Genomic DNA, 56181 nt, shown 5'->3' on the forward strand with positions numbered 1-56181 from the left:
CGAGCACCTTCGGGCCCGCAGGGCTGTTCGAGCTGGCCGACGTGCTCATCGCTCAGAAGGCGAGGGCCGCCGCCGGAGAGATCCAGGGCGTCGCCGTCACGGGAAAGCCCTTCATCCTCTGCGCGGGAGCCGACCTGAGCAAGATCGGCGGCATCCCGAGCCGCGAGCTCGCGCGTCAGCTCGCCCGGCTCGGCCATCGCACCCTGGGCATGCTCAGCGAGCTCGGCGTCCCCTCGTTCGCCTTCATCAACGGTCTCGCGCTCGGAGGCGGCACCGAGGTGGCGCTGAACGCCGACTACCGGACGGTCGACTCCTCGATCGCCGCGCTCGGCCTGCCCGAGGTCTTCCTCGGCATCATCCCCGGCTGGGGCGGCGCATGGCTCCTGCCGAATCTCATCGGCATCGAGAACGCCCTCAAGGTCGTCGTCGAGAACCCGCTCAAGAACAACCGCACCCTCAAGGGCCAGGAGGTGTTCGACCTCGGCATCGCCGATGCGATCTTCCCGCCGGCCGCGTTCCTCGAGGAGTCCCTCCGCTGGGCCGACGGCGTGCTCGGCGGCTCGGTGAAGGTCGAGCGCCCGAATGCACCGGGAAGGCTCGAGCGGATGGTGAAGTGGGACGTCGCGATCTCGATCGCTCGCAAGCAGCTCGAGTCGAGGATCGGCACCGTGGCGGCATCGCCCTACCGCGCCCTCGAGCTCCTGAAGGCGGCGAAGAGCACCACCCGTGAGGAGGGCTTCGCCGCCGAGGACGAGGCACTGGCCGATCTCGCGTCGGGCGATCAGTTCCGCGCGAGCATCTACTCCTTCGACCTGGTCCAGAAGCGCGCGAAGCGGCCCGCCGGGGCTCCGGACAAGGCGCTGGCGAAGCCGGTCTCGAAGGTCGGCGTCGTCGGGGCCGGCCTGATGGCCACCCAGTTCGCGCTGCTCTTCCTCCGCCGGCTGCAGGTACCCGTCGTGATTACCGACCTCGATCAGGAGCGGGTCGACAAGGGAGTCGCGACCATCGTCCGCGAGATCGACGCGCTGCTCTCGAAGGGGCGGATCTCGCCCGACGAGTCCAACCGCCTTCGCGGGCTGATCACCGGCACGACCGATCGTGCCGACTTCGCCGACGCCGACTGGGTGATCGAGGCCGTCTTCGAGGAGCTGTCGGTCAAGCAGGAGGTGTTCGCCGACATCGAGCGCTACGTCTCACCGACGGCGGTCCTGGCGACCAACACGTCCTCGCTCTCGGTCGAGCGGATCGGCGAGCGTCTCGCGCATCCCGAGCGCCTCGTCGGCTTCCACTTCTTCAACCCGGTCGCGGTGATGCCCTTGATCGAGGTCGTCCGCACGCCGCGCACCGACGAGGAGACCCTCTCGACGGCCATGGTGACGGCGGCGAAGCTGAAGAAGAACGCGGTCATCACCCGCGACACCCCGGGCTTCGTCGTCAACCGCGTCCTCGCCAAGGTGCTCGGAGAGGCGATGCACGCGGTCGACACCGGCACCCCCTTCGAGGTGGTCGAGCAATCGCTGGCGCCGTTCGGCCTGCCGATGACGCCGTTCGAGCTGCTCGAGCTGGTCGGACTCAAGGTGGGCGCGCACGTGCTCGACACCCACCACGCCGCGTTCCCGGACCGCTTCTTCGAGAGCGCGAACCTGCATCGCCTCGCCGAGCTCGGCCACGTCTTCGAGCGGGACGCGAAGGGCCGGGTGAAGGGCGTCGACAAGCGCGCGGTCGCGATCGTCGCCGGCGGTACCGAGCCGATGACGGCCGAGGAGCTGCGGCTCCGCGTCGAGACCGGTCTCGCCGACGAGGTCAAGCGGATGCTGGACGACGACGTCGTGCACGCGGCCGAGGACATCGACCTGTGCCTCATCCTCGGCGCGGGCTACCCGTTCCAGATGGGCGGCCTGACGCCGTATCTCGACCGCGTCGGCGCGAGCGAGCGGGCCTTCGGAGACACCTTCCACCACCCCGTCATCCGCGGCGTCGCCTGACACCGAGGGAGGCGTTGCCCGTGCTGCCTGCAGGCCCGTCCTCGGGTCTGCAGGCAGCACGGGGCGGTCGAGGAGTCGGCGCAGAGGGTCCGGAGGTGTCCGCACGCATCTGCTGCCGCCGGCCGCCGGTCTCCGTGCGGTCTGCAGGCGACGGTGCGATGTGCAGGATCGCACGCGCTTCGCGCGCATGACTGTACGCCGGTCGGCGTTCTCGCACCCTGATCACCTGCAGACGCACCACGATCCGCACCGCGAGCGGCGCCGTCCCAGGAGGCGCGTCAGTCGCTCCGTGCGTCGTCGTGTGCCGCGACCTCTTCGGGCAGCGGGCGGGCAACGGGGATCTTGCTGCCCAGCACCTGCGCCACGACGTCGCGGGCGATGTGCTGCGGAGTCAGTCCGACGTCCTCGAGGATCTCCTCGCGCTTCGCGTGGTCGAGGAACTGATCGGGCAGGCCGAGCTCCGTGACGGCGGTGTCGACCCCGGCCTCGCGCAGGTCCTGCCGGATCCGCGTCCCGATCCCGCCGACGCGCACGCCGTCCTCGATCGACACGACGATCCGGTGCTCGCGGGCCAGCTCGATGATGCTCCGGGGCACAGGGACGACCCAGCGCGGATCGACGACGGTCGCACCGATCCCCTGGGCAGCCAGTCGGCGTGCGACGTCGAGACCCATGGTCGCCATCGGACCGACGGTGACCAGCAGCACGTCCTGGCGCTCGGCGCGCGAGAGCACATCGACCCCGTCGGCGAGGCGCTCGACCGCAGTGATCTCGTCGCCGACATTGCCCTTCGAGAAGCGCACCACGGTCGGAGCGTCGGTGACCCCGACGGCCTCCCGCAGCTCTTCGCGCAGGCGGACGGAGTCGCGGGGTGCGGCGAGCCGGATGTTCGGGACGACCTGGAGGATCGCGAGGTCCCACATGCCGTGGTGGCTGGGCCCGTCCGGCCCTGTCACTCCGGCGCGATCGAGGACGAACGTGACACCGGCGCGGTGCAGCGCGACGTCCATCAGGATCTGGTCGAACGCGCGGTTCACGAATGTCGCGTACAGCGCGACGACGGGGTGCAGGCCGCCGAAGGCGAGACCGGCGGCGGAGGTCACCGCGTGCTGCTCGGCGATGCCGACATCGAGCACGCGGTTGGGGTACTTCTCGGCCAGGCGGTCGAGTCCCACCGGGCGGAGCATCGCGGCCGTGATGCCGACGATCGTCGGATCCGCATCGGCGAGGGTCACTATCTCGTCGGCGAAGACCGAGGTCCAGGAGCTGGCGCCGCTCGCGCTCAGCGGCTCCCCGGTCTCGGGGTCGATCTGCCCGACGGCGTGGAACTGGTCGGCGAGATCCTGCACGGCGGGCCCGAAGCCCTTGCCCTTCTGCGTGATCGCGTGGACGATGACCGGCGAGCCGTAGTCCTTGGCCTGCTGGAGCGCCTCCTCCATCGCGGTGACGTCATGGCCGTCGATGGGGCCGAGGTACTTGATGTCGAGGTTCGAGTACAGCGCCTCGTTGTTGATGAAGCGGCTGAGGAATCCGTGCATGCCGCCCCGCACACCGCGGTAGACGGCGGCGGCAGGCCCGCCGAGGCGCTCCGACACGGCGCGGGATCCGCGGTGCAGCGTGCGGTAGCTCCGGCGAGTGCGCACCCCGTTGAGGAACCGGGCCATGCCACCGATGGTGGGGGCGTAGGAGCGGCCGTTGTCGTTCACCACGATGACGAGGCCGCGGGAGTTGTCGTCGCTGATGTTGTTCAGCGCCTCCCACGTCATGCCGCCGGTGAGGGCGCCGTCGCCCACGACCGCGACGACGTGGCGGTCGGTCTGACCGGTCATGGTGAAGGCGCGCGAGATGCCGTCGGCCCAGGAGAGCGAGCTCGAGGCGTGCGAGCTCTCGACGATGTCGTGCGGCGACTCCGAGCGCTGCGGGTAGCCGGCCAGGCCACCGCGCTGACGCAGCTTCGAGAAGTCCTGCCGCCCGGTCAGCAGCTTGTGCACGTACGACTGATGACCGGTGTCGAAGATGATCGAGTCGCGGGGCGAGTCGAAGACGCGGTGGATGGCGATCGTCGTCTCGACGACGCCCAGGTTCGGCCCGAGGTGCCCACCCGTCTTCGACACCTCCCGCACCAGGAAGTCGCGGATCTCCTGCGCCAGGGTCTCGAGTTCGGCCGTGGTCAGGCGATCCAGGTCGCGCGGTCCGCCGATGGTCTCGAGAACAGCCATTCGCGCCGCCTTCCGGGTCGAGTGATGGGGGGGGGTGGAGGTCTCCCGAGTCTACGCACGGCGGCCCCCGGGAACAGGTGTGCGCCTCCCCCTTGCGGGAAGGCGCACACCTTGCTCTCCTGCTCTAGACGAGCGACCGCAGGACGTACTGGAGGATCCCGCCGTTGCGGTAGTAGTCGGCCTCACCGGGGGTGTCGATGCGCACGACGGCGTCGAACTCGATCGGCTGCTTGCCCTCGGCCGAGTGCGCGGTCGGCACGGCGACGACGTGCACCGTCTTGGGCGTCACACCCTCGTTCAGCGCCTCGATGCCTGAGATGCTGATCGACTCGGTGCCGTCGAGGCCGAGCGAGGCCCAGGTCTCGCCGGCGGGGAACTGCAGCGGGACGACGCCCATGCCGATGAGGTTCGAGCGGTGGATCCGCTCGAAGCTCTCGACGATGACGGCCTTGACGCCCAGGAGGCTGGTGCCCTTGGCCGCCCAGTCGCGGGAGGATCCCGAGCCGTACTCCTTGCCGCCGAGGATGACCAGCGGGGTGCCCTCGGCCTGGTAGTTCTGAGACGCGTCGTAGATGAACGACTGCGGGGCCTCGGTCTGCGTGAAGTCGCGGGTGTAGCCGCCCTCCACACCGTCGAGGAGCTGGTTCTTCAGACGGATGTTCGCGAACGTGCCGCGGATCATCACCTCGTGGTTGCCGCGACGCGAGCCGTAGGAGTTGTAGTCCTTGCGGTCCACTCCGTGCTCGGCGAGGTACTGACCGGCCGGGCTGTCGCCCTTGATCGAACCTGCGGGGCTGATGTGGTCGGTCGTGACGGAGTCGCCGAGCTTGGCCAGGACGCGGGCGTCGACGATGTCAGTGACGGGGGTCGTCTCCATCGTCATGCCGTCGAAGTACGGGGGCTTGCGCACGTAGGTCGACTTCGGGTCCCACTCGAAGATCGAGCCCTCGGGCGTCTGAAGCGCACGCCAGCGCTCATCGCCGTCGAACACTCCGGCGTACTGGGTGTCGAACATCGACTTGTCGATCGAGGAGTCGATCGTGGCCTGCACCTCGGCCGCGTCGGGCCAGATGTCCTTGAGGAACACGTCGTTGCCGTCGCCGTCGGTGCCGAGCGCGTCGACCTCGAAGTCGAAGTTCATCGAGCCGGCGAGCGCGTAGGCGATGACCAGCGGCGGGCTCGCCAGGTAGTTCATCTTCACGTCGGGGTTGATGCGGCCCTCGAAGTTGCGGTTGCCCGAGAGGACGGCGGTGACGGCGAGGTCGTTCTCCTGCACCGCGGCCGAGATCTCGTCGAGCAGCGGGCCGGAGTTGCCGATGCAGGTCGTGCAGCCGTATCCGACGGTGTAGAAGCCGAGGGCCTCGAGCGACTCGGTGAGCCCCGCCTTCTCGTAGTAGTCGGTGACGACCTTCGAGCCCGGCGCGAGGGTGGTCTTGACCCAGGGCTTGGCCTTCAGGCCCTTCTGAGCCGCGTTGCGGGCGAGAAGGCCCGCGGCGAGCATGACCGAGGGGTTCGACGTGTTGGTGCAGGAGGTGATCGCGGCGATCGCGACGGCGCCGTGGTCGATCGTGAAGGTCTCGCCCTTCTCGCCGAGCTCGACGGTCGTCGGCTTCGACACCGTCGAGGGTGCGTGCGAGCGGTGCACGTGCTCGTGCGTGCTGTGCGCGTCCTGCGGCTGGAGCTCGCCGGGGTCGGAGGCGGGGAACGACTCCGAGATCGTCAGGTCGACGATGTCGTGCGAGACGTCGGCGTAGTTGTTGAGATCGGACTCGAACTGCGTCTTGGCCGAGGTCAACTCGATGCGGTCCTGGGGACGCTTCGGGCCGGCGATCGACGGGACGACGGTGCTGAGGTCGAGCTCGAGGTACTCGCTGAAGACCGGCTCGACGTCGGCGTCGTGCCAGAGCTTCTGCAGCTTCGAGTACTGCTCGACGAGCGCGATCTGCTCGTCGCTGCGTCCCGTGAGGCGCAGGTAGTCGAGCGTGACGTCGTCGATGGGGAACATCGCCGCCGTGGAGCCGAACTCGGGGCTCATGTTGCCGATGGTGGCGCGGTTCGCAAGCGGGACCTCGGCGACGCCGGCTCCGTAGAACTCGACGAACTTGCCGACCACGCCGTGCTTGCGCAGCATCTCGGTGATGGTGAGGACGACGTCGGTCGCGGTGACGCCCGCCGGGATCGCGCCCGAGAGCTTGAATCCGACGACCTTGGGGATGAGCATCGACACGGGCTGGCCGAGCATGGCCGCCTCGGCCTCGATGCCGCCGACGCCCCAGCCGAGGACTCCGAGCCCGTTCACCATCGTGGTGTGCGAATCGGTGCCGACACAGGTGTCGGGATAGGCGCGGAGGACTCCGCCGACCTCGCGCGTCATGGTGACGCGGGCGAGGTACTCGATGTTGACCTGGTGGACGATGCCGGTTCCCGGCGGGACGACCTTGAAGTCGTCGAACGCCGTCTGGCCCCAGCGGAGGAACTGGTAGCGCTCGCCGTTGCGCTCGTACTCGAGCTCGACGTTGCGCTCGAGGGCGTCCGCCGTGCCGAACAGGTCGGCGATGACGGAGTGGTCGATGACCATCTCGGCCGGGGCGAGCGGGTTGATCTTGTTCGCGTCGCCGCCGAGCGCGGCCACCGCCTCGCGCATGGTGGCGAGGTCGACGATGCAGGGAACGCCGGTGAAGTCCTGCATCACGACGCGCGCGGGCGTGAACTGGATCTCGGTGTCGGGCTCCGACTCCGGGACCCACTCGCCCAGGGCGCGGATGTGGTCGGCGGTGATGTTCGCGCCGTCCTCCGTGCGGAGGAGGTTCTCGAGCAGCACCTTCAGGCTGAACGGGAGCTTCTCGTGACCGGGGACCCGGTCGATGCGGAACACCTCGTAGTCGGTCGCGCCGACCTTCAGGGTGTCTTTCGATCCAAAGCTGTCTACCGCGGACACGTCGCCCTCTCCTTCGCTGACGTGGGCCCCGCCGTCGGGCGGACCCACATATCCGTCTCCATCTTGGCGACCGCGCACGGCGCCCTGCCACCAAGGAGGACCTAACACTCGGACGCCCCCGCACCGGCTGATCCGCCCCGGTGAGACCGGGACGGGCGGGCGCTATTTATCTCGACGTCGAGACAATTCTACGCACGTTCGGCGTCGGCCCCGGCATCGGGGCCCTCCGCCGCGGTGCGGTACTCGGAGCGGACGGCCAGCACGGTCAGAACCAGGAGCGGCGCGTAGAGGGGCAGGCCGAGGATGAGCTTCCAGGTGCCGAGGGCCGTCGTGTCCTCAGCGAGGAAGAGCGGGTACTGCACGGCGAGCCGGAGGAGGAAGAGACCGGCCCAGGCGAGGGTCAGCACCGAGAAGAGCCGGCGCTTGCGCCGGTCGGCACGCCACGCGGTACCGTCCCCCATCAGGTAGCCCGCGGCGACCCCGATGAGCGGCCAGCGGACGAGGACCGAGACGAGGAACACGGCGCCGTAGGCGAGGTTGGTGATGAGCCCGGGCACGAAGTTGTCGACCGCCCGTCCGGTCACGAGCGCGAGCACGGCCGAGATCACGACTCCGAGCAGTCCGCCGACCGCCTGGACGACCGGTGTCCGGCCGAGGATCCGCGCGACGGTGAACAGCACGGCCATGCCCACGGAGGCGACGAGCGAGAGCACGAGCTCGCCGGTGACCGTGAAGAGCAGGACAAAAGCGACTCCGGGCACGACGGCCTCGAGGATCCCGCGCACGCCGCCCATGGTGCGCAGCAGCGCACGCCCGTCGAAGGGCTCGCCGTCGGCGAGGACGCCGAGGCCGGATCGCTTCGCCGCCTGCGCGATCGCGTCGGCCACCTCCGGCCGGGTCGGGTCCGGCTCCGGCGACTCGGACTCGTCCGGGTGGCGCGGCTCCATGCCGGTCAGCTCGCGCTCTGCTGCGTCTGGCCGCCGGTCGGCATCTTGAGCGGGATGAGGTCGCGCGGCGGCATGGGCCCTGTTCCGCGGACGACGACGATGCTCCGGAAGAGCTCCTCGATCGAGGCGGCGGCCTGCTCGTCGACGGCTCCCGCACCGGCGATCACTCCGCGCAGGAACCAGCGCGGCCCGTCGACGCCGACGAACCGGGCCACCCGGGTCTGGCCGCCCGCGATCGGCAGCTCGGCGATGAGCTCGGGGCCGAAGTTCCCCTCGCGCTCGGAGGTGGTGCCGCCCTGCTTCGAGATCTGGTCGGCGATCTGGCCGCGGATCTCGTGCCAGAGACCCGACGAACGGGGAGCCGCGAACGGCTGCACCTGGAGGGTCGAGCCGGCGTAGTCGAGGCCGACGGCGATGACGCGCTTGGTCGCCTCCTCCACCTCCAGGCGGATGTGCATCCCCTCGCGCGGGAGCACCTTCACCCCGCCGAGATCGATGTAGGGGCGGACCGGGTTGGCCTCGCGCTCGTCGAGGGGACCGGCCTCGGCGCGATCCGCCGGGGCGGACTTCTCGAAGTCCTGCTCGACGAGTTCGGCCGCCGCGTCGACGGGCTGGATGTCGCTCATGCGTTCTCCTCAGGGGTTCGGGCCGTCTCGGGATCGACGGCGTACCCGGTCGAGCCGAAGCCGCCGGTCCCCCGCACCGAGTCGGGCAGTGCGTCGACGGCGACGAAGCGGGCTCGGACGACGGGGACCACGACGAGCTGGGCGATCCGGTCGCCCGTCGCGATGCGGTAGCTCTCGCTCGCATCGGTGTTGAGCAGCGCGACGCGGATCTCCCCGCGGTAGCCGGCGTCGATGGTGCCGGGTGCGTTCACGATGGTCAGGCCGTGCTTGAACGCCAGACCGCTGCGGGGCACGACGAAGCCGACGTGGCCCTCGGGCAGGGCGATCGCGACTCCCGTGCCGACGCTCGCCCGCTCACCGGGAGCGAGGACGACATCCTCCGTGGAGCGCAGATCGGCGCCGGCGTCACCGGGATGCGCGTACGACGGCGGTGACTCCGCGCGGATCGGGACCTCGACGGATTGATTCACGTGACGAGGGTAGACCAGTTGTCTGGTGCAATAGGGACATGCAATCGCCGTACCGGGAGAGGCTGTGGCCCGCACCCTGGCTCTTCGTCTCCACAGCCCTCGTCATCCCCGCCAGCATCCTGGTGTTCGCGCCGATCGACTTCCTCGTCGGCGTGCTGGTGGCGGCCGTCCTCTACGCCGGGTGCGTGATCTCGCTGCTCACCCTGTCGCCCACGATCGAGATCGTCGACGGCGAGCTGCGCGCCGGGCGCGCCCACATCCCCCTCGAGCTGGTCGGGGAGCCGTCGGCCCACACCGGCGACCGCGCCTTCGCCCAGCGGGGCCCGAAGCTCGACGCCCGGGCGTTCCTCGTGATCCGCGGCTGGGTGAAGGACGTGGTGCGCGTACCCATCGAGGACCCTGCGGACCCGACTCCGTACTGGCTGCTCTCGACCCGCCGCCCCAACGACGTCGTCGCCGCGATCCAGGGATCACGGCGACGCGAGGGTCGTGCGGAGGAGCTCGGAGAGGCCTAGGCGGCGCACTCCAGGCAGATCGGCCCGAGCTTCTCCTCGTGATCGATCTGCGAGCGGTGCTTCACCAGGAAGCAGCTCACGCAGGTGAACTCGTCGGCCTGGGGCGGGAGCACCACGACATCGAGGTCGAGGTCGGAGAGGTCGGCGCCGGGGAGCTCGAATCCACCCGGGTTGTCGGCATCATCGACGTCGACGCTTCCGGACATCTTGTCGGGGACTCGCTCCTTCAGGGCCTCGATCGACTCGGAGTCGTCATCGGTCTTGCGGGGGGCGTCGTAGTCCGTAGCCATTCCCATTCCACTTCTTATTTGCTGTTCACGAATTCGGCGGGGTCAGTGTGCATCAAGACGTATCGATTCGCAAACCGCGATGATGCGCTCTTGACAGGCTTCTCGGAGCCGCCTCGCCGGGCTCCGTGACGCCGTCCTCGGCGAGGTCCGGCGTGCCTGCCCCGAAGGGGTCCGCGGCGCCGTCCTTCCGCCCCAACTTCCGACCCGCCCGGGGTATTCCCGGGCATCCGGCGCGAGGCGTGTCATCCTTGCGGCGTTCGCGTCCAGAAGGAGGTCCCGCACGATGATGGAACTGAAGGTGATCGGCGTCGAGAGCGGATCGCTCGTCCTCGTCTCCGACGGCGGCGAACGATTCTCGGTGCGGATAGACGAGACGCTGCAGAGCCAGCTCCGCCCCCGCGTGCACTCCCTGCCGCCCCGCGAGAAGCGCGTGTCGCCGCGCGAGATCCAGGCGCACATCCGTGCAGGCCTCTCGGCCGACGAGGTCGCCGAGCTGACCGGCGCCTCCCTCGACTACGTCGAGCGCTTCGAGGGCCCGGTCACGGCGGAGCGCGAGCACATCGTCGCCTCCGCCCTGTCGGTCCGCGTCTACACGAGCGCCGACCCCGACCCGCTCGAGGAGGGCACTCCCTTCGGCGACGTCATCCGCGAGCGCCTCGCCGCGCTCGGTGCCGATGGCGAGCAGTGGTCGAGCTGGAAGGAGGAGGAGGGCTGGGTCGTCAAGCTGCTCTTCCGCTCCGACGAGATCGATCACGACGCCCGCTGGCGCTTCGATCCCAAGAAGGCCGTCCTCTCCCCCCTCACGCCCGAGGCGACGACGCTCTCCCAGCAGGGCGAGATCCGGCCCACGTTGATCCCGCGGCTGCGCGCGGTCATCCCCGCCGCCGTCGACGAGCTGGCGACCCGATTCGACACGGACTCCTTCGCGAAGCCCTCCTCGGAGACGACGCGCACCGAGCAGCCCGCTGCTCGACCGTCGGTGGTCCGGCAGCACGCCCGTCCGGCAGCATCGCGACCCTCCGACACGGAGCCGCAGCCTGCTCTCTCCGATGCGCCGCGCCCGGTCTCGACGCTGCCGCGGCCCGTCTCGAGCACCACCGAGCAGCGAGAGCGCAACCTGAACGACACGGCCGACCTCCTCGATGCGCTCCGACGCCGTCGTGGCGAGCGCGACCACGCCTCGTCGGGTCGCCTCCGCGAGGAGCCGAAGCAGGAGACTCCCGCCGTCGAGAAGGCACCCGAGCCCGAGCGCCCGGCGGCTCCCTCGAGTGACCACCCTGCTGCCGGCATGCGCAACTCCCTCCGCAAGGGGCGCGCGGCGATGCCGAGCTGGGACGAGATCGTCTTCGGAGCTCGCAGCGACGACTGAACGGCGGCGGTGCGGGGCCGAGGTCGGCCCCGCAGCTCACACCCCGGAGAGCGCTCCGAAGCCGAGCAGCGGCACCTGGATCTCCTCCGGTGTGAGCGAGCCGTGCTGGCCGATCATCGAGCGCCCGGAGGGGTCGGTGGCGTCGTAGTACGCGATCGCCTTGCGCGCAGCGACGAAGAGGTCGCCCATCCGCTCGGCCGCAGCATCGCCCACCTCGCCGAACCAGCCGCTCGCGGCGACCTCGGCGCGCGTGGCGATCCATGCCCGCGCCCCTTCCGCCTCGATCCAGCGGACGGCGACCTGCTCGATGTCGACTCCCGGTTCGAGGTGAAGCTGCAGACAGCGGGGCTCGCCCGCCAGGTGCCGCACTCCCTCGAGCAGCGGCCCGTGCTCGATCAGCACGTGCGAGGACGCGGGTACGTCGAGAACGCCGTGATCCGCCGTGACCAGCGCGCCCTCGCGGGCGGAGAGCCTCCTGGCGAACGCCGAGAACTCGCCGTCGACCAGTTCGAGCGCGGACGTCCACTCCGGCGACTCCCATCCGCGGGCGTGCGCGGTCATGTCGAGCTCGGGCACGTAGAGGTAGACGATCTGCCGCCCGCCCTCGTCCAGCAGGTCGCGTGCGGCAGCGAACCGGTCCGCGATGCCCTGGGCCGGGCGGTAGTCCGCCCCCCGGAGGATCGCGCGGGTCAGACCCGAGTGCGCGTAGCGGGAGGGCCCGATCACACTCGCGCGCACGCCCTCCTGGCGCGCCTGCTCGAAGACCGTCGGCTGCGGCTGCCACTGCTCGGGGACCATGCGGTCGTCCCAGCCCGACAGCTGGTTGACGAGCCGGTCGGAGGCGCGGTCGAGGACGCGGTAGCCGACCATCCCGTGCTCTCCCGGTCGGAGCCCCGTGGTGAGGCTCGCGAGCGCGGACGCAGTGGTCGTGGGGAAGCCGGAGGCGAGGGTGCTCGCCTTCGTCAGCGCGGGCGCGAGGGTCCGGGCGTGTCCGGCGCGCTGGCGGAGGCTCGACGCGCCGAGTCCGTCGACGAGGACGACGACGATCCGCTCGAGACGGGAGCTGACGAAGGGGCCCGGGCGACCGAGGACCGCGTCGAGGGCTGCGGGGAGGACGTCGGCGAGGCTCCGCCGCCCGGCGGGGGCGACCGGTAGCATGTGGGTCATCGCGCTCAGTTTCGCACGGCGTCCCCGCCTGCGGAGTGTGCCTCGCTGGCGGAGCCTCCGGATCCGGCGCTCAGCACCGCTGCTCGGTCCAGTTGCGCGATCCGTCCGTCGCACCGGCGCGGCCCATCCCGAACACCCGGCACTGCGCGCCCGGAGACTCCGTCGCCCCGCGCCCGCCACCGAAGTGAGTCATGAACGCAGCAGCCCCCTCGCCCGGATCCTCCCTCACCGAGCGCATCGAGGACGTCGACGTCTCGTCCGAGATGGAGGGCTCGTTCCTCGAGTACGCCTACTCCGTCATCTACTCGCGCGCTCTCCCCGACGCTCGCGACGGCCTCAAGCCCGTGCAGCGTCGGATCCTCTACATGATGAGCGAGATGGGCCTGCGCCCCGATCACGGCCACGTGAAGTCGGCTCGCGTCGTCGGCGAGGTGATGGGCAAGCTGCACCCGCACGGCGACGCCTCCATCTACGACTCGCTGGTGCGCCTCGCCCAGCCGTTCACGCTCCGTGTGCCGCTCGTCGACGGGCACGGCAACTTCGGCTCGCTCGACGACGGGCCGGCCGCCGCGCGCTACACCGAGGCACGTCTCGCTCCTGCCGCCCTGGCGATGACCGAGCACCTCGGCGAGGACGTCGTCGACTTCATCCCGAACTACGACAACCAGTTCACCCAGCCCGAGGTGCTCCCCGCCGCCTTCCCGAACCTCCTGGTCAACGGCGCCAGCGGCATCGCGGTCGGCATGGCCACCAACATGGCCCCGCACAACCTGGTCGAGGTGATCGGGGCCGCTCGGCACCTGATCGCCCACCCCGACGCCTCCCTCGACGACCTGATGTCCTTCGTGCCCGGCCCCGACTTCCCGAGCGGCGGCACGATCGTCGGCCTCGCCGGGGTCCGGGACGCCTACGCGACGGGGCGGGGCAGCTTCAAGACGCGGGCCCGCGTCTCGGTCGAGAGCATCACCGCGCGCAAGTCCGGGCTCGTCGTCACCGAGCTCCCCTACCTCGTCGGGACCGAGAAGGTGATCGACAAGATCAAGGACGGCGTCCAGAACAAGAAGCTGAGCGGGATCTCGGACGTCACCGACCTCACCGACCGCGACAACGGCCTCCGCCTGGTGATCGGCATCAAGACGGGCTTCAGCCCGGAGGCGGTGCTCGAGCAGCTCTACCGCTACACCCCGCTCGAGGACGCGTTCGCGATCAACAACGTCGCGCTGGTCGACGGCGGCCCGCGCACGCTCGGACTCAAGGAGCTGCTGCAGGTCTACGTCGGGCACCGCGTGCAGGTCGTGACCCGCCGCTCCCGGTACCGCCTCCGCAAGCGCCAGGAGCGCCTGCACCTCGTGGAGGGGCTGCTGATCGCGATCCTCGACATCGACGAGGTCATCCAGCTGATCCGCGGGAGCGACGACACGGCCGCCGCCCGAGCGAGGCTGATCGAGGTCTTCGACCTCAGCGTCGTCCAGGCCGACTACATCCTCGAGCTCCAGCTCCGCCGCCTCACCAAGTTCTCGCGGATCGAGCTCGAGGCGGAGCGCGACACCCTCCTCGCAGAGATCGCCGAGCTCGAGGCGCTGCTGGCGAGCCGCGCCCGCATCGACGAGCTGGTCTCGGACGAGCTCGACGACGTGGCCCAGCGCCTCGGTACCCCGAGACGGACCCTCCTGACCGAGGCGCGCCCCTCCATCGCCACGACCGGGCGGAAGGCCGCGGCCGCCGTGCTCGAGATCGCCGACGTCCCGTGCCGGGTTCACCTCAGCACCACCGGCCGCATGGTCAGGGTCGACCGTGATCCGGAGGCACCGCCGCACCCCGAGCGCGCCACCCGCCGCAGCAAGCACGACGCCGTGCTGAGCATGATCGACACCACGACGCGCACCGAGATCGGTGCGGTCACGACGGCGGGCCGGATCCTGCGGTTCTCGCCGGTCGACGTCCCCTCCGTGCCGTCGACCTCGGTGCAGCTCGGCGCCGGCGTCCGGATGGCCGACTACCTCCCGGGTCTCGCCAAGGACGAGCGCGTCCTCGCCCTCGTGGCCTTCGACGATCCGCGGCCCGTCTCCCTCGGCACGCTGCAGGGCGTCGTGAAACGGGTGGCCCTCTCCGATCTACCGGTCAAGCCCGACCTCGAGCTGATCGCGCTGCGGCCGAAGGACGCCGTCGTCGGGGCCGCGCTCGCGGCCGACGAGGACGAGCTGGTGTTCGTCACCGGTGAGGCGCAGCTCCTGCGCTTCTCCGCCTCGTCGGTGCGCCCGCAGGGCCGCACGGCGGCCGGCATGGCCGGCGTCAAGCTCGGCGAGACCGACGAGGTCGTCCACTTCACCGTCGTGACAGAGGACGATCGCGACGAGTCGGTGGTCGCGACCGTCGCGGTCGACAGCTGGGCCCTCAGCGGCACCGACACCGGCAGCGCGAAGGTGTCGGCGTTCTCCGAGTTCCCGGCGAAGGGCCGCGCGACCGGCGGTGTCCGCGCTCAGCGCTTCCTCAAGGGCGAGACGGCGCTCGGCGTCGCCTGGGTCGGTCCCGCGCCGGCGCACGCCCTCGAGGCCGACGGCTCCGTCGCCGCTCTGCCCGAGTCGGGGATGAAGCGCGACGCCTCCGGAGTGCCGCTCGCCGCGCCGATCGCGAGCATCGGAGCGGCTCCCGAGCTGATCTGACCTGGTCGTCAGACGTCGATGCGGTCCCGGGACAGGGTCTCGGAACCGCGGACGATGAACTCCTTGCGGGGAGCGACGTCGTTGCCCATCAGCAGCTCGAAGACTCGGCCGGCGTTCTCGGCGTCGGCCACCCGCACGCGCCGGAGGGTGCGGCGCGAGCGGTCCATCGTCGTCGTCGCGAGCTGATCCGCGTCCATCTCGCCCAGGCCCTTGTAGCGCTGGATCGGGTCCTGGTACCGGCGTCCCGCCTTGGCCAGTGCCGCGAGCACGCTCTGCAGCTCCTTCTCGGAGTAGGTGTAGATGGTCTCGTTCGGCTTCTTGCCCGCGTTCATCACGACGACGCGGTGCAGCGGCGGCACCGCGGCGAAGACCCGCCCGGCCTCGACCAGCGGCCGCATGTAGCGGAAGAACAGCGTCAGCAGGAGCGTGCGGATGTGCGCGCCGTCGACGTCGGCGTCGCTCATCAGGATGATCTTGCCGTAGCGCGCCGCGCTCAGATCGAACGAGCGGCCCGACCCCGCTCCGATGACCTGGATCATCGACGCGCACTCGACGTTCGAGAGCATGTCGGCGATGCTCGCCTTCTGCACGTTGAGGATCTTGCCGCGGATGGGCAGCAGCGCCTGGTACTCGCTGTTGCGGGCACTCTTCGCGGTGCCGAGCGCGGAGTCGCCCTCGACGATGAAGAGCTCGCTGTTCTCGACGTCGCTGCTGCGGCAGTCCACGAGCTTGGCCGGGAGCGAGGAGGACTCGAGTGCGTTCTTGCGGCGCTGGGTCTCCTTGTGGGCACGGGCCGAGATCCGCGACTTCATCTCCGCCACGAGCTTCTCGAGCAGCTGCGACATCTGAGCCTTGTCCTCGCGCTTGGTCGAGGAGAAGATCGCGCCGAGCGTCGACGTGATGGTCTGCGCGACGATCGCGCGCACGGCCGGCGTGCCCAGCACCTCCTTCGTCTGGCCCTCGAACTGCGGCTCGGGGAGGCGCACCGTCAGCACCGCGGTCAGACCGGCGAGGACGTCGTCCTTCTCGAGCTTGTCGGAGCCGACCTTGAGGCGCCGGGCGTTGGCCTCGACCTGCGAGCGGAGGAGCTTCAGCAGCCCCTGCTCGAACCCGGTCTGGTGCGTGCCGCCCTTGGGCGTCGAGATGATGTTGACGAAGCTGCGCACCACCGTCTCGTAGCCGGTGCCCCAGCGCAGGGCGATGTCGACCTCGCACGACCTCTCGACCTCGGTCGGCACCATCGCGCCACCCGGAGTGAGGACGGGTACGGTCTCGGTGAAGGTACCGGTGCCGGTGAGCCGGAGGACGTCGGTCACTGCGGCATCCGGAGCGAGGAACTCGACGAACTCCGAGATCCCGCCGTCGTAGCGGAACATCTCGGCCCGCCGCTCGGCCTCGCGGTCATCGACGATGTCGATCGTCAGGCCGGGCACGAGGAAGGCGGTCTGCCGGGCGCGAGTGACGAGGTCGTCGGTCTGGAACGCCGCGCCCTTCGTGAAGATCTGGCGATCGGCCCAGTAGCGCACGCGCGTGCCGGTGATGCCCCGCTTCACCTTGCCGACGACGTCCAGCTCGGAGCCGTTCTCGAACGGGGTGAACGGCGCGTCGGGCGTCGGCTCCCCCGCGTCCGCGAAGCGGCCGGGCTCCCCTCGGTGGAACGACATCCGGTAGGTGCGGCCGTCACGGTCGACCTCGACGTCGAGGCGTTCCGAGAGGGCGTTGACCACCGAGGCACCGACTCCGTGCAGCCCGCCCGAGGCGGCGTACGATCCGGAGCCGAACTTGCCTCCCGCGTGCAGCTTCGTGAAGACGACCTCGACGCCCGTCAGCCCGGTCTTGGGCTCGATGTCGACCGGGATGCCGCGCGCGCTGTCGCGGACCTCGACGCTGTCGTCGGCGTGCAGCACGACGCTGATCTCCGAGCCGTGACCGGCCAGTGCCTCGTCGACGGAGTTGTCGATGACCTCCCACAGGCAGTGCATCAGTCCGCGCGAGTCGGTCGAGCCGATGTACATGCCCGGGCGCTTCCGGACCGCCTCGAGGCCCTCGAGAACGGAGAGGTGCCGAGCGGAGTAATCGGAGGAGGCCATTCCGCCAGTTTACTTTCGGGCGGCCACTCCCCCGCCGCGACGCGGCACCAGGTCCAGTACCGCGGAGCACCTACGCGCACAGCGAAATGCCGCGGGATCGTCTCTGTGCGGAAACAATCGCGTGCTTTGATGGTTCCACTAAGCAGAAGAAGTCGAAGAACGAGTGCAGGAGGCCAAGTCATGTCGACCACAGCAACCCAGAACGGCGTGGACGAACTCGCTGGCGCCCACCAGCTCTCCGCCGCCGACCGCTGCGACAGCTGCGGCGCGCAGGCGTACATCCGCGTCGTGGTGAACAGCGGAGAGCTCCTCTTCTGCTCGCACCACGGCAAGAAGTACCAGGAGAAGCTCTCGAGCATCGCTCAGAGCTGGCACGACGAGTCCGCGCGGCTCTTCGAGGAGCAGCGTCCCTGAGCCACCACTGCCGATAGCCGTCGGGCGCTCCAGCGTCCTACCGGCCGACACCGAGCCGCTTCGCGATCACATCGCGGGCGGCTCGTGCCGTTTCATCGGTGGCATGGAGTCGAGCATCGGTCGTCGTGTAGGTCAGCGAGCGTCGCTCGGCGACGCGGGTGAGGATCGCATCGGCGAGCGCGGGATTCTTCGCCAGCACCGGGCCGTGCAGATGCGTGCCGAGCAGCACTCCCTCGCGGTAGCCCTCGACCCCTCCGCCGTCCCCGACCCCGTGGAGCACCGAGCCGAGCACGTGCGCCGGATCGATGCCCTCGACGCGCCGGACATGGTTCTCGAACCCGACGAGGGTGAGCGGTCCGCACGAGACGACGAGGTCGTCCGTCACCCGCTCGCCCGCGACCGCGCGTCCGGGGAACACGCCCGCGCCGGTGACGATTCCCGTCGGCGTGGCGAACGACTCCGTCAGAAGCTGCCAGCCGGCGCCGACCGCCACGACCTCGGTCCCGTCCGCCGTCCAGCCCCGCAGAGCGGCGCCCGTCTCGCGCAGGAGGTCGAGCACGCCCGGGAGGTCCTGATCGGCTCCCGTCCCCGCGACGACGACATCGGGCCGGACAGCGAAGTCCTGGGCCGCGCGGAGCGGCACCAGCTCGGCGTCGAGCCCGGCCCAGCGGGCGCGAGCCACCAGGACGCGCGCGTTCGCGGCGTCGCCGTTGCTGTCGAGCACCTCCGGCGCCAGAACGCCGATGCGGAGAGTGGTCACGAGTCCTCCTCGCGGTTGGAGGCGAGCTGCAGGTGCGCCCGCGTGCGGCGCATCGAATCAGCCGAGAAGACGATGGTCTTGCGACCGGAGGCGGGTGTCGGCAGGGCGAGGAACGCGTCGAGAGCACGGCCGAGGTCCTCGTCGACGGCGTCGATCTCGACTCCGTCGTAGCGCAGCTGCAGCGCCGCCTCGTGGGCCTTCGAGCCGGACACGACCCTGACGCGACCGAGCCGCGCCGTGTCGACGGGCCAGAAGTAGGACGGATCGCGCACGTCGGAACCGATCGCGAGCATCACCTGCTCGGTCCCCTCCGGGATTTCAGCGAGATTCAGGCGGTAGCTCGCCGGGTTCTGCACCAGTACGAACTCCACCTCCTGGCCGCGCACCGTGACGACCTCACCGCGTCCGAAGACCGGGTCGATCGACGAGAGGGCGGCGGAGGCGGTCCCCGCGTCGAAGCGCTCGCCGAGCACGGCGCGCGCGGCCGAGACCGCCGCGGCGGCGTCGACGGCGTAGTGGACGCCGCGGGCGGGAAGGCGCACCTCGAGCGGAGTGCCGTCACTGACGATCCTGGCGGCCGCGCCCGATGTCGTCTCAACGACGGTCGTGGCGCGATCCTCGCCGGAGTCCGCGTCGGCCGCGTACCCGAGGCCCCCCGTCGCGGCGCTCCGCACAGCGGAGGAGACCCCGTACCAGCGGACGGCGTCGGTGGGCAGAGCGGTCGCGATCTCGGCCACGTGCCGGTCGTCGGCGTTGAGGACCACAGGACCGGTCGCCCGCTCGGCGATCTCGGCCAGCATGCGCGCGACCATCGCCGGGTCGAAGAAGCGGTCGATCTGATCGACGACGACGTTCGTCAAGAGGACGACCCGCGGGCTCATGCGCGGCGCGAGTCGCGCACCATGGCCTTCGTCCATCTCGAGGACGGCGATGTCCGCGTCGATGCGACCTCGGAGATCCGCTCGTTCGAGCAGCGCCGAGGTGAGACCCTGCGCGATGTTCGCGGTCGACGGATTCGTGAACACGGCCAGTCCGTGCGCACGGAGGACGGCCACCAGCATCTTGGTGGTCGTCGACTTGCCGGCCGAACCGGTGACGACGACGAGGCCCTCCGGGAAGCCGTCGAGGACGGCCGGGAGGAACCCGGGAGCGACTCGATTGACGATGAGCCCCGGCACGGCGGACCCGCCGCCAGGCTTGCGGACGCGCGCCGCGAAGCGGGCGGCCCTCCCGAGGAGGACCGCCGGCGCGTAGCGGATCACCGGCCTACTCGAGGTAGTCGCGGAGCGACTGCGAGCGCGACGGATGACGGAGCTTCGCCATCGTCTTCGACTCGATCTGACGGATCCGCTCGCGCGTGACGCCGAACGTGTCGCCGATCTGGTCGAGCGTCTTGGGCATGCCGTCGCCCAGGCCGAAGCGCATGCGGATCACGCCCGCCTCGCGCTCGGACAGGGAGTCGAGCAGAGACTCGAGCTGCTTCTGCAGCATCGTGAAGCCCACCGCGTCGGCGGGGACGACGGCCTCGGTGTCCTCGATGAGGTCGCCGAACTCGCTGTCGCCGTCCTCACCCAGGGGCGTGTGCAGCGAGATCGGCTCGCGGCCGTACTTCTGCACCTCGATGACCTTCTCGGGGGTCATGTCGAGTTCGCGCGAGAGCTCCTCGGGCGTGGGCTCGCGGCCCAGGTCCTGGAGCATCTGGCGCTGCACGCGCGCGAGCTTGTTGATGACCTCGACCATGTGCACGGGGATGCGGATGGTGCGCGCCTGGTCGGCCATCGCGCGGGTGATCGCCTGACGGATCCACCACGTCGCGTAGGTCGAGAACTTGAAGCCCTTGGTGTAGTCGAACTTCTCGACCGCGCGGATGAGACCGAGGTTGCCCTCCTGGATGAGATCCAGGAACTGCATTCCGCGACCGGTGTAGCGCTTCGCGAGGCTGACCACGAGTCGGAGGTTCGCGCCGAGCAGGTGGCTCTTCGCGCGCTGCCCGTCCTTCGCGACCCAGCGCAGCTCGCGGACGAGCTCCGGGCTGAGGTCGCTCGAGTTGGCGAGCTTGTCCTCGGCGAACAGGCCGGCCTCGATGCGCATTGCGAGCTCGACCTCCTCGGCCGCGTTCAGGAGCGCGACCTTGCCGATCTGCTTGAGGTAGTCCTTGACCGGGTCGGCGGTCGCTCCGGTGATCGCGGTCGAGTAGACCGGGACCTCGTCGTCGTCCCCGCCGAACGACAGCACCAGGGCGCCGCTCGGGAGCGGCTCCGCGGCGGCGGCTACGGCGACCACGGGGGCATCCGGGGTCTCGGAGTCGTCCTTGACCTCGGTCTCGGTCTCGTCGACGACCGTCTCGGTCTCGTCGTCGTCCGGCGTGTCGGCCTCGTCGGGCTCGGGAGCGTCGGCGGTCTCCTCCTCGGCGGCGGGTGCGGCCGTCTTGGCGGAGGCGCGGGCGCGCGGGGTCTTCGCGGCGGCCGGCTTGCGCGCTGCCGGCTTCTTGGCGGTCGTCGTCGTCGCGTCGTCGTCGACGGCGTCGAGCGTGGCTGTCTTGGTAGTCCTGGTGGCCATAGCGGCACCTCTCCATCCGTTGCGTCCCGGTAGCGGACGGCGCCGGGAGAGCGTCGTCCGTCGGTGGGCATTACGAGGACCCATGTCAAGTCGGGGACGTCGCACGCCGGATGCCGACGTGGTGCTCCTCGACCCGAACGGGTCCTATTGACAATTATTGCACGCCTGGGTAGTGCGATCGTGCCGACGAGCCCTTCGGCGTGCACGGATCCGCTCACCGGGAGGTCGATCTCGATCGGGACATCCTGTCGGGGAGCGAGCCGATGCGGCGGTCAGCGCCCCGAGCGACCACGACGGAGCCGGTCACTCAGTGCAACCCACAGAGGGGCGACCATTATTCCCTCGTCCTCGGCGAGGCGACGGCGGGTCCTCCTCCTCGCGCTGACGAGTCCGACGACGCCGGCGCCGACGACGACGTACTGGACGCACCAGGCGATCCGGAAGTGCTCCATCGAGTAGAGCTGAGCGGAGTCGGCGCCCGGGCCGGCGAGTCCGTCGAGGACGAGGCCCATCGCGAACATCATCGTGAAGCTCGCGAGGAACCCGCCGACGTTCACGACACCGTTGGCCGCACCCAGACTCCGCGTCGGATTGAAGGTGCGGGCGAAGTCGAAGCCGATCATCGAGCCGGGCCCGCCCACACCGATGACGATCAGCAGCAGGACGACCAGCCAGTACGGAGGGACCCCGGGCCAGAGCAGGACGACCGTCCACGCGACGGCCATCGTCGAGACGATTCCGAGGACGAGGTTGCTCCGGCGCATCGGGTGCCGCGCCGTCAGCACACCGAGGATCGGGCCGACCACGATCCCGGCCACGACGACGATCGTCAGGGTGGGCGCGGCCGCACTCGGCGGGAGCCCGATGGCGTAGACGAGGAACGGGTAGCCCCAGAGCAGCGTGAAGACGGTACCCGAGGACTGCGTCACGAAGTGGGACCAGAAGCCGAGCTGCGTACCCGGGCGCCGGAGGCTCACGGCGAGCTGCGCGACGGTGGCCCGGAGCGTCGGCGGCACCAGGACGATCGGCTCCGTGCGCGGCGGCACGTCGCTGACGAACAGGATCACTCCGAGGATCGCCGCAGCGCCGAGACCCGCGGCCGAGAGGAACGCGGGTGTCCAGCCGGCAGTGTGCAGGAGGGCCGCGAACGGCAGCGCAGACAGGATCTGCCCGACCTGGCCGATGTTGCCGATCCACTGCGAGAGCTGCGGGACGAGCGGACCGCTGAACCAGGTGACGGTGAGCCGGATGACGGAGGTGAAGATCGCCGCGTCCCCCGCACCGACGAGGATGCGGCCGCCGATCGCGACGCCGATAGTGGGGGCGAGCGCCAGCACGATCTGGCCGGCCATCATGAGGGCGGTGCCGCTCACGATCAGCGTCTTCGGCCCGAACCGGTCGATCAGGATCCCGACGGGGATCTGCATCGCTGCATAGACGATCAGCTGGACGACGGCGAGCGACGAGAGGACGGCCGCCGCCACCCCGAACCGATCGGCCGCGTCGACGCCGGCGACCCCCAGCGTGGTGCGGTTGAGGACCGCGACGAGGTAGGCGAACGCACCAGCACCGAAGACGAACCAGGCTCGAGAAGATCGCACTCGTCCGAGCCTAGCGCCGGCTCAGGAGGCGGCCGGCTCGTCTCCGGGGCGGCGGATGGCGAGGAACTTCTCGAGCTCGGCCGCGAGGGCGTCAGCGCTCGGAACGAACCCGTCCTCGTCGGTGAGCGGCGAGCGCAGGCTCGTCCCCTCCATGTACGTGTCGTGCCGCGACTCGAGAGCGGCGACCAGCTTCTGCAGCTCCTCATTGCCCGCGACCTGCTCATCGACCTTCGCGAGGAACTCGCGATTGCTCTCGCGGAGACGATCGGTCGGGAAGATCAGGCCGGTCGAGGCCGAGATGCTCTCGAGCGCCGCGACGGCCGCCTGCGGATACTCGGTGTCCGAGAGGTAGTGCGGGATGAGCAGGGCGAAGCCGACGGCCTGCAGCCCGCGCTCGTAGAGCCGGTACTCGAGCAGGTGCAGCACGTTGGAGGGGACCTGCGTGTGCGGCTTCCAGACCGACATCGCGTCGATCAGGTCCTCGCGGTTGCCGCTGACCGTGACCCCGACCGGCCGCGTGTGCGGGACGGGCATCGGGATCGCGTGCACCCAGGTGGTGCTCGCGACCTCGAGCCGGTCGATCAGCGCGATGACGGCCCGGGTGAAGCGCTCCCACTGGAAATCGGGCTCGAAGCCCGTCAGCAGCAGGAACGGCTGGTGCAGCTCGTCGTGCGCGAGCGAGAGACGGAGGGTGGCCGGCCGGTAGTCGGTCAGGTGGTCCTGGTCGAAGGTGATGATCGGGCGCCGGGCACGGTAGTCGAGCAGCTGATCCTGGTCGAACTCGGCCACGACCCGGTGCTGCAGGGTGTCGAGGAGGTACTCCCCCAGCTGCCCCACGGCGCCTCCGGCGTCGGCGAAACCGGTGAGTCCGGCGACGAGGTGCAGACCGCGCGGAACCTCCGACAGGTCGCCCTCGATCACGAACAGCTCTTCCGGATCCAGCATGGGATCAACTGTAGACGGCGGTGCGCGGGGGCCCGGGCGACGGCGCTGAGCCCTCAGCGAACAGCGCTTAGCATTGCGCGCATGCCCCTCTCCTCTCTCGAGTTCTCGACCGTTCCCGTCTCCGACATCGACTCCGACGCCCTCGTCATCGGGGTCGCACCGGGCCCTGACGGTCCGCGACTCGTCGGAGTCGAGGGACTCGACGAGCTGACGGGCGCCCTTCCGGCCCTCGGTGTGACGGGCGCCGTGGAGACGCTGCTCCGCGTCCCCTCGACGCTGCGTGCGGGAGTCCTCGTCCTGGTCGGCCTCGGGTCCGCCGAGCCGTCGACCCCGGTGCTCCGCGCCGCCGCCGGGCAGGCCGTGCGCTCGCTCGCGGGCACCGGCTCCGTCGCCCTCGCGCTGCCCGTCACGGCCGACGGCGCTCTCGCTGCCGTCGCTGAGGGGGCCGCACTGGGCGCCTACGCCTTCTCGGCCTTCCGCGGCAGCACGGCGGAGTCGGTGAAGCAGCCGGTCGAGAAGGCCGTCGTGCTCGCCCCGGCGGGCTCCGACACGGCGATCCTCGAGCGGGCCGTCGCCATCGGCCGAGCCGTCGCCGAGGTCAAGGACCTCGTGAACACCCCTCCGTCGCACCTGTATCCGCAGTCGCTCGCCGAGGCCGTGCAGAGCGGGGTCGAGGGACTCCCGCTCGAGGTCACCGTCTGGGACGAGAAGGCGCTCGAGGAGGAGGGCTTCGGCGGGATCCTGGGCGTGGGTGCCGGGTCATCGCGCCCGCCCCGCCTCGTGAAGGTCGCCTACTCCCCCGATGGAGCGGCCCAGCACCTCGCGCTGGTCGGCAAGGGCATCACCTTCGACAGCGGCGGACTCTCGCTCAAGCCGCCGACCTCGATGATCGGCATGAAGTACGACATGACCGGCGCCGCGACCGTCTACGCGGTCGTCCGCGCGATCGCCGAGCTGCGCCTGCCGGTGCGGGTGACCGCCTGGCTCTGCATCGCAGAGAACCTGCCGTCGGGCACCGCGATCCGGCCGAACGACGTCCTGACGATCCGCGGAGGCACCACCGTCGAGGTCCTGAACACCGACGCTGAGGGCCGCCTCGTCCTCGCCGACGGACTCGTCGCGGCGAGCGAGGAGCAGCCCGACGCGATCATCGACGTCGCGACCCTCACCGGCGCTGCCTCCGTCGCGCTCGGCAACCGGTACACCGGAGTCATGGGCGACGACGAGCTGGTCCGCACGGTGCTGAGCGCGGCTGCTCGCGAGGGCGAGCCGTTCTGGCACATGCCGCTGCCCGCCGAGCTGCGCCCCCTGCTCAACTCGGACGTCGCCGACATCGCCAACGTGAAGCCGGGCAACACCGCGGGTGGCATGCTCATCGCCGGACACTTCCTCCGCGAGTTCGTCGGCACGCGCGGCGACGGCGACGACGTCACCACCATCCCCTGGGCGCACCTCGACATCGCCGGACCGGCGAACAACGCCGGCGGGGCGTACGGCTTCACCGCCGCGGGCCCCACGGGTGTCTCGGTGAGGGCGCTCCTCGCCCTGGCCGAGCACTTCGCGAGCGCGTAGTAGGGTCGACGGGGCGGGACAACCCGCCTCGTCCCCCTCCCACGGCCTCGTGCGCACTGCGCCGGAACGGCCCGGGAGCGAGGGGAACCGCACGTCGCAAGGGAGTCACTGGGTGTCGGAAGAGCGCTACGACCTCGTCGTGCTCGGTGGTGGCAGCGGCGGGTACGCAGCGGCCCTCCGCGCGACCCAGCTCGGGATGAGCGTCGCGATCGTCGAGCGCGACAAGCTCGGCGGCACCTGCCTGCACCGCGGCTGCGTGCCGACGAAAGCCCTCCTGCACGCCGCAGAGCTGGCCGACGGTGCGAAGGACGCGCAGAAGTACGGAGTCCTGGCCTCGTTCCAGGGAATCGACATCGCCGGAGTCACCCGGTACCGCGAGGGTGTCGTCGCAGGCAAGTACAAGGGACTGCAGAGCCTCGTCTCGTCCCGCGGCATCACGGTCGTGAACGGGGAGGGCCGCCTGACCGGGCCCTCGACCGTCGCAGTCGGCGAGCACGTGCTGCACGGCACCACCGTCGTACTCGCCACCGGCTCCTCGTCGCGCACGCTGCCCGGCATCGAGATCGGCGGCCGCGTGATCACCAGCGATCAGGCCCTCGAGCTCGATCACGTCCCCGAGCGTGTCGTCGTTCTCGGCGGAGGCGTCATCGGAGTCGAGTTCGCGAGCGTCTGGCGCTCGTTCGGCGCCGAGGTGACGATCGTCGAGGCACTCCCCCACCTCGTGCCGAACGAGGACGAGAGCGTGAGCAAGCAGCTCGAGCGGGCGTTCCGCAAGCGCGGGATCGCCTTCACTCTCGGCTCCCGGGTCTCCTCCGTCTCGCAGAACGACTCGGGCGTCACCGTCTCGCTCGAGTCCGGTGCCTCGATCGAGGGCGACCTCCTGCTCGTCGCGGTCGGCCGTGGTCCCGTGACGGCCGGACTCGGCTTCGAGGACGTCGGTGTGACCCTCGACCGTGGCTACGTCGTCACCGACGAGCGCCTGCAGACCACGGTGCCCGGCGTCTACGCGGTCGGCGACATCGTCCCCGGCCTCCAGCTCGCGCACCGCAGCTTCCAGCAGGGGATCTTCGTGGCGGAGGAGATCGCCGGGCTCGGACCGCAGATCGTCGCCGACGTCAACGTGCCCAAGGTGACGTACAGCGATCCCGAGGTCGCCTCGGTCGGACTCACCGAGGCCCGCGCCGTGGCCGAGTACGGTGCCGACCGCGTGGCGAGCTACGACTACGGCCTCGGCGGCAATGCGAAGAGCACCATCATCGGCACCACCGGCTCCGTGAAGGTCGTCCGGCTCGTCGACGGGCCGGTCGTGGGCGTGCACATGGTGGGCGCCCGCGTGGGCGAGCTGATCGGGGAAGCCCAGCTGATCGTCAACTGGGAGGCCCACCCGGAGGACGTCGCCCCCCTCGTGCACGCGCACCCCACCCAGAACGAGGCGCTCGGCGAGGCGCACCTCGCCCTGGCGGGGAAGCCGCTGCACGCCCTCTAGAACCACCGGGAGCGGCGACCCGCTGCTCCCGTTTCAATACACTGAAGATCGAACAACGCGTCTTAAGGAGACAGGCTCATGAGCGAATCCGTCAGCCTCCCGGCACTCGGAGAGAGTGTCACGGAAGGAACGGTCACCCGCTGGCTGAAGAACGTCGGGGACCGCGTCGAGGTCGACGAGCCCCTGCTCGAGGTCTCGACCGACAAGGTCGACACCGAGATCCCGTCGCCCGTGGCCGGTGTCATCGAGGAGATCCTCGTCCAGGAGGACGAGACCGTCGAGGTCGGTGCGGAGCTCGTGCGCATCGGCGACGGTTCGGGAGCCGCTGCCGCGGCCGAGCCCGAGGCTCCCGCGGAGGAGGCCCCCGAGGTCGCCGCCGCCGAGACCGAGCCCACCGAGGTCGAGACCCCCTCGGTCGACTCCGACAGCGAGGAGGAGGCCCCCGCGCCCGCCGAGCCCGAGCCTGCTCCCGCCGCGGAGAAGCCCGCGCCCGAGGTCTCCGCTCCTGCGCCGTCCACCCCGGCTCCGGCCGCGGCCGCACCGGCGCCCGCCGCTTCGGCTGCGCCGGCACCCGCGACGACTCCCGAGCCGACCGACTCGAACCCCGGCTACGTCACGCCGCTCGTCCGCAAGCTCGCGAGCGAGCACGGCATCGATCTGACGACCCTCACCGGCACCGGAGTCGGCGGTCGCATCCGCAAGCAGGACGTGCTCGACGCCGTCGAGGCCGCGAAGTCGGCCCCTGCTCCCGTCTCGGCTCCGGCCGCCGCGGCGGCGAAGGCCGCGCGCACGCCGCTCGAGACCTCGCCCCTGCGCGGAACCACGCAGCCGATGTCGCGTCTGCGCAAGGTGCTCGCCCAGCGCGCCGTCGAGTCGATGCAGTCGACTGCTCAGCTCACCTCGGTGGTCGAGGTCGACGTCACCGCCGTGGCCCGCTTCCGCGACTCGGTCAAGAAGAGCTTCCAGGAGAAGACCGGCGCCAAGCTGTCCTTCCTCCCGTTCTTCGCGCTCGCTGCCGCCGAGGCGCTGAAGGCCTACCCGGTCATCAACTCCACGCTCGACGGCGACTCGATCGTCTACCCCGACCACGAGAACATCAGCATCGCGGTCGACACCGAGCGCGGACTCCTGACGCCCGTCCTGAAGAACGCCGCGGACCTCTCGCTCGCGCAGATCGCCTCCACCATCGGCGACCTCGCGGAGCGCACCCGCAACAACAAGCTGAAGCCCGACGAGCTCGCCGGCGGCACCTTCACGCTGACCAACACCGGCTCGCGCGGCGCGCTGTTCGACACCCCCGTCGTCTTCCTGCCGCAGACCGCCATCCTCGGGACCGGCATCGTCTCGAAGAAGCCGGCCGTCGTGCAGGTCGACGGCCAGGACGCCATCGCGATCCGCTCCACCGTCTATCTCGCGCTGTCGTACGACCACCGCACGGTCGACGGTGCCGACGCCGCCCGCTTCCTGGTGGCCATCAAGGAGCGCCTCGAGGAGGGCTCGTTCGAGAACGACCTCGGCATCTGACGCCGCCTCCGCCAGTGACTCCCTCTAGGGAGGATCACGGGCGAAGACGTCGCGGATGAGCCAGCCGGCCTCCGTCCTGATGATCAGGACGGAGGCCGCTGTCGTTCCCGCCTCCGACTCGAGGGAGACGAGCGCCGAGCCGCCGTTCTCGTCGGCGACGACCGTCCGGACCGCCGGCCGGTCGGGGAGGAGGGCATCGAAGCGCTCGACCCCGCCCGAGCGGAGCGGCGAGTCGCCCGTCGTCAGTGCGGTCAGGCACTTCGGGCTGGAGGCCGCGCACGCGGCAGCTGTCGACACCAGCTCCGCTGCTGCCGACTCGGGCGACGCTTCGGCGTCGGGGGTCGTCGGCTCCGGAGCGGGGAGAGCCGTCGACGCGGTCACCCGTGGAGCGGACGACGGGTCGGGCGCGGGACCGGCGCTCACGGCGGACGCCACGACTGCTCCGGTGATGATCACCGCCGCGGCGGCGAGCGGTCCGCGTCGTGACCTCGCTGCGCCGAGGAGCCGCGCCTGCCAGCCGTCCAGCGGATGCGCGCGGCGGTGACGCCCCGGCGACTCCGGTGCGGGCTCCTCGTGCTCTGCTCGCCGACGACGTGCGGCGGTCGGAAGTCTCCCCCGTCGCAGCGGTGAGAGCCGTCGTGCCCATGGTCCGGCGGGCCCGGGCCCCGTTCCCGGAGTCTCCGCCGCCAACGGCTCCGCGAACAGCAGGTCCCCTACCGGCAGCGGGGACGCCGCGCGATACAGGAACGCCTCGAGCGCCCCCAGATCGGCACCCTCCGCCGGCGGACCGAGCCGATCGCTGCACCGTTCGGCACACCGCGCGATGAGCGATCGGAGTGCCTCTGCAGGGCTCTCGTCCGACTCCGTGAGGTCGGCGATGAGCACGACGGGCGATCCGTCGCGCGTCAGGCCGACTCCACCGGCTCCGACCACGAGATCGACGCCGGTCACGGCCGCCTCGCGGACCGCCTCGACGACCGGGCCGAGGACCGTGACGACGACTCCGGCCGAGAGGGGCTCGTGCGAGGCGAGGATCGTCTCGAGTGTGGTGACCACGGGCGGCGTCGTCACCAGGACGAGACCGTCGCGCACCACTGCGGCGTCGACGAGCGACTCGCGGTGCGCGTGAGGCGCGAGCCGCGCGAGGGGGCCGCGCAGCACCTCCGTCGCCCGCTCCCTCGGCACCAGCAGCGCAGACAGCTCCGCACCCTCGCTCCCGACGACCAGCGCACCCCGCGGAGTCGTGCCGACGACCTCGAAGCCGCCGAGCTGCGCTGTCCCGCGCTCCTGCGTCGCTCCGCTCGATCCCATGCATCGAGACTGGACGAGCGGGGCACCCCGCGGGGGCAGCGAATCCCGCGTCTGTGGACGGATCGGCGGAGACGGAGCCTGAGGAGGACGTCCGATCCCGGGGATCGGTCCCCCGCCGCGGGTCCGCTCGGTATCCTTGACCCCATGGCACGCAGCACGGAACCGTCGACGAAGGCGGTCAAGGAACCCGGACGTCTCAAGCAGATGTGGCAGGTGTTCCAGATGACCCGCCGCTACGACAGCAGCGCGGTCTGGATCATCCTCCTCGCTGCTCTCCTGCCGGTGCTCGTCGGCGTCCTCCTCGGGGTCCTGCTCGGTGACGGCAACGGCTTCGTCATCGCACTCTGGGTGCTCGTCGGCGTGATGGCGGGCCTGGTCGCCGGCCTCGCGGTCCTCTCGCGTCGCGCCGAGCGCGCGGCCTACGGGCAGATCGCCGGACAGCCCGGGGCCGTCGGAGCAGTGCTCCGCAGCGGGCTCCGCGGCTCCTGGACCGGCGGCGAGATGCCGGTGGCCGTCAACGGCAAGACGCAGGACGCCGTGTACCGCGCCGTCGGTCGAGGTGGTGTCGTCCTGATCGCGGAGGGTCCCTCCGGCCGCACGAAGCGCATGCTCGACGACGAGCGCCGCAAGGTGACCCGCATCCTCCCGAACGTCCCGGTGACGTTCGTGCACGTGGGCCCCGATGCCGACGCGGTGCCGCTGCACAAGGTGCCGCGAACTCTCGCCAAGACCAAGAAGGCTCTGACGAAGGCCGAGATCCTGGCCGTCAAGAACCGTCTGGCGTCGTTGAACACCTCGTTGCCGATCCCGAAGGGCGTCGACCCGTTCAAGGTGCGCCCGCAGCGCTCCCGCTGACGACCTGACGAAGAGCCCGCGCCGTGACGGCGCGGGCTCTTCGCTGCCCGCTCGCAGTGCGGTGGCCGAACCTGTGCGGCGCAGGGGCCGCGCCACGGGATCAGTAGCGGACGAGCACCGTCCCGGCGACCTTGTCGTGGAAGCCGCGCTGATCCGAGTCCCAGACGAGGGCCGGCACGAGGATCGCGAGCAGAATCGAGCGCACCAGGGGCCGCCACACTCCGACCCAGCCGCCGCCGAGCCGGATGACGCGCATCCCGAGCAGGCGGTGCCCGATGCTCCCCCCGATCGTCGGGATGAACACGGCCTGCAGAACGATGAAGAGGATCAGACTCGCCCAGCGGTCGTAGCCGAAGAACGCCAGCGACAGCAGCGCCGGCACGACCAGGTCGACGGCGAGGGCAGCGGATCTCCGCCCCACCCGCCCGACCGACATCCGGCCCCGCTCCGGCAGTCCGAGTCGCTCCCCCGGCCACGAGCTCGGGCCGACGTCGGCGAAGGTCCTGGGAGTGGTTCCTGGCATCCCCCGATCCTATCCGCGGCGTGCCGTGGCTGATCGGGAGGGTGCCGTGAGCCGCGCCGTCGCCCCTCCGTAACATGCCGGAAACAATGGGGACACAGGAGGGAAACCCCCTGTCACTACCCTGGGACGGCTGCGTCCCGCAGCAACCCGTTATGCCATTGGAGACCTTTGCATGTTTAAAGATTCTTCCGAGGTGCTCAAGTTCATCAAGGACACGGACGTCAAGTTCCTCGACATCCGGTTCACCGATCTTCCCGGTGTCCAGCAGCACTTCAACATCCCCGCATCGACCGTGGACGAGGAGTTCTTCTCCGTCGGCCAGCTGTTCGACGGGTCGTCCATCCGCGGATTCGCGAACATCCACGAGTCGGACATGCAGCTGATCCCCGATGTGACGACGGCCTACGTGGACCCGTTCCGCGTCGAGCGCACGCTCATCCTGGTGTTCGACATCTACAACCCGCGCAACGGCGAGATCTACTCGAAGGACCCTCGCCAGGTCGCCAAGAAGGCCGAGAAGTACCTCGCCTCCACCGGCATCGCCGACACCGCGTTCTTCGCCCCCGAGGCGGAGTTCTACATCTTCGACGACGTCCGCTACGAGGTCACGCAGAACGCCGCGTTCCACGTCGTCGACTCGGTCGAGGGAGCCTGGAACTCGGGCCGCGTCGAAGAGGGCGGCAACCTCGGCAACAAGACGCCCTACAAGGGCGGCTACTTCCCCGTCTCGCCGGTCGACAAGACCGCCGACCTCCGCGACGACATCTGCCTCAAGCTGATCGACGCCGGCCTCATCCTCGAGCGCTCGCACCACGAGGTGGGCACCGGCGGGCAGCAGGAGATCAACTACCGCTTCGACACGATGGTCCACTCGGCGGACGACATCCTGAAGTTCAAGTACATCGTCAAGAACACGGCCGAGCAGTGGGGCAAGACCGCCACGTTCATGCCCAAGCCCCTCTTCGGAGACAACGGCTCGGGCATGCACACCCACCAGTCGCTCTGGAACGACGGCAAGCCGCTGTTCTACGATGAGAACGGCTACGGCGGCCTCTCGGACATCGCCCGCTGGTACATCGGCGGCCTGCTCAAGCACGCCCCCGCCGTCCTCGCGTTCACGAACCCGACGGTCAACTCGTACCACCGACTGATCCCGGGCTTTGAGGCTCCGGTCAACCTGGTCTACTCGGCCGGCAACCGTTCCGCGTCGATCCGCATCCCGATCACGGGTACGAACCCCAAGGCCAAGCGCATCGAGTTCCGCGCACCCGACGCCTCGGGCAACCCGTACCTCGCGTTCGCCGCGCAGCTCATGGCGGGCCTCGACGGCATCAAGAACCGCATCGAGCCGCACGAGCCCGTCGACAAGGACCTGTACGAGCTCCCCCCGGAGGAGGCCAAGCTCATCCCGCAGGTGCCCGCGACCCTCGAGGAGGCCCTGGCCGCCCTCGAGGCCGACCACGACTTCCTGCTGCAGGGCGGCGTGTTCACCCAGGAGCTCGTCGACACCTGGATCGACTACAAGCGCGAGAAGGAGATCAAGCCGCTCGCCCAGCGTCCGCACCCCTTCGAGTTCGAGCTGTACTACGGCGTCTAGCTAGAACCCGCGGAAGTAGCGGGGTTAGTCCGCAACGAGTCCGCACGAGCGGCCAGCACATGTGCAACGGCCGCTCGTGCGGACTCGTCTTTGTCGGGCCACATGTGCCCGTAGGTGTCGAGCGTCGTCTTCGCGGACGAGTGCCGCAGGCGGGCCTGCACCACCTTCACGTCGAGGCCGGACGCGATCAGCAGCGACGCAAAGTAGTGCCGGCAATCGTGAATCCGGAAGCCCTCCGGCAGCCCGTCGATCTTCGCGCGAGCCGTCCGGAACTGCTCCTCGATCGTGTACGGCGCGACGGGTCGCCCGTAGGCGCCGACGACCAGGGTGCTACTCCCCCACTTTGCCGGGACCCGGTTCAGCTCGAGCGCGAGCTCGGGCGGGATCGGGATCGGGGTGCGCGACATCTCCGTCTTGAGCGGCTCGGCCGGGTACTGGATCTCGGGTGAGATCACGCCACGCATGAAGTCGACGTCGACCGTGCGGAGAGCAGCGATCTCGGCGACGCGCAGGCCGGCGAACGCACCCAGGAGGATGACCGGCTTCATTCCCTCCGGCATCGCGTCGTACAGCGCCCAGATCTGCTCCGTCGTCGCGACGTAGGGACGTTGCTTCCCAGCGCCCGGCGACGTTCTCCTCGAGACCGGTGAGCGCGGCACGAGGCCGTCGTGCACCGCGTCGGAGAACAGGTGCGAGAGCCGCGCGTGCAGCGCGTAGACCGTCGAGTCCGCGAGCCCCTGTTCCTTGAGCGCCGCCGTCCAGGCCTTCACTTCTGACGGCCGGATGCTCGAGAGCGGGCGGGGCCCGAACGCCGCCCGGATGTGCGTGAGATGCGTCTTCGCCTGCCGCACGCTCGACGCCCTCTTCGTCGCGTAGCCGGCAATCCATCGGTCGCACCACTCGTCGACCGTCATCCGCGCCGTTTGCGGGTCGAGGTAGTCGCCCCGCACGACGGATGCCGTCACCGAGTCGAGCCAGTGCTGCGCCGACTCCGCTGGTGCTCGCGGGTTGTCCTTGTACCGGAAGTGCCGGGCGTGCTCCTTCCCGGCCGCGTCGCGGTAGCGGGCACGCCACTTCCCGTCAGGGCGCTTCTGAATGCTCGCCATCGGACTGCCAAGAGTTCAGTGCTTTGAAGAACACGGTGCCCGACACATCAGTGCCAGCGGTCTCGTCGAGCTTGCCGTAGAGCCGGTCACCAAGTTGCGACTCCACCTCTTCCTCTGACCGGATTCGCTCGAGAGTCGCTTTCACGCTTCTGACCGGCGAGTTGCCGACCCAGTCGAGCACGGACATTCCGACCCCACTCTGTTCGTTGAGCGACGCGTTCCAAGCCGCCACCGCGAGATGAAATTGCGTATCAACGTACTCGCGGACAACGCGCTCAATCTCCGCGTTCGCCTCCGTCATCTTGTGCATCCATGCGCGGACGGTTGCGTCCGCTTCCGAGGAGAGCAGATCTTCTACAAAGCCGCGTCCGATCGCGCCGACGACGGCTTGGGCCTCCGAGAGACGAAGGGGTCGTTCGCCCCGCTCGACTGAGCCCACGGTCACATGGGTCCACTTCCAGCCGCGTTGCCTCATCTTCTCGGCGAGCTCTCGCTGCGTCATGTCGCCGCGCAGCTTGATCAGGTTCGAGCCGATTTGCTCGTCAGGGGTGGTCATGAGGCTCATGCTACCGAATCTGACCGCGCCTGGTCGGGAACGGTTGCAATACCAAGCCTGGTGTGATTAGGATCTGTCCAAGCCCGGTAGTGATCGGGAACCACCCCTCTCGAAAGAAGGACCTGTTGAGCACGTCCAACGCCGCTCCGGTCGGAGCGCTACTGACCCTCGCCGAGACCGCGGCCCGTCTTCGGAAGTCCGAGAAGCAGCTCCGCTGGATGCTTCACCGAGGCACCGCGCCGAAGTCGGCGCTCATCGGCGGACGCCGCATGTTCCGCGAATCGGACGTCGAGGCGTTCATCGACGCCGCGTTCGCGGAGGCGTCCTGAGCAAGAAGAAAGCCCCCGGTGTGTCCAGCACCGAGGGCAACCAGTCCGAACCCAACCACTACGAAGGAGAACCAGTAATGAACCCGATCATCGCACAGACCGCCGTCCGACTCGCCGACCACATCGCCAGCGCTGCTTTGTTGCCAGTGCGGTGCTGGCGGTCGCGGAAGCTTTTCCACCTCGACCGGTCCCGCGCCGCCGCCGCTGCCCACTGGGCCGGCACGAACACGATGTCCTTGGAAGCGCTCATCTCGCGACCCGGTGAGATCGGGATCGCCCTCCGCGCGCTCCGCGGCAGAGCCGGCCTCTCCCTCCCTCGCGCCGCTCGCGCCATCGGGGTGAACACCGGCACGTTGTTCGGCATCGAGCACGGCTACATGTCGTTGTTGACCATCAACACGTTGTTGGCGGCTTCGTGCCTCTACGCCGACGCGTTGGGGGTGGCGCGATGACAACGACGGTGACGGCCACGGGCGGCGAGACGATCCGCGCCTCGACCCGCTCGAGCACGACCGGCACGCAGGAGGTCGTCCTCTGGACGAAGCGCGCGACCGTCGCGCTCACGCCAGACGAGGCCCGGGCGGTCGGCGTCGCTCTCCTCGACCAGGCGCTCCGCGCCGAGCGAGCAACCGACGACGACTGGCCCGATGAGGACTTGGAGCCGCCGTGCTGAACGACGAGATCGTGGTGCTCGACATGAGCATTGCCGAGGTGAAGAGCGCGGTGATGAAGCTCGGGCTGCTACGCGACGGCATCGAGGGGCAGTTCGCGAAGTACATCGAAGTCGTCTCGTCGCTGTACGAACGGCGGGCATGGATCGCTGCCGGCGTTCCGTCCTGGGAGGAGTTCGTGCAGCAGCACGACATCCTCGTGAGCTTGCCGCAGCAGGACCGGCAGGCGATCTCGGTCGCGCTGTCCGAGGGCGGTATGAGCACGCGGGCCATCGCGGCGACCCAGGGCGTCAGCCACGTCACCATCGGCAAGGACATCTCCGCTGCGAGTGGTAACCCGGTTACCACGCCGCCCGAACGGAAAGGGCGCCGTGGGTCCCTCCCCGACAGCTTCCGTAGCGCCATGTACGAGCTCGACCGGGTCGTCGCCCGAGTAGAACGGCTCGTCGCTTGCGATCGGTTCGCCCCGAATAGGGCCGCTCTTCGCGACGACTACTCGCGGCGCGTGCTGGATCTCGAGTCGCGGCTCGACGAGATCTACTCCGAGCTCGCACCGCCTCGCTCCTACGACGACGAGGAGGTGGATTAAGAGTGACCGACGCACGTCTTCCGGGGAGGTGGCTGACCGACCCGAACATCGAGGAGCTCTCCGACAAGGCGTGGCGCGTCATGACGGGGGCGCTGATGTGGTCGAACGAGCAGGGAACGGACGGCGAGATCCCGCGCCGCACTCTGCGCTTGTTGCACCCCGAGAACGTCGATGCCGGCACAGTCCTCGAGCTCGTCCGGTCCGGCTTCTGGGAGGCGCACGACAAGCACATGCAGATCCTCGGATGGGACCGCACTCAGACACGGGCTAGTGACGTCGAGTGGCAGCGAGAACGGAACCGGCAGAACCAGGCGGCCAAGCGGAGGCGGGACCAGATCAAGTCGATCAACGGCCGCAGAACGGAGCCGACGGTCGATCCGGACACGGGGGAAGTCACCGGTGACGTAAGCGGTGACGACAACGATTACGCCGGAGGACAGGACAGGACAGGCAAGGACAGGACAGGCACAGAACTAAGGGGTTCGTCACAAGTCGATTCCTGGCCTGTCGCAACCATCCCGAGGAGCACGGCATGACCACCACCGTCAGCAGCCCGGTCGATCCCGGCCCACGTTGCGACCGTCACGTCGGCGAGGTCTTCCCTCCCCGCTGCGTCGACTGCGAGCAGGAGATCGACTCCGAGCCTGGTACGCGATCTCGTTTCGGCGTCTACTCGCAGGTCGTTTGCCCGTTCCACCCGGGTTACTTCATCCCGTGCGATCGGTGCGCTCGAGACAGGGGGGACCGATGACCGACCCGCCCACCGCCGAGGTGATCCGGAGCACGTCCTACTACGCCGTCATCCGCTGCCCGTACTGCGGGCACAAGCACTCCCACCCCGACTACCGGCCCGGCTGGTGGGAGCACCGCACCGCCAAGTGCCTCCCGAAGGCCGGCACCACCATGACCGACCGGATGACCGGCTACCGATTCCGAGTCCCCAAGAAGGAGAACCGCTGATGCCCGACACCCCACCCGCAACACCGAAGCCCACGACGTCCTGGGACGCGGCGATGACCGCTGACCGCGATGCCGCCAGCGACCGCCGCCGAGCCGCCGAGGTCCTCTTCGGCATCAAGCCCACCACCGACAAGGAAGAGAGCACCACCCCGTGACGACCACCCTCAGCCGGATCCCCAAGGCCAGCGCCTTCACCGGCAGCCAGACCGACAACCTCATCGCGAGCTTCCTCGAGGATCTCGTCGCGCTCGGCGCCACGCTCCCCGAGGAGATCGTCAGCGCCGCAGAGCGCTGGACCATCGCCGACGACCGGCTCCGCAGCATGACCGGCCGCGCTGAACCGAGCTACTCGTCCGACGACCTCACCGCAGACGACTGGGCCGAGCGCCTCACCCGGTACGCGATCGCCAAGCAGGTGCACGACCGGGAGCCGTTCCTCGCGAACCCCGCCCGCGACTCCCTCGTCCGCGAGTTCATCCGCACCGCCCGGAGCCACCTCGACGCCCTCCGGGGGGAGCTGCACCGGATCTACTCCGAGAAGTACCCCCTCCTCCTCATCGACCCCGACACCGACCCCCATGTCACCCGGGGGGAGGCCGACGAGGCGCGAGCGTTCCGGACCGCCCTGCTCAACGCCATCGAGCGCCTCTGGGAGATCAACGCCAACGGGTACATCGAGAACCAGGTCAGCCCGACCGCGATCGACTGGTGCTCCCTCCACGAGTGGGACGCCGAGTCCTGGACGAAGCTCAACCAGATCACGAGGCAGGGCGGCACGATCTTCAACAAGGTGCCCGAGTCCTCGCCCGTGCGCTTCGGCATCGCCCTCGCCGCCGGCGGCACGCCCTCCATCGCCAAGAACCTCATCGAGGCCAGGCAGCGCGCCGCCGACATCCTCAACGTCGACCCGCGCTCCGGACGCTCCTACGTCGAGCTCGAGCCCATCGACATCAGCTGACCCAGCACCCCGACACGAGCCGGCCGGGACGGATGGGGCCACCATCCCCCCTCCCCCCGGTCGGCCGTCACTCCCGCGGCATAGTGACTTTTTTCACACGGGCCGCAACCACGTCTACCAATTCAATCCGTTACCACTTCCAACCCCTCCGAGAGGAACCCGCAATGCCTTCCACACGAGTAACCGACCTGTGGGTCGGCCCCACCCCGCCGCCCGACGAGGACCAGAAGCCGGGCACCTGCTGGATCAACACGTCCGGCCCGGGCCTGATCGTCAACAACTACGTCACCGACATCGAGGAGTGGAGCCGCTGATGACGAGCACGATCATGTTCCCCGCGGGCGAGTTCAAGCCCATGGAGGACGCGTCCGCGGCGATGCTCATCGGCACGCCAGGCACGAAGACGAACGCGGCGGTGATCGACGTCGTGGCGCCCATCGCCGCGGACGTCATCGCCAACGACGCGACCGCGATCAGCGCGGCGACCGCGCTCGTGAGCGCCGACCTCGCGACGCGGGATCTGGTCGAGGGCGATGACCGGCGCATCGCGCAGGAGTCGGAGGTCGACACCTGGGCCGAGGCGACAGTCGACCCCACCACCGGCGCCGTGCTGCGCGGAACCGACATGCAGGGGAAGACGTGGGCGTACCTCCGCGAGGACAGCGCCACCGACCAGGGGCCGATCTCAGGCCGTCTCCTCGTGACGCTCGAGAACGGCGAGTGGGCGAGCGCAACCGTCGATCCCGACACCATGGCTGTCCTCGAGGGCGTCCGCTTCGACGGCACCGTCTACCCCGAACCGACGACCGTCACCCCGGGCAACCCGAGCGGCGGGAGCTCGCTCAAGACGACCGAGCGCGCGATCGTCTCGGTCGGCGACTCGCTCACGTTCTCGTCGGGCACCACCTGGCCGGAGACGACTCTCGTCGCCGCGACGGGCCTCCCCGGCTACAACGTGGCCATGTTCGGGCAGCGCAGCCAGCACCAGGCGCTGCTCATGGGCGGCATCACCGGGCAGCTCACGTTCGCCGGCAACCAGCTCCCCGCCGGCGGCGTCGCGCCGGTCACGACGATGGGCCCGGACACGCACTACTGGGCAGCGTCGAGCGGCGCGGCCGACTGGATCTTCCCCGGCTCCGTGCTCACCACGGACGGCACCCGCGTTGACGGGCAGCTCGCGATCCTCGCGAATGGCGCCGGCAAGGAGTTCCGCTACCCGCCGCTGACCGCCGCGAAGCCCATCAAGGCGGCGAGCCCGTTCCGGTCGGCGTTCAAGGGCCTGATGTCCCGCCGGATCCACACGATCTGGCTCGGCCGGAACAACGTGACCGGGGACGACACGAGCCGTCTCCTCTCCGACGTCGAGTCGATCCTCGCCGAGATCGAGTCGACCCAGCGCCGCGCGCTCGTCATCGGGATCACACCCCGCATCGGCGAGGGCAAGTCGGCTACCGGCCAGCAGGCCACCCGCTACGCCCAGGTCATCGCCCGGAACGCGCAGTTGCGCGCAGCGATGGAAGCGCGCACGGACGGGCCGGCGTACTTCGACATGCACGGGTGGCTGCGCGACACCGCGCCGGGCGTGCTCGGCGTCACCCCCGACCCGGTCGCGATCGCCGACGACCAGATCACGCCCGCGCTCTACTCCGACGACACCCACTTCACCGCCGCGGTCTATGCCGCGATCGGCACCAAGGTCGGCCAGATCCTGGTCGCGAAAGGATGGACCCTCTAATGCCCCTCGGACGCATCAACTACGTGCCCTCCGGCTCCGTCGCCATGTCGGCAAGCCAGCTCGCCGCGCACCCCAAGCTCGTCACCCCCGACCTCCCCGCGACGGTCGCGCCGATCTCCCGGGCGCACGCGTTTCGGCGCCTCGTCAGCGCCTACCGCGGCCCGCTGTTCCGGATCCGGCGCAGCACGGACGGCCTCGAGCAGGACTGCGCCTCCGTGTCCGACGCGATCGCGTTCGTCGGCGCGGCGACCGGCACGCTCGTCACCTGGCACGACCAGTCCGGGAACGCCCGCCACCTCAGCCAGCCGACCGCGGCCGCGCAGCCGACGCTCATCCAGGCGGGAGTGCTCTCCACCACCGGGACGCGCGCGGCCGCCGTGTTCGACAACACCGAGGACTACATGACGAGCCCCGCCGTCGGCGCGTTCTCGGCCGGCGCGGCCAGCTACTTCGCGGTGCTCGAGCAGACCGCGCTCTCGACGCCCGGACGCGCAATCTTCCACGAGGCCGGCTCGTTCTCCCGGTACGTGCCCATGCAGCACTACACCGGCGGCACCTTCACGCAGTTCGGCCGCGACAACACGCCCACGATCTACCTGCCCGTCGCGCCGGCGCCCGAGACGCCCGTCGGCTTCGCGATCGGCATCCCGAAGCAGCTCACGGCGATCGACACCGGATCCGTGTTCCGGAAGCGCTCGAACCGGGCGCCGCTCGTAGACGTCGCCTACACCCGCGCCGGCACCACCACCGTGTCGGCGTTCCTCCTCAACGGGCAGGGAGGTACGGCCCCGACCGCATGGTGGGGCGGCAAGATCGCCGAGCTCATCGAGTTCCGCTCCGCCGTCTCCGACACCGACCGCAACGCCATCGAGACCAGCCAGAAGCTCTGGTTCAACCTCTAGGGCGCACACCACGAACGCCCCCTCGCTACTCCCCTCGGGAGCGGCGAGGGGGCGTTTCGTCGTGAGGGCGAGCCTCTAGCATCCGGTTATGACTCTCCGACTCAGATGCTTCGAGATCGTTCCAGCCGCCGCCGAAGGACCAGACGGACTCGAGGTGCGCGGACTAGGGAACGTGCCGCGCTGGCAGACGAAAGTGCTCGGCGGGCCGGTCTATACCTGGATAGTGATGATTGTCGACGACCCCGAAGCGGAGTTCGGAAACGTGCACCAAGGCTTCGACGTCCGCATCGCTATCGACGATCCCACCGGTGCTCGCATCCTTGAAGCTGGAATCACCTCGCCCAACATCTTGGGGTCAAGCACACGGCTGCCGGACAAGTCGACGCTGAACGTACAGCTCGAGATGCCCACCACCGTCGAAGGTGCATACAAGATCGAGGCGCGCGTTTTCGACTCGACAGGTCTCATAGGCCTGGAGGAGCGGCTGCTGTTCGTGATGGACGACTGAGACCCGTAAGCGTCGGTGGTCGCTCGTAGCCTCTGGACGCATGTCGCACCACTGGACTCCCATGAGCATGGTCTCCCGCTCGATCCTCCCGGGCGAGTGGAAGGTTGCGGACCGCACAGAGGATCTCGGGTGGATCCGGCTCGTCCAGTACCAGGGGCTACCGACCTACGTCTGCGTCACTCGAGACGGCTGGGTTGTCGGGGGCGGTGACACTCTCTCTGACGCAGCGCGTGCATTCCTCACATGGCGTCGGAGCCGGTGACCGAGCTTCTCGCAGACTTTCCTGGCCTACCGGCACTCCCGGACGGTCGGAGGGTGCGACGCGCGAGAGAGGCGCTGAGGAGTAGCGCGACCGATCTTTACCAGCGACGCTGTCAGTCATGGACAGCCCTCGCCTCGTGCACCTCTGGATCGTCGGCCGCCGCTCGCTCTGCGACAACCGCGCCTACCTCACCCCGCAGAACCCCGAGCACCCCCGCACGCGCGCGGAGATTCGCGAGGACTTCGAAGCGCCGTTCTGCGGATCGTGCCTGGTGCTACTCCGCACGCTGGAGGCGATGGCGAACGAGATCGTCGCTCATCGCGGCACCGTCTGGCCGGGTTCTGCCCGCCAAGCCATCGAGAACCTTCCGCCCAGCTGGGAGAAAGAGTGGGATCTCAAGCAGCTGGCGCAGTCGGCCCCGTTCTCAACCGCCTCGGTGCTGCAGTACTGGGATCCGGAAAGCGGCCTTGCTGAGAGCTCAGACATGGTGGCCGGCATCATTCCGAGAACGGACGAGCGCGAGCGGGCCGAGCTGGCAGCACTCGAGAGGCGGGAGTCGATCGGGCTCTCGGCCAGTAGCGGACCCGAGGGCGGGACCATCTCGTAGCTGACGAGAAGGTCGTCCACACTGTGGACACCCCGGGGGTGCGAACCTTGCACACTCCCCCTGGCGTCGGCAGTACCGACACCATCGCGCAAGGGCGTCGGCAGTACCGACGCCCTCAGCCGCGCTTAGGTCATCGGAAGGGTACGCGCTCAGCGCGTACTGCCGAGGGGGTCGCGAATCACTACCCCCTCCGAGGAGGGTGCGCAGAAATGCGTACCCCTGACGGAGGGGTCCCCAGATTGCGGGGACCCTTGGGGTGTGGCCCGAGTCCACACCCTGAGTCCGCAGCCAGTCCGCAAGAGTCCCGATCTGGCGCATTCAGCGGCAATCACCGACCACCACCAAATCCGCGAAATGGCGCGGGACGCAACCACTCCCCACCACCCGCAAACAGCGGCGGAAAGTTCGAGCTGTACTACGGGGTCTGATCCCGAGCACGACCACGAGGGCCGCTCTTCTCCGGAAGGGCGGCCCTCCGTCGTTCACGGTCTCTGCGCGAACGGCCGAGGGTCAGCGGTAGGAGGGAGCCTCGCCCTCGGCCGGGCCGTAGAAGCGGCGCTCGAAGACCGCGCGGGCGCGGCGCGTGATGCCGAGGTAGTCGTCCTCGAGGCGGGTGGCCGAGCCGGCCGGATACTCGAGCAGGCGGGCGACTCCGTCGAGCTGCTTGCGGTCGGTCGGCAGGACGTCGCTCGTCCGGTTCGTCCAGAGCGTCATCGCCGAGCGCACTCGGGAGGCGAACAACCAGGCCGCGCGCAGGCGCTCCGCGTCCGCCGGGGTCACCAGACCCGCCTCCTCGGCGACGGCGAGGGCGGTGAGGGTCGATGTCGTCCGGAGCGCCGGCACAGTCCTGGCGTGCTGGAGCTGCAGCAGCTGCACGAGCCACTCGACGTCGCTCAGCGAACCGCGGCCGAGCTTGAGGTGGCGCATCGGATCCGCGCCCTGGGGCAGGCGCTCCTTCTCGACGCGCGCCTTGATCCGCTTGACCTCGCGCACGTCGCGGTCCGGTATCGCGGCCGGGTAGCGCACGCCGTCGGCGAGGGCCTCGAAGTCGGCGATGAGTGCCGCGTCTCCCGCGACACCCCTGGCCCGCAGCAGTGCCTGTGCCTCCCACGTCAGCGACCAGCGCGCGTAGTAGGCCCGGTACGAGTCGAGCGAGCGGACGAGCAGCCCGTTCTTGCCCTCGGGACGCAGGTCGGCGTCGAGGTCGAGCGGGAGGCGGGAGTCCTCGGTCAGTCGCACCAGCTCGGAGACCAGGAACTGCCCGTAGAGCTGGGCGTCCCGCGGCTCACCCGGTCCCGGCCGCTGCACGTACATCAGGTCGGCGTCGGAGCCGAAGCCCAGCTCCGCTCCTCCGTAGCGCCCCATGCCGATCACGGCGAACTCCGCGTCGGACCCCGGTCGGGCAGCACTCGAGCGCCGGACGGCCGTGAGCACCCCGTTCAGCAGGGCCGTGATGATGTCGGTGAGGCTGCGGGCGATCTCCTCGATCGAGGTGAGCCCGAGAACTCCGCCCATGGCGGTACGCAGCACCTCACGGCGGCGCAGCGCGCGGAGGACCCCGGCCACCGCCTCCGGAGTGTCGTGCCGCGAGAGCACAGCGCGCACCTCCTCGCCGAGGGCCGCTGCACTGCGCGGGCGGAGGGCATCATCGTCCTCGAGCCAGGCCGCCGACTCAGGAATGCGGTCGAGCAGCTCGCCGACGAAGCGCGACCCGGAGAGCACCGTCGTCAGGCGCTTCGCGGCGCCGGAGGAGTCGCGCAGCATCCGGAGGAACCAGGGCGTACCGCCGAGAGTGTCGCTCAGTCTGCGGAAGGCGAGGAGCCCGTAGTCGGGGTCGGGACCGTCGGCGAACCACTGGAGCATCACCGGCACGAGGTGGCGCTGGATGCTCGCACGCCGCGACACTCCCGAGGTCATCGCGGCGATGTGGCCGAGCGCACCGCGGGCGTCGGTGAAGCCGATGGCGGCCAGCCGCGCCTCCGCCTGCCCGGTCGAGAGCTCCGCACCCCCGTCCGAGAGGGCGGCGACGGCCGAGAGCAGCGGACGGTAGAAGAGGCGCTCGTGCAGGCCGCGCACGCGGTGCTTGATGCCGTTCCAGACGGCCAGGAGCTCCTCGGCGCTGCGAGCGAGGCCACTCGAGCGGGCGAGGGTGCGGAGCTCGTGCTCGTCGCGCGGCATCAGGTGGGTGCGCCGCAGCCGCCGCAGCTGGAGGCGGTGCTCGAGGAGCCGAAGCGCGCGATAGTCCTTCGCGAACTCGTCCGCCGCCGCTCGGCCGATGTAGCCCCGGTCGGCGAGCGCTCCCAGGGCGAGCAGCGTACCCGGCATGTGGATCTCGTCGTCGGTCTGTCCGTGCACGAGCTGCAGGAGCTGCACCGTGAACTCGATGTCGCGCAGCCCGCCGGGGCCGAGCTTGATCTGGTAGTGCACGTCGTTCTGCGGGATGTTCTCAGTGACGCGCTCGCGCATCCGCTGGACCGACTCGACGAAGTTCTCGCGGGACGCGCTCGACCAGACCTTGGGGGCGACAGCGTCGACGTAGGCGCGGCCGAGCTCGGCATCGCCGGCCAGCGGTCGCGCCTTCAGCAGCGCCTGGAACTCCCAGCTCTTGGCCCAGCGGTCGTAGTAGGTGATGTGGGACTCGAGGGTGCGCACGAGCGCTCCCTGCTTGCCCTCGGGGCGGAGGTTCGGGTCGACCTCCCACAGCTCGGGCTCGAGCGCGAGGGCGGAGGTGCCGCGCATCAGGAGCACCGCCATCCGGGTCGCGATGTCGATCGCCCGGGCGTTCGACAGCTCGCGCTCCGGGTCGCCCTCGGCGACGAAGATGACGTCGACGTCGGAGACGTAGTTCAACTCGGACGCCCCGGCCTTGCCCATCCCGATGACGGCGAAGCGCGTGGCCTCGACCTCGGCGCGGGAGAACCTCCCGGGGCCGGCGCCCTCGACGAGGTCGGCGCGCGCCACGGCGAGCGACGCCTCCAGCGCCGCTCCGGCGAGGTCGGCCAGGGTGCGGCTGACGCGGTCGATCGCGGCGGCCGGGTCGGCCTGGCTCAGGTCGTGGACGACGATCCGGGTCAGGAGGCGGCGGTACCGGATGCGCAGGGCGGTCCAGCCCTCCTCCTCCCGCAGAGTGGCGAAACCGTCGACAGCACCCACGGAGTCGAGGAGATCGCGCCGGAGTGCGGCTCGCCCGGGAAGCGTGAGGACGGGGTCGCTGAACCCTGCCAACTCGGCGGGGCGGCGCTGGAGGAAGTCGGCGAGCCCTGAGGACGCCCCGAGCACCAGCAGGAGCCGGGTCAGGGCCTCGTCGTCGTCGAGGATCGCACTGAGGTGCTGCCGATGGCTCCGGAGCAGGTCGATCAGCGCACGGAGCGCGGCATCCGGATCCGCCACCCTCGCGAACGCGGGGTCGATCGAGTCGAGCGAGCGGTCCGCGAGCTGCTCCGCCTCGGCGAGGCGCGCCCCGGTCTCACCGAGCTCGGCGAATCCGAGGCGCGCGAAGTCGCTGAGAGTGCGTTCGCGAGCCATGGGGAGAAGGGGTCAGAGCATCTCGAGGTTGCTGCGCAGCTCGTACGGCGTCACCTGCGCGCGGTACTCGGCCCAGTCCTTGCGCTTGTTGAGCAGCACGAAGTTGAACACCTGCTCACCGAGCGTCTCGGCGACGAGCTCCGACTCCTCCATCAGCGAGATGGCGCGGTCGAGGCTGGCCGGGAGCGGGCTGTAGCCGAGGGCGCGACGCTCCGCGTCCGACAGCGACCAGACGTTGTCCTCGGCCTCGGCCGGGAGCTCGTAGCCCTCCTCGATGCCCTTGAGGCCGGCGGCGAGGAGCAGCGAGTAGGCGAGGTAGGGGTTCGCCGCCGAGTCGAGCGCGCGGTATTCGATACGGGAGGACTGACCCTTGTTGGGCTTGTAGAGCGGCACGCGCACGAGCGCCGAGCGGTTGTTGTGACCCCACGAGACGTAGCTGGGCGCTTCGTCGCCTCCCCAGAGGCGCTTGTAGGAGTTGACGAACTGGTTCGTCACGGCGGTGATCTCGGGGGCGTGCTTGAGCAGGCCCGCGATGAACTGGCGGCCGAGCTTGGACAGCTGGTACTGCGCTCCCTGCTCGTAGAAGACGTTGACATCGCCCTCGAAGAGCGAGAGGTGCGTGTGCATTCCCGAGCCCGGGTGGCCGGAGAGCGGCTTGGGCATGAAGGTCGCGTAGACGCCCTGCTCGATCGCCACCTCCTTGATGACCGTGCGGAAGGTCATGATGTTGTCGGCCGTGGTGAGAGCGTCGGCGTAGCGCAGGTCGATCTCGTTCTGACCGGGGCCCGCCTCGTGGTGGCTGAACTCGACCGAGATTCCGAGATCCTCGAGCATCCGGACCGAACGGCGACGGAAGTCGTGGGCCGTGCCGCCGGGGACGTTGTCGAAGTAGCCGGCGGAGTCGACGGGCTCGGGACCCTCGGCGCCGAAAGTCGACGACTTGAGCAGGTAGAACTCGATCTCGGGATGCGTGTAGAAGGTGAACCCGCGCTCGGCGGCCTTCGCGAGCGTGCGCTTGAGCACGTTGCGCGGATCCGCGACGGCGGGCTGCCCGTCGGGCGTCGTGATGTCGCAGAACATCCGCGCGGTCGGGTCGATCTCGCCACGCCACGGGAGGATCTGGAAGGTCGACGGATCCGGGTGTGCCAGGACGTCGGCCTCGAAGGAGCGGGTGAGCCCCTCGATCGCGGAGCCGTCGAAGCCGAGACCCTCGGCGAACGCCCCCTCGACCTCGGCCGGTGCGATGGCGACCGACTTGAGAGTGCCGACGACGTCGGTGAACCAGAGGCGAACGAATTTGATCCCTCGCTCTTCGATCGTGCGAAGAACGAAGTCCCGTTGCTTGTCCATCAAGGCCCTTCCTGTTTCGCCTCTAAGGCTAGTGGCTCCACGCCGGGTGCGGCGGTGGGCTCCCCGGCCCGCAGTGCGACGCGCGCCTAGACTGGCGCCTATGTCAGCGCAGCCCGTGAAACGCGTTCGAACCCGCCACTTCCAGAATGCGAAGGAGTCGGGGGTGCGGATCACCGGCCTGACGAGCTACGACCAGCTGACCGCCCGCATCTTCGACGAGGCGGGAATCGACTTCCTCCTCGTGGGCGACTCCGCCGGGAACAACGTGCTCGGCTACGACACGACGCTGCCCGTCACCGTCGACGAGCTCATCCCGTTCGCGCGTGCTGTCGCGGGGGCCGTGGAGCGCGCGTTCGTCGTCGCGGACATGCCGTTCGGCTCGTACGAGTCGGGCCCCGACGACGCGCTCCACACCGCGTTCCGCTTCATGAAGGAGACGCACGCGCACGCCGTGAAGCTGGAAGGCGGTGTCCGCTCGGCCGAGCAGATCCGGCGGATCGTCGATGCCGGGATCCCCGTCATGGCGCACATCGGCTTCACGCCGCAGAGCGAGCACGGCCTCGGCGGTCACATCGTGCAGGGCCGCGGAGAGGGACTCGAGCAGCTCCTCGCCGACGCGCGTGCCGTGCAGGAGGCGGGGGCCTTCGCCGTCGTCCTCGAGATGGTCCCGAGCGACGCCGCCCGCCAGGTGACCGAGGAGCTGCGCATCCCGACGATCGGAGTCGGTGCCGGTCCGCACGTCGACGGGCAGCTGCTCGTGTGGACCGACTTCGCCGGATTCACGACGGGCCGCGTCCCCCGCTTCGTCAAGCAGTACGCCGACCTCCGAGGGGTGCTGACCGGAGCGGTCACCGCCTACCGCGACGACGTCGAGTCGGGCGCCTACCCGGCACCCGAGCACAGCTACGAGTAGTCAGCGGTCCTCCGCCGCGTCCTCCTCAGCCCACTTCCGGCTGTTCTCGTGCAGCTTCTCGAGCGCGTGCTCGGCCTCCTGCTGAGACGAGAAGGGGCCGACGCGGTCGACGGAGGGGGACACGAATCCCTGCTCCACCGCCCCGGACTTGAGGTTGTACCACCAGGAGTTCGCGTCACCGTCAGACATGCGCCCGATCATACGCCGAGGTGTCGGGGCCGGTCCCGCCCCCGTTCCCCGCGGTGTCGCTTCGCTAGCATGACCGGTATGACTGCTGCGACGACCGCCATCGGAATCGACATCGGGGGGACCGGCATCAAGGGGGCGCTCGTCGACCTCGCGGAGGGGAAGCTCCTGAGCGACCGGATGAAGGTCGCGACGCCCGAAGGCGGGCGGCCCGAGGACATCGTCGACACGGTGCAGCAGATCCTCGCGATGATCCCGGACGCCGCCCCCGGCACCCCTGTCGGCATCTGCTTCCCGGCGGCCGTGGTCCACGGCCGGACGATGTCGGCGGCGAACGTCTCGGACGAGTGGATCGGCCTCGAGGCCGAGAAGCTGTTCGAGGACGCGATCGGCCGGGACATCTTCTTCGTCAACGACGCCGACGCCGCGGGGTATGCGGAGTCGCAGTTCGGGGCCGCGAAGGACAAGAAGGGCCTGGTCCTGATGACCACCCTCGGCACCGGCATCGGCACCGCGCAGATCTACGACGGCGTCCTGATCCCGAACGCCGAGCTCGGCCACCTCGAGATCCACGGCGGCGACTACGAGAAGAAGGCGTCGTTCGCGGCGAAGGAGCGCGAGGACCTCGACTACAAGCACTGGGCGAAGCGCCTGCAGCGCTACTACTCGCACCTCGAGGCCCTGCTCTGGCCCGACCTGATCATCGTGGGCGGAGGCGTCTCGAAGCACCACGAGGAGTTCCTGCCCCTCCTCGACCTGCGCACCCCCATCGTGCCCGCCGTTCTCCGCAACAACGCCGGCATCCTCGGCGCCGCCGCCCTCGCCGGAGGCGGCGTGCGGAGGTAGAGGTCCTCCCGCGGCGGTCGGGGACCGCCGCGGTGTGAGCACCCGGCCGGCCCCGAAGGCCGCAGAAGCCCGCTGCGCTAACGCGCAACGGGCTTCAGTGGGCGAAGGGGCCGGCTGATACGCCGGGTTCTGTTCACGCCGCGCCTCTCGGCGGGCGCTGGACGGCCATCTCTCTCGGAGTCACGTTGCCGTGACCCTCCAGCGGTCTACCCGAGGACCCGACGAGCAGCCGCATCGTCCTCTGTCTGACCTTGCTCCGGGCGAGGTTTACCGAGCGAGCCGGATCACTCCGGCCCCTGGTGGTCTCTTACACCACCGTTTCACCCTTACCGCGGGCCGGAGCCCGTGGCGGTCTGCTTTCTGTGGCACTGTCTCGCGGGTCACCCCGGGTGGGTGTTACCCACCGCCCTGCTCTGCGGAGCCCGGACGTTCCTCGGCGCCGGGGCTCTCGCCCCGGCGACGCGACCGTCTTGCCGGCCCGTTCGCGAACCCAGTGTACGGCTCCGGTCAGGCGAGGGTCGACTCGTCGCCGCGGACGAGGATGCACTGGCTGTCGGGGCACAGCACGACGTCGTCGGGAGCAGAGGCACGGATCCAGGACAGGTCGGACTCGGTGAGGGCGACTCCGCTCCCCTCCGACACCTTGCCGCGGAGCAGGGCAGCGCCGATTCCGTAGCGGGCACGCTGCTTCTCGTAGAGCTCCACCAGATCCTCGGGAATGGTCGCGACGACGGAGGCGCGGTCGCGGGCGAGCGCCTCCTGCTTGTCGGCGAGCTTCGCCGCCTGCGCGTCGCGCTCCTCGGCGAGGGTCTCCAGGGCGGCGACGACCTCGTCGCGCTCGGCCTGGGCGGCGGCGACCTCGGCCTCGATGCCCTCGATGCGCTCCATCAGGGTGAGCTCGATGTCCTCGAGGTCTCCGCGGCGCTTGACCAGCGACGTGATCTCGCCCTCGAGCGCGGCGATGTCCTTGGTCGACGAGGCGGTCTGCAGGCGTTCGCGGTCGCGCGCGAGTCGCTTCTCGACGACCGTGACGTCGGACTCGATGCGGCCGAGCTCGGTGCGGACGTCCTCGACACGTCCCACCCGCTCGGCGAGGCTCCGGCGGGTCTGCGCGTCGCGGGCCTGCATCGCCTGGATCTTCGCGATCTGCGGGAGGGTCGCGATGGCGTGGCGCAGCTGGGCACCTCGCGTGTCGAGACTCTGCAGGGTCAAGAGCTCGCGCTGGTCTGCGGGGCTGGCTTTCACGTCGCGGTCCTCGTTCCCGGCACGGAGGGTGGCGTGCCGCATCCATTCTCCCGTGCCTGCCGCCGGCTAGTGGACGATCGCGAAATCCCAGGGGTCGGTACGGGTCTCACTGACCGTGACGGAGACGGTGGGCAGGGCCTCGCGCAGTGCCGCGGCGGCGACATCGAGCCAGAGCCACTCGCTCGCCCAGTGCGAGACGTCGATGAGGGCCGGGCCCGTACCGTGCAGGGCCTTCTCCCGCGCCTCCGATGCGGGGTGGTGCCGCAGGTCGGCGGTCACGTAGACGTCGCTGGTCCTGACGGCTGTCTCGTCGAGGAGCGAATCGCCCGCGCCTCCGCAGAGCGAGACGCGGCGGACGGCAGCGTCGTAGCCCCCGGCGACCCGCACTCCCCCAGCAGTGGCGGGCAGCAGCTCGGCGACGGCCCGGGCGAGGCGGCCCAGGGTCACCTCCTCGGGGAGGTCGCCGACACGCCCGAGGCCGACGGACGGGTCGGCTCCGGGGACGATCGGGGTGGTGCCGGTGAGCCCGAGCCGGGTCGCGATGACGTCGGAGACGCCGTCGGCGACGATGTCGGCGTTCGTGTGGGCCGAGACGAGGGCGCAGCCGCCCCGGATGAGATCGGCGAGGAGGCGTCCTTTGTAGCCGTCCTCTGCGATCGACGTGACCCCGCGCAGCAGGAGGGGGTGGTGGGCGACGAGGAGCTGGTACCCGCCGCCGACCGCCTCGGCGACGGTGTCGGAGACCACATCGACCGTGAGCAGGATCCGCTCGACGGGGGCGTCGGGGTCACCGGTCACGAGGCCGGGTGCATCCCACCCCTCCGCAGCCTCCTCCGGCCAGAGTCGGTCGATGACAGCGTGGACGTCGCGCAGGCTGGGCATGACTCCAGGGTAGAGCCGGCGGTCAGTGCGCGTGATCCGACTCGACGTCACGGATCTCGGCGTCGGCGGCGGACGCGTCCTCGTCGAGGTCTGCCGCGAGGTAGTCGTCGGATTCCGGAAGGCGGACGGTGATGCCGCCGTACTGCTCGACGGCCAGCTCGCCGTGCAACCCGGAGGCGGCCAGCACATGGCCGCCGACGCCTCCTGTCACGTCGACGAAGTGCATGTGCAGACCTGCGACGCTGATGCCCTGGAACGGCCGCGGCCCGATGAAGCCGACCAGCGTGCCCTCGACTCCGCTCAGGTGGATCTCGCGCTGGTCGTGCATCGCGTCGGCGAGCCGGAGGTACGGCTTGATCTGCGCGATCGGCTGGCGGAGCGTCAGCCGGCCGAAGCGGCCGCGGACACGCACGCCGACGAAGACGTTGGGGCTCGGCACGACGCGCCTCACGGCTCCGAGGAGCTCGTCGAGAGAGTCGACGCTCTCGAGCACCTCGGAGGACCCGGGGGTGAATCGTGCGATCTCGGCGAAGGCGATGGTGTCCTCCGGCTCGAGGACTGTGACGGACCCGTCACCCCGGAAGAGGCGGTGCACGCCGTCGAGCACCACGAGCTCGCCGTCCATGTGGTCGCCGCAGCCGAGGCCGAAATCGCCGGCGCTGTCGGCCTCGGCCCGCGAGACGACTCCGTCGAAGAGGCCGGCCAGCAGTGCGTCGACGATGGAGAACTGGGTGATGAGGCCGCGCGGCGCGGTCGGGGTCGGCATGTAGCCAGTCTGGCGCAGGGAGCGGTGCCGGCAGTGGCCCCACTTCGGCTCCTGCCGCACCATGCAGCCGTTAACGACGGAAGCCGCCCTGAGGCGGCTTCCGTCGTGCGGTGGATCCGAGGGGATTCGAACCCCTGACCCCCTGCATGCCATGCAGGTGCGCTACCAGCTGCGCCACGGACCCTTGGTGCGCTTCTCGAACTGGAGACCCGAGCCTCTCGGCTCGCTCCTCCGCCCGGCGGAAGCAACTCGAATAAACTACAACACGATCTGCGTGAGGAGAAATCGAGCGGCGTCGCCGGGCGTGTTCGTCAGTTCGAGGCGGCCGCGGAGTCGACAGCCACAGCGCTGTCGACGCTCGTGCCGGCGATACTGAACGGGACGGTCGGGCAGTCCTTCCAGAGGCGCTCGAGCGAGTAGTACATGCGGTCCTCCTCGTGGAAGACGTGCACGACGAGGTCGCCGAAGTCGAGGAGGATCCAGCGGCCCTCGGCGCGTCCCTCGCGGCGCAGGAGCTTCGCCCCGGAGTCGTTCAGGCGGTCCTCGACCTCGTTGGCGATCGCGACGACGTTGCGCTCGGAGCGCCCCGTGACGAGGAAGAAGATGTCGACCAGAGGGAGCGGACCCGACACGTCGAGCGCGACCAGATCCTCCCCGCCCTTGGAGTCGGCGGCAGTGGCCGCGAGCTGGAGCAGTGCGCGGGCGGAATCGGTCGCAGTCATGAAGCCTTCAGTGTCGATGGTGGATCAGAAGATGTTGAGGACGAAGCCGCCGATGAACAGCGCTATCGAGGCCACGAGGAGGACCGCCGCCGTGATGGCGAGGACGACGGGAGTGCTGATGCCGGTCCGCTTCTGCGGCGCGATCATTGCGGTACCCGCGGCGTGGGTCGAGACCGCGCTCGACGCGCGCACCGGCTCCGATTCGGAGGCGGGCTGCTCACGGTCGATGCGATCGACGTAGCGGTCGACGTCCGGGGAGTCGTAGAGGTTGGGATGCTGGCCCGTCGAGCCGAGGCTGCGCGGGAGGTCGAAGGATCCGGTGACCAGGACCTCACCGGTGTCGACCTTGGTGTCGCCGGACGTCGGCAGGATCAGCGCGTTCGTCGTGGTGACCGCTCCGGTCGAGGCGACGCCGCTGGCGATGAGGGAGTCGAACGAGGCGTCGACCTCCTCCTTCGACTTGCTGTCGAGCTCGTCGGTGATGGCGAGGTGCTCGATCGGCGGGTGGAAGCTGCCGGTGATCTCGGTCGCCTTCTCGTCGGCGATGTCGAGGGAGCCGCCGACCGTGGCGAACAGGGCGGTGTTCAACTTGGGCTGCTCGGCGACCGCGAACTCGCCGCTGGTCCCAGAGGAGGGCAGCGCGGCGGCACGGTCGAGCGCACCCTCCACGTCCGACTTCTCGTCGTGGGTCGGCTCGTTCGCGGCGGGCGGCTCCTCTACCCCGGCGGCAAGCGTCTCGTTCTCGGCAGCGGGCGGCGCGGGATCATCGACCGGCGTCGCGGCGACCTGCTCGGCCTGCTGCTTCGCCAGGAGAGCACGCAGCTCGCGACGGGTGAGCGGACGCTCTCCGTCGGGAGTGACGATGTCGATCGAGGAGGTGCGCAGCTCGGGCTCGCCCGCCGGAGTCGGTTCGACGGCCGTCACGCGGATGGTCTGCGTCGGCGTCAGGATCGGCATCTCGCCGGCCGCCGTCGTGGAGGCCGTCGCGGCTCGTCGGGAAGTGGTCGGCACGGCGGCGGGGGCGGCACCGGCCTCGCGTCGCTCGCGCTCGCGGATCTCGCGCCGGGTGAGCGGCGTCTCCTCGGGCTGAACTGTCATGACGTACTCCGATACAGGTGGTGCTTCGAGATGTACTGGACGACACCATCGGGAACCAGATACCAGACCGGATCACCCCGGTTCACGCGGCTCCGACAATCCGTCGAGGAAATCGCTAGCGCCGGAATTTCCAACAAGGATACGTCCTGGGCCGGTAAACCCGAAACGTTCAGCACGTGGCCCGGGCGGCTGACGGCGACGAAGTGGGCCAGTTCCCACAGCTCGTCGTAGTCCTTCCAGCTCAGGATCTGCGCCACGGCGTCGGCTCCCGTGATGAAGAACAGCTCGGCGTCCGGATGCGCGAGGTGGATGTCGCGCAGGGTGTCGATCGTGTACGTGGTGCCGATCCGGTCGACATCGACACGGCTCACGGTGAAGCGCGGATTCGACGCGGTCGCGATGACCGTCATCAGGTAGCGGTGCTCGGCCGAGGTCACCGTCTTCTTGTGCCACGGCTGACCTGTCGGCACGAAGACGACCTCGTCGAGGTCGAAGGACTGCGCCACCTCGGAGGCGGCGACCAGGTGGCCGTGGTGGATCGGGTCGAACGTGCCGCCCATCACGCCGATGCGGGGACGCCGCGGGTCTCCGCTGACGGCGGACGTCACGATGGTGGCGCCTCCGGACTAGTGGCCGTGGCCGTGCTGATCGTGCGAGGCACCCGCGGTCTTGTGCGAGTGGCGGTTCGCGACGTCGCGGTAGCTCCAGGTGACGAAGCCGAGCGCCGTGAAGGCGACAGCGGCGATCAGCCCGAAGACGATGGCCGGGAACGGCAGCTCGACGTGCGTCGAGGCCTCTGCGAGAACGGTCGTCGCCAGGGACATGAGGTGCTCCTTGAAGGTCGGGATGCCCCGAGGGGCTCCGTCGAGTCTAGTCGGACGCTAGGCGCGGACCTGCCCGGCGCCGCGCAGGAGCCACTTCGTGCTCGTCAGCTCGGGCAGGCCCATCGGGCCGCGCGCGTGCAGCTTCTGCGTCGAGATGCCGACCTCGGCGCCGAAGCCGAACTCGCCTCCGTCGGTGAAGCGCGTCGAGGCGTTCACCATCACGACGGCGGAGTCGACCTCGGCGAGGAAGCGCTCGGCGTTCCGGAGGTCGTTGGTGACGATGGACTCGGTGTGGTGGGTGGAGTAGCGCGCGATGTGCTCCATCGCCGCGTCGAGGTCGTCGACCACGGCGACCGCGATGTCGAGCGAGTAGTACTCGGCCGACCAGTCCTCCTCCGTGGCCTCGACGCCGTCGGGGAAGATCGCGCGGACGCGCTCGTCGCCGTGAACGGTCACGCCTGCGCGAGCGAGGCGGCCGAGGACGGGCGGCAGCAGACGCTCGGCGGCGTCGCGGTGCACGAGGAGGGTCTCGAGTGCGTTGCAGGTGCTCGGGCGCTGCGTCTTGGCGTTGTGCACGATGTCGACGGACCACTGCTCATCGGCGGTCGCGTCGAGGAAGACGTGGACGACTCCCGCGCCGGTCTCGATCACGGGCACGGTCGACTCCGTCACCACCGACTCGATCAGGCCGGCGCTCCCCCGCGGGACCAGGACGTCGACGAAGCCACGCGCCCGCATCAGCGCCTTCGCACCCTCGCGGCCGTGGTCGTCGACCGTCTGGACGAGCTCTGCCGGCAGTCCGACCGAGGCGACGGCCTCCTGGAGGAGCTCGACGAGGATCCGGTTGGTGTTCTCGGCCGCACTGCCGCCGCGGAGGATCACGGCGTTGCCGCTCTTGAGCGCGAGCGCGGCGATGTCGATGGTGACATTGGGACGGGCCTCGTAGATCGCTCCGACGACGCCGAAGGGCACCCTGACCTGCGTCAGCGAGGCGCCGTTGGGGAGGTTCGACCCGCGGACGGTCTGCCCGACGGGGTCGACCAGCCCGGCGACCGCGACGACGGCGTCGGCGAGCGAGCCGAGGCGGGCCTCATCGAGGCGGAGCCTGTCCTGCAGTCCGGCGCTCATGCCGTTCTCACGGCCGTTGGCGAGGTCGAGCTCGTTCGCGGGGACGATGCGCTCCGCGCCGGCGCGGACCGCCTCGGCGATCGCGAGCAGGGCGCGGTTCTTGAGGTCGGTGGTGGCGCTGCGGAGGGAGCGGGAGGCCGTCCGGGAGGCGGTGAAGCGCTCCGTGAGGGCGGCGCTGCGATCGAGGGTCGTCTGCGGCATCCGGCCAGTGTATTCGCTGGCGCGAGGCCGACAGCCGGCTCCTGCGACGGCGCAGGAGCCCGCTCGGTCAGTCCTCCGAGGGGTCGCCCTCATCGGCGACGCGCCAGACGCCACCCTGGCGCTCGCGGTCCAGCTCGGCGCGGGCGGCCGCCTTGGCGTCCATCCGCTCGAAGTAGTCCTCGCGGCGCTCGTTGCGCGTCTTGCGCTGGTTCTCGTCGAGGCGCAGGTCCGTCCCGCGCGGGGCCGTGATCAACTCCGCGGTCGAGGTGAGCGTCGGCTCCCAGTCGAACACGACTCCGTCGCCCCGGCCGATGACCACGGTCGAGCCGGCGACCGCGCCTGCCGAGAAGAGCCCGTTCTCGACACCGAGCTTGGCGAGGCGATCGGCGAGGAACCCGACCGCCTCATCGTTGGTGAAGTCGGTCTGGGCGACCCAGCGCACCGGCTTGGTGCCGAGGACGCGGTAGATGTTGCCGTAGGAACCGCCCTCGACGCGGATCTCGAAGTCCTTCTCGTCGACGGCGCGCGGACGGATGGTGATCCGCTCGACCTTGGGCACCGCGGCGAGCTCGAGGCGGTGCTGCTCGACGATCTCGCCGAGCGCGAAGGTCAGCTGGCGCAGACCTGCGTGGCTGACGGCGGAGATCTCGAACACGCGGTAGCCGCGGCCCTCGAGATCGGCGCGGACGAAGTCGGCGAGCTCCTTCGCTTCCGGGACGTCGACCTTGTTGAGTGCGATGAGCTGCGGACGCTCGACCAGGGGCACCTGGCCGTCACCGACGGGGTACGCGGCGAGCTCGCCGAGGATGATGTCGAGATCGGTCAGCGGGTCGCGACCGGGCTCGAGAGTGGCGCAGTCGAGCACATGCACGAGCGCGGTGCAGCG

Annotated in this window: 54 protein-coding genes, 1 tRNA gene and 1 other RNA gene (2 of these 56 running past the window's edge); 25 read left to right on the top strand and 31 right to left on the bottom strand. The window is 69.8% G+C overall.

The features are described from left to right. Positions 1-1985 carry the 3' portion of a 3-hydroxyacyl-CoA dehydrogenase NAD-binding domain-containing protein gene (locus tag ASG06_RS14510; protein WP_056043722.1) on the top strand. Its footprint begins 139 nt before the window's first position, so only the last 1985 of its 2124 coding nucleotides appear in the window; its start codon lies beyond the left edge, outside the window; its stop codon occupies positions 1983-1985. 278 nt (positions 1986-2263) lie between these two features. Here the strand turns inward: ASG06_RS14510 and dxs are convergent, their stop codons facing one another. The 5 genes from dxs to dut all read right to left on the bottom strand — a co-directional run bounded on the left by dxs (position 2264) and on the right by dut (position 9185). Next, the gene (dxs, locus tag ASG06_RS14515; RefSeq protein WP_056043725.1) at positions 2264-4204 is read right to left on the bottom strand and encodes a 1-deoxy-D-xylulose-5-phosphate synthase; all 1941 of its coding nucleotides are present in this window, start codon (positions 4202-4204) and stop codon (positions 2264-2266) included. Positions 4205-4328: 124 nt separating this feature from the next. Then, positions 4329-7142, bottom strand: coding sequence for an aconitate hydratase AcnA (acnA, locus tag ASG06_RS14520; RefSeq protein ID WP_056044572.1), 2814 nt, complete (start codon positions 7140-7142; stop codon positions 4329-4331). A gap of 188 nt (positions 7143-7330) precedes the next feature. Further along, complete coding sequence (locus tag ASG06_RS14525; RefSeq protein WP_056043728.1) at positions 7331-8089, bottom strand: DUF3159 domain-containing protein; 759 nt, start codon at positions 8087-8089, stop codon at positions 7331-7333. 5 nt (positions 8090-8094) lie between these two features. Next, on the bottom strand, positions 8095-8715 hold the full coding sequence (locus ASG06_RS14530; RefSeq protein WP_056043731.1) for a DUF3710 domain-containing protein: 621 nt from the start codon (positions 8713-8715) through the stop codon (positions 8095-8097). Continuing rightward, positions 8712-9185: a dUTP diphosphatase gene (gene dut, locus ASG06_RS14535; RefSeq protein ID WP_056043734.1), complete on the bottom strand. Its 474-nt coding sequence runs from the start codon at positions 9183-9185 to the stop codon at positions 8712-8714. The genes ASG06_RS14530 and dut overlap by 4 nt, the downstream gene beginning before the upstream one ends. 38 nt (positions 9186-9223) lie before the next feature. Here dut and ASG06_RS14540 point away from each other — a divergent pair, with 38 nt between their 5' ends. Further along, positions 9224-9700 (top strand): DUF3093 domain-containing protein, encoded by a 477-nt coding sequence (locus tag ASG06_RS14540; RefSeq protein ID WP_056043737.1) that lies wholly within the window; start codon positions 9224-9226, stop codon positions 9698-9700. On the opposite strand, the gene ASG06_RS14545 is transcribed toward ASG06_RS14540, so the two are convergent. Next, the gene (locus ASG06_RS14545) at positions 9697-9990 is read right to left on the bottom strand and encodes a DUF4193 domain-containing protein (RefSeq protein ID WP_056043739.1); all 294 of its coding nucleotides are present in this window, start codon (positions 9988-9990) and stop codon (positions 9697-9699) included. The genes ASG06_RS14540 and ASG06_RS14545 overlap by 4 nt on opposite strands. 283 nt (positions 9991-10273) lie before the next feature. Between ASG06_RS14545 and sepH the strand changes: the two genes are divergently transcribed. Beyond that, complete coding sequence (sepH, locus tag ASG06_RS14550) at positions 10274-11359, top strand: septation protein SepH (RefSeq protein ID WP_082499268.1); 1086 nt, start codon at positions 10274-10276, stop codon at positions 11357-11359. A gap of 36 nt (positions 11360-11395) precedes the next feature. Here sepH and ASG06_RS14555 read toward each other — a convergent pair whose 3' ends face one another. After that, a complete protein-coding gene (locus ASG06_RS14555) occupies positions 11396-12526 on the bottom strand; it encodes an alkaline phosphatase family protein (protein WP_056043745.1) in 1131 nt (376 codons plus the stop codon). Between the two features lie 191 nt (positions 12527-12717). Here ASG06_RS14555 and ASG06_RS14560 point away from each other — a divergent pair, with 191 nt between their 5' ends. After that, positions 12718-15189 (top strand): DNA gyrase/topoisomerase IV subunit A, encoded by a 2472-nt coding sequence (locus ASG06_RS14560; protein WP_056043748.1) that lies wholly within the window; start codon positions 12718-12720, stop codon positions 15187-15189. 8 nt (positions 15190-15197) lie between these two features. On the opposite strand, the gene ASG06_RS14565 is transcribed toward ASG06_RS14560, so the two are convergent. After that, positions 15198-17279 carry a DNA gyrase/topoisomerase IV subunit B gene (locus tag ASG06_RS14565; RefSeq protein WP_056043751.1) on the bottom strand — a complete coding sequence of 694 codons (2082 nt, stop codon included), beginning with the start codon at positions 17277-17279 and terminating at the stop codon, positions 15198-15200. Positions 17280-17459: 180 nt separating this feature from the next. On the opposite strand from ASG06_RS14565, the gene ASG06_RS14570 reads away from it, so the two are divergent. Next, positions 17460-17693 carry a DUF7455 domain-containing protein gene (locus tag ASG06_RS14570; RefSeq protein WP_056043754.1) on the top strand — a complete coding sequence of 78 codons (234 nt, stop codon included), beginning with the start codon at positions 17460-17462 and terminating at the stop codon, positions 17691-17693. Between the two features lie 37 nt (positions 17694-17730). On the opposite strand, the gene ASG06_RS14575 is transcribed toward ASG06_RS14570, so the two are convergent. The 5 genes from ASG06_RS14575 to ASG06_RS14595 form a co-directional block, all read right to left on the bottom strand. Further along, a complete protein-coding gene (locus tag ASG06_RS14575; RefSeq protein ID WP_056043757.1) occupies positions 17731-18453 on the bottom strand; it encodes a type 1 glutamine amidotransferase in 723 nt (240 codons plus the stop codon). After that, the gene (locus tag ASG06_RS14580) at positions 18450-19715 is read right to left on the bottom strand and encodes a Mur ligase family protein (RefSeq protein ID WP_056043761.1); all 1266 of its coding nucleotides are present in this window, start codon (positions 19713-19715) and stop codon (positions 18450-18452) included. The genes ASG06_RS14575 and ASG06_RS14580 overlap by 4 nt, the downstream gene beginning before the upstream one ends. A gap of 4 nt (positions 19716-19719) precedes the next feature. Beyond that, the gene (locus ASG06_RS14585) at positions 19720-21012 is read right to left on the bottom strand and encodes an RNA polymerase sigma factor (RefSeq protein WP_056043765.1); all 1293 of its coding nucleotides are present in this window, start codon (positions 21010-21012) and stop codon (positions 19720-19722) included. A gap of 272 nt (positions 21013-21284) precedes the next feature. Continuing rightward, on the bottom strand, positions 21285-22613 hold the full coding sequence (locus ASG06_RS14590; protein WP_056043768.1) for an MFS transporter: 1329 nt from the start codon (positions 22611-22613) through the stop codon (positions 21285-21287). A gap of 21 nt (positions 22614-22634) precedes the next feature. Continuing rightward, a complete protein-coding gene (locus ASG06_RS14595; RefSeq protein ID WP_056043771.1) occupies positions 22635-23558 on the bottom strand; it encodes a proteasome assembly chaperone family protein in 924 nt (307 codons plus the stop codon). Between the two features lie 81 nt (positions 23559-23639). Here ASG06_RS14595 and ASG06_RS14600 point away from each other — a divergent pair, with 81 nt between their 5' ends. The 3 genes from ASG06_RS14600 to sucB all read left to right on the top strand — a co-directional run bounded on the left by ASG06_RS14600 (position 23640) and on the right by sucB (position 28140). After that, positions 23640-25130 (top strand): leucyl aminopeptidase, encoded by a 1491-nt coding sequence (locus ASG06_RS14600; protein WP_056043773.1) that lies wholly within the window; start codon positions 23640-23642, stop codon positions 25128-25130. 112 nt (positions 25131-25242) lie between these two features. Then, the gene (gene lpdA / locus ASG06_RS14605) at positions 25243-26616 is read left to right on the top strand and encodes a dihydrolipoyl dehydrogenase (protein WP_056043775.1); all 1374 of its coding nucleotides are present in this window, start codon (positions 25243-25245) and stop codon (positions 26614-26616) included. Positions 26617-26694: 78 nt separating this feature from the next. After that, positions 26695-28140 (top strand): 2-oxoglutarate dehydrogenase, E2 component, dihydrolipoamide succinyltransferase, encoded by a 1446-nt coding sequence (gene sucB / locus ASG06_RS14610; protein ID WP_056043778.1) that lies wholly within the window; start codon positions 26695-26697, stop codon positions 28138-28140. Between the two features lie 24 nt (positions 28141-28164). Here sucB and ASG06_RS14615 read toward each other — a convergent pair whose 3' ends face one another. After that, positions 28165-29451, bottom strand: coding sequence for a hypothetical protein (locus tag ASG06_RS14615; RefSeq protein WP_056043781.1), 1287 nt, complete (start codon positions 29449-29451; stop codon positions 28165-28167). A gap of 144 nt (positions 29452-29595) precedes the next feature. Between ASG06_RS14615 and ASG06_RS14620 the strand changes: the two genes are divergently transcribed. Continuing rightward, positions 29596-30306: a DUF4191 domain-containing protein gene (locus tag ASG06_RS14620; RefSeq protein ID WP_056043784.1), complete on the top strand. Its 711-nt coding sequence runs from the start codon at positions 29596-29598 to the stop codon at positions 30304-30306. 100 nt (positions 30307-30406) lie between these two features. Here ASG06_RS14620 and ASG06_RS14625 read toward each other — a convergent pair whose 3' ends face one another. Then, positions 30407-30829 carry an RDD family protein gene (locus ASG06_RS14625; protein WP_056043789.1) on the bottom strand — a complete coding sequence of 141 codons (423 nt, stop codon included), beginning with the start codon at positions 30827-30829 and terminating at the stop codon, positions 30407-30409. A 172-nt stretch (positions 30830-31001) separates the two neighbouring features. Between ASG06_RS14625 and glnA the strand changes: the two genes are divergently transcribed. Next, a complete protein-coding gene (glnA, locus tag ASG06_RS14630) occupies positions 31002-32426 on the top strand; it encodes a type I glutamate--ammonia ligase (RefSeq protein ID WP_056043791.1) in 1425 nt (474 codons plus the stop codon). Here the strand turns inward: glnA and ASG06_RS14635 are convergent. Beyond that, complete coding sequence (locus ASG06_RS14635) at positions 32423-33532, bottom strand: tyrosine-type recombinase/integrase (RefSeq protein ID WP_056043794.1); 1110 nt, start codon at positions 33530-33532, stop codon at positions 32423-32425. The two genes, glnA and ASG06_RS14635, sit on opposite strands and share 4 nt — an antisense overlap. Further along, positions 33507-34088 carry a helix-turn-helix domain-containing protein gene (locus ASG06_RS14640; protein WP_156465996.1) on the bottom strand — a complete coding sequence of 194 codons (582 nt, stop codon included), beginning with the start codon at positions 34086-34088 and terminating at the stop codon, positions 33507-33509. Before ASG06_RS14640 ends, ASG06_RS14635 begins: the two co-directional genes overlap by 26 nt. Positions 34089-34213: 125 nt before the next feature. Between ASG06_RS14640 and ASG06_RS14645 the strand changes: the two genes are divergently transcribed. The 13 genes from ASG06_RS14645 to ASG06_RS14700 all read left to right on the top strand — a co-directional run bounded on the left by ASG06_RS14645 (position 34214) and on the right by ASG06_RS14700 (position 41609). Next, entirely contained in the window at positions 34214-34417 is a 204-nt protein-coding gene (locus tag ASG06_RS14645) for a helix-turn-helix transcriptional regulator (RefSeq protein ID WP_056043802.1), read from the top strand. Positions 34418-34494: 77 nt separating this feature from the next. Then, positions 34495-34869 carry a helix-turn-helix domain-containing protein gene (locus ASG06_RS14650; RefSeq protein WP_056043804.1) on the top strand — a complete coding sequence of 125 codons (375 nt, stop codon included), beginning with the start codon at positions 34495-34497 and terminating at the stop codon, positions 34867-34869. Continuing rightward, positions 34866-35090, top strand: coding sequence for a hypothetical protein (locus ASG06_RS14655; RefSeq protein WP_156465997.1), 225 nt, complete (start codon positions 34866-34868; stop codon positions 35088-35090). Before ASG06_RS14650 ends, ASG06_RS14655 begins: the two co-directional genes overlap by 4 nt. Then, entirely contained in the window at positions 35084-35677 is a 594-nt protein-coding gene (locus tag ASG06_RS14660; RefSeq protein ID WP_056043810.1) for a hypothetical protein, read from the top strand. Before ASG06_RS14655 ends, ASG06_RS14660 begins: the two co-directional genes overlap by 7 nt. Before the next feature lie 2 nt (positions 35678-35679). After that, positions 35680-36213 (top strand): hypothetical protein, encoded by a 534-nt coding sequence (locus ASG06_RS14665; protein ID WP_056043813.1) that lies wholly within the window; start codon positions 35680-35682, stop codon positions 36211-36213. A gap of 211 nt (positions 36214-36424) precedes the next feature. Continuing rightward, positions 36425-36637 (top strand): hypothetical protein, encoded by a 213-nt coding sequence (locus ASG06_RS14670; RefSeq protein WP_056043816.1) that lies wholly within the window; start codon positions 36425-36427, stop codon positions 36635-36637. After that, positions 36637-36792, top strand: a complete 156-nt coding sequence (locus tag ASG06_RS20025) for a hypothetical protein (RefSeq protein ID WP_156465998.1) — start codon at positions 36637-36639, stop codon at positions 36790-36792. Before ASG06_RS14670 ends, ASG06_RS20025 begins: the two co-directional genes overlap by 1 nt. Continuing rightward, on the top strand, positions 36789-37595 hold the full coding sequence (locus ASG06_RS14675) for a hypothetical protein (protein ID WP_056043819.1): 807 nt from the start codon (positions 36789-36791) through the stop codon (positions 37593-37595). Before ASG06_RS20025 ends, ASG06_RS14675 begins: the two co-directional genes overlap by 4 nt. Positions 37596-37759: 164 nt before the next feature. Continuing rightward, complete coding sequence (locus ASG06_RS20030; RefSeq protein WP_156465999.1) at positions 37760-37909, top strand: hypothetical protein; 150 nt, start codon at positions 37760-37762, stop codon at positions 37907-37909. Further along, a complete protein-coding gene (locus tag ASG06_RS14680; protein WP_156466000.1) occupies positions 37909-39330 on the top strand; it encodes an SGNH/GDSL hydrolase family protein in 1422 nt (473 codons plus the stop codon). Before ASG06_RS20030 ends, ASG06_RS14680 begins: the two co-directional genes overlap by 1 nt. Further along, complete coding sequence (locus ASG06_RS14685) at positions 39330-40232, top strand: hypothetical protein (protein WP_056043824.1); 903 nt, start codon at positions 39330-39332, stop codon at positions 40230-40232. Before ASG06_RS14680 ends, ASG06_RS14685 begins: the two co-directional genes overlap by 1 nt. An 88-nt stretch (positions 40233-40320) precedes the next feature. After that, a complete protein-coding gene (locus ASG06_RS14690; RefSeq protein WP_156466001.1) occupies positions 40321-40740 on the top strand; it encodes a hypothetical protein in 420 nt (139 codons plus the stop codon). Positions 40741-41120: 380 nt separating this feature from the next. After that, positions 41121-41609 (top strand): hypothetical protein, encoded by a 489-nt coding sequence (locus ASG06_RS14700; RefSeq protein WP_056043830.1) that lies wholly within the window; start codon positions 41121-41123, stop codon positions 41607-41609. 510 nt (positions 41610-42119) lie between these two features. On the opposite strand, the gene ASG06_RS14705 is transcribed toward ASG06_RS14700, so the two are convergent. Together ASG06_RS14705 and ASG06_RS14710 are read right to left on the bottom strand one after the other, a co-directional pair. After that, the gene (locus tag ASG06_RS14705; RefSeq protein WP_056043832.1) at positions 42120-45134 is read right to left on the bottom strand and encodes a bifunctional [glutamine synthetase] adenylyltransferase/[glutamine synthetase]-adenylyl-L-tyrosine phosphorylase; all 3015 of its coding nucleotides are present in this window, start codon (positions 45132-45134) and stop codon (positions 42120-42122) included. A gap of 12 nt (positions 45135-45146) precedes the next feature. Next, positions 45147-46484: a glutamine synthetase family protein gene (locus ASG06_RS14710; RefSeq protein ID WP_056043835.1), complete on the bottom strand. Its 1338-nt coding sequence runs from the start codon at positions 46482-46484 to the stop codon at positions 45147-45149. A gap of 100 nt (positions 46485-46584) precedes the next feature. Here ASG06_RS14710 and panB point away from each other — a divergent pair, with 100 nt between their 5' ends. Next, complete coding sequence (gene panB, locus ASG06_RS14715) at positions 46585-47397, top strand: 3-methyl-2-oxobutanoate hydroxymethyltransferase (RefSeq protein ID WP_056043837.1); 813 nt, start codon at positions 46585-46587, stop codon at positions 47395-47397. Here panB and ASG06_RS14720 read toward each other — a convergent pair whose 3' ends face one another. Next, positions 47398-47586 (bottom strand): SPOR domain-containing protein, encoded by a 189-nt coding sequence (locus ASG06_RS14720; RefSeq protein ID WP_056044574.1) that lies wholly within the window; start codon positions 47584-47586, stop codon positions 47398-47400. It abuts the gene before it with no gap. Positions 47587-47664: 78 nt separating this feature from the next. Between ASG06_RS14720 and ppgK the strand changes: the two genes are divergently transcribed. Further along, a complete protein-coding gene (ppgK, locus tag ASG06_RS14725; RefSeq protein WP_056043841.1) occupies positions 47665-48429 on the top strand; it encodes a polyphosphate--glucose phosphotransferase in 765 nt (254 codons plus the stop codon). A gap of 102 nt (positions 48430-48531) precedes the next feature. Here ppgK and rnpB read toward each other — a convergent pair. From rnpB to obgE, 11 genes are all read right to left on the bottom strand, one after another. Further along, positions 48532-48910: RNase P RNA component class A (gene rnpB, locus ASG06_RS16060), an RNA gene on the bottom strand. A 26-nt stretch (positions 48911-48936) separates the two neighbouring features. Further along, positions 48937-49674 carry a zinc ribbon domain-containing protein gene (locus ASG06_RS14730; protein ID WP_056044576.1) on the bottom strand — a complete coding sequence of 246 codons (738 nt, stop codon included), beginning with the start codon at positions 49672-49674 and terminating at the stop codon, positions 48937-48939. A 66-nt stretch (positions 49675-49740) separates the two neighbouring features. Further along, positions 49741-50556, bottom strand: a complete 816-nt coding sequence (locus ASG06_RS14735; protein ID WP_056043844.1) for a Nif3-like dinuclear metal center hexameric protein — start codon at positions 50554-50556, stop codon at positions 49741-49743. A 22-nt stretch (positions 50557-50578) separates the two neighbouring features. Continuing rightward, complete coding sequence (locus tag ASG06_RS14740; RefSeq protein ID WP_056074159.1) at positions 50579-51322, bottom strand: acetolactate decarboxylase; 744 nt, start codon at positions 51320-51322, stop codon at positions 50579-50581. Between the two features lie 111 nt (positions 51323-51433). Then, positions 51434-51506 (bottom strand) — tRNA-Ala (locus tag ASG06_RS14745). A gap of 127 nt (positions 51507-51633) precedes the next feature. Next, complete coding sequence (gene rsfS / locus ASG06_RS14750) at positions 51634-52044, bottom strand: ribosome silencing factor (protein WP_056043850.1); 411 nt, start codon at positions 52042-52044, stop codon at positions 51634-51636. Between the two features lie 24 nt (positions 52045-52068). Next, the gene (locus ASG06_RS14755) at positions 52069-53142 is read right to left on the bottom strand and encodes a hypothetical protein (RefSeq protein ID WP_056043852.1); all 1074 of its coding nucleotides are present in this window, start codon (positions 53140-53142) and stop codon (positions 52069-52071) included. Beyond that, the gene (nadD, locus tag ASG06_RS14760; RefSeq protein WP_082499271.1) at positions 53139-53750 is read right to left on the bottom strand and encodes a nicotinate-nucleotide adenylyltransferase; all 612 of its coding nucleotides are present in this window, start codon (positions 53748-53750) and stop codon (positions 53139-53141) included. Before nadD ends, ASG06_RS14755 begins: the two co-directional genes overlap by 4 nt. An 18-nt stretch (positions 53751-53768) precedes the next feature. Further along, positions 53769-53966, bottom strand: coding sequence for a hypothetical protein (locus ASG06_RS14765; protein ID WP_056043860.1), 198 nt, complete (start codon positions 53964-53966; stop codon positions 53769-53771). Between the two features lie 57 nt (positions 53967-54023). Further along, the gene (locus ASG06_RS14770) at positions 54024-55295 is read right to left on the bottom strand and encodes a glutamate-5-semialdehyde dehydrogenase (protein WP_056043864.1); all 1272 of its coding nucleotides are present in this window, start codon (positions 55293-55295) and stop codon (positions 54024-54026) included. A gap of 67 nt (positions 55296-55362) precedes the next feature. Beyond that, positions 55363-56181: the 3' portion of a GTPase ObgE gene (gene obgE / locus ASG06_RS14775; protein ID WP_056043868.1), read on the bottom strand. 705 nt of this gene lie beyond the right edge of the window; the window shows 819 of its 1524 coding nt (coding positions 706-1524); its start codon lies beyond the right edge, outside the window; its stop codon occupies positions 55363-55365.

It is taken from the genome of Rathayibacter sp. Leaf185 (assembly GCF_001423885.1).
Lineage (GTDB): Bacteria > Actinomycetota > Actinomycetes > Actinomycetales > Microbacteriaceae > Rathayibacter.

Bases quoted from the DNA above. Each gene is read 5' to 3' on its own strand.
- dxs (WP_056043725.1), bottom strand. From the start codon at position 4,204: ATGGCTGTTCTCGAGACCATCGGCGGACCGCGCGACCTGGATCGCCTG.
- ASG06_RS14525 (WP_056043728.1), bottom strand. From the start codon at position 8,089: ATGGAGCCGCGCCACCCGGACGAGTCCGAGTCGCCGGAGCCGGACCCG.
- ASG06_RS14530 (WP_056043731.1), bottom strand. From the start codon at position 8,715: ATGAGCGACATCCAGCCCGTCGACGCGGCGGCCGAACTCGTCGAGCAG.
- ASG06_RS14540 (WP_056043737.1), top strand. From the start codon at position 9,224: ATGCAATCGCCGTACCGGGAGAGGCTGTGGCCCGCACCCTGGCTCTTC.
- ASG06_RS14545 (WP_056043739.1), bottom strand. From the start codon at position 9,990: ATGGCTACGGACTACGACGCCCCCCGCAAGACCGATGACGACTCCGAG.
- sepH (WP_082499268.1), top strand. From the start codon at position 10,274: ATGATGGAACTGAAGGTGATCGGCGTCGAGAGCGGATCGCTCGTCCTC.
- ASG06_RS14555 (WP_056043745.1), bottom strand. From the start codon at position 12,526: ATGACCCACATGCTACCGGTCGCCCCCGCCGGGCGGCGGAGCCTCGCC.
- ASG06_RS14560 (WP_056043748.1), top strand. From the start codon at position 12,718: ATGAACGCAGCAGCCCCCTCGCCCGGATCCTCCCTCACCGAGCGCATC.
- ASG06_RS14565 (WP_056043751.1), bottom strand. From the start codon at position 17,279: ATGGCCTCCTCCGATTACTCCGCTCGGCACCTCTCCGTTCTCGAGGGC.
- ASG06_RS14570 (WP_056043754.1), top strand. From the start codon at position 17,460: ATGTCGACCACAGCAACCCAGAACGGCGTGGACGAACTCGCTGGCGCC.
- ASG06_RS14585 (WP_056043765.1), bottom strand. From the start codon at position 21,012: ATGGCCACCAGGACTACCAAGACAGCCACGCTCGACGCCGTCGACGAC.
- ASG06_RS14595 (WP_056043771.1), bottom strand. From the start codon at position 23,558: ATGCTGGATCCGGAAGAGCTGTTCGTGATCGAGGGCGACCTGTCGGAG.
- ASG06_RS14600 (WP_056043773.1), top strand. From the start codon at position 23,640: ATGCCCCTCTCCTCTCTCGAGTTCTCGACCGTTCCCGTCTCCGACATC.
- sucB (WP_056043778.1), top strand. From the start codon at position 26,695: ATGAGCGAATCCGTCAGCCTCCCGGCACTCGGAGAGAGTGTCACGGAA.
- ASG06_RS14615 (WP_056043781.1), bottom strand. From the start codon at position 29,451: ATGGGATCGAGCGGAGCGACGCAGGAGCGCGGGACAGCGCAGCTCGGC.
- ASG06_RS14620 (WP_056043784.1), top strand. From the start codon at position 29,596: ATGGCACGCAGCACGGAACCGTCGACGAAGGCGGTCAAGGAACCCGGA.
- ASG06_RS14625 (WP_056043789.1), bottom strand. From the start codon at position 30,829: ATGCCAGGAACCACTCCCAGGACCTTCGCCGACGTCGGCCCGAGCTCG.
- glnA (WP_056043791.1), top strand. From the start codon at position 31,002: ATGTTTAAAGATTCTTCCGAGGTGCTCAAGTTCATCAAGGACACGGAC.
- ASG06_RS14635 (WP_056043794.1), bottom strand. From the start codon at position 33,532: ATGGCGAGCATTCAGAAGCGCCCTGACGGGAAGTGGCGTGCCCGCTAC.
- ASG06_RS14640 (WP_156465996.1), bottom strand. From the start codon at position 34,088: ATGACCACCCCTGACGAGCAAATCGGCTCGAACCTGATCAAGCTGCGC.
- ASG06_RS14650 (WP_056043804.1), top strand. From the start codon at position 34,495: ATGAACCCGATCATCGCACAGACCGCCGTCCGACTCGCCGACCACATC.
- ASG06_RS14655 (WP_156465997.1), top strand. From the start codon at position 34,866: ATGACAACGACGGTGACGGCCACGGGCGGCGAGACGATCCGCGCCTCG.
- ASG06_RS14670 (WP_056043816.1), top strand. From the start codon at position 36,425: ATGACCGACCCGCCCACCGCCGAGGTGATCCGGAGCACGTCCTACTAC.
- ASG06_RS20025 (WP_156465998.1), top strand. From the start codon at position 36,637: ATGCCCGACACCCCACCCGCAACACCGAAGCCCACGACGTCCTGGGAC.
- ASG06_RS20030 (WP_156465999.1), top strand. From the start codon at position 37,760: ATGCCTTCCACACGAGTAACCGACCTGTGGGTCGGCCCCACCCCGCCG.
- ASG06_RS14680 (WP_156466000.1), top strand. From the start codon at position 37,909: ATGACGAGCACGATCATGTTCCCCGCGGGCGAGTTCAAGCCCATGGAG.
- ASG06_RS14685 (WP_056043824.1), top strand. From the start codon at position 39,330: ATGCCCCTCGGACGCATCAACTACGTGCCCTCCGGCTCCGTCGCCATG.
- ASG06_RS14690 (WP_156466001.1), top strand. From the start codon at position 40,321: ATGACTCTCCGACTCAGATGCTTCGAGATCGTTCCAGCCGCCGCCGAA.
- ASG06_RS14700 (WP_056043830.1), top strand. From the start codon at position 41,121: ATGGACAGCCCTCGCCTCGTGCACCTCTGGATCGTCGGCCGCCGCTCG.
- ASG06_RS14705 (WP_056043832.1), bottom strand. From the start codon at position 45,134: ATGGCTCGCGAACGCACTCTCAGCGACTTCGCGCGCCTCGGATTCGCC.
- ASG06_RS14710 (WP_056043835.1), bottom strand. From the start codon at position 46,484: ATGGACAAGCAACGGGACTTCGTTCTTCGCACGATCGAAGAGCGAGGG.
- panB (WP_056043837.1), top strand. From the start codon at position 46,585: ATGTCAGCGCAGCCCGTGAAACGCGTTCGAACCCGCCACTTCCAGAAT.
- ASG06_RS14720 (WP_056044574.1), bottom strand. From the start codon at position 47,586: ATGTCTGACGGTGACGCGAACTCCTGGTGGTACAACCTCAAGTCCGGG.
- ppgK (WP_056043841.1), top strand. From the start codon at position 47,665: ATGACTGCTGCGACGACCGCCATCGGAATCGACATCGGGGGGACCGGC.
- ASG06_RS14735 (WP_056043844.1), bottom strand. From the start codon at position 50,556: ATGCCCAGCCTGCGCGACGTCCACGCTGTCATCGACCGACTCTGGCCG.
- ASG06_RS14740 (WP_056074159.1), bottom strand. From the start codon at position 51,322: ATGCCGACCCCGACCGCGCCGCGCGGCCTCATCACCCAGTTCTCCATC.
- rsfS (WP_056043850.1), bottom strand. From the start codon at position 52,044: ATGACTGCGACCGATTCCGCCCGCGCACTGCTCCAGCTCGCGGCCACT.
- ASG06_RS14755 (WP_056043852.1), bottom strand. From the start codon at position 53,142: ATGACAGTTCAGCCCGAGGAGACGCCGCTCACCCGGCGCGAGATCCGC.
- ASG06_RS14765 (WP_056043860.1), bottom strand. From the start codon at position 53,966: ATGTCCCTGGCGACGACCGTTCTCGCAGAGGCCTCGACGCACGTCGAG.
- ASG06_RS14770 (WP_056043864.1), bottom strand. From the start codon at position 55,295: ATGCCGCAGACGACCCTCGATCGCAGCGCCGCCCTCACGGAGCGCTTC.